This window comes from Superficieibacter sp., assembly GCF_032071645.1.
In the GTDB taxonomy this organism is placed as follows: Bacteria; Pseudomonadota; Gammaproteobacteria; order Enterobacterales; family Enterobacteriaceae; genus Superficieibacter.
In genome coordinates this window covers 1-57,069 of record NZ_DAMAPU010000016.1, presented here as the reverse complement: position 1 = coordinate 57,069, position 57,069 = coordinate 1, and the positions used below count along the sequence as shown (strand labels likewise).

The following is a 57,069-nucleotide window of genomic DNA, read 5'->3' as shown; positions in this document are numbered from 1 at the left end:
AATTTGTCGCCCAGTCCCATGACGATCCGCCGCAGCTGCAAAAAGTGGTGGGCACCTCATCGGCAATGGTGCTGGGGTTTTCCACGCTGCTGGCGCTGGTGTTTTTACTCGCCGCTGCGCCAATCAGCCAGGGATTATTCGGTCACACCCATTATCAGGGGCTGGTACGACTGGTCGCTCTGGTACAGATGGGGATTGCGTGGGCCAACCTGCTGCTGGCATTGATTAAAGGCTTTCGCGACGCGGCGGGCAATGCGCTGGCGCTGATTTCCGGCAGTATCATCGGAGTGGTGGCCTATTACGGCTGCTACCGGGTTGGCGGCTATGAAGGCGCGCTGCTGGGCCTGGCGCTGGTGCCTGCGCTGGTGGTGCTTCCGGCGGCGCTGGTATTAGGTAAGCGGCGGTCGATCCCGTTTCGCTACCTGAAACCGCAGTGGGATCGCTGGCTGGCGGGGCAGTTGGGCAAATTTACCCTGATGGCGCTGATCACCTCGGTAACGCTCCCGGTCGCCTACGTGATGATGCGAAACCTGCTGGCAGCGCACTATAGCTGGGATGACGTGGGGATCTGGCAGGGCGTGAGCAGTATTTCCGATGCTTACCTGCAATTTATCACCGCCTCGTTTAGCGTCTACCTGCTGCCTACGCTTTCACGACTGACGGCAAAGCAGGAGATTAGCCGCGAAATTGTCCGCTCGCTGAAGTTTGTCCTGCCTGCGGTTGCGGTCGCCAGCCTTACCGTCTGGCTGCTGCGCGATTTCGCGATATGGCTGCTGTTCTCGACCAAATTTACCGCCATGCGCGATCTCTTCGCCTGGCAACTGGTGGGTGATGTACTGAAAGTGGGCGCTTACGTTTATGGTTATCTGGTGATAGCCAAAGCCTCGCTGCGATTTTATATCCTGGCTGAAATCAGCCAGTTCGCGTTGCTGATGGCCTTTTCGCACTGGCTGATCCCGGCTCATGGCGCGCTGGGCGCGGCGCAGGCTTACATGGCGACTTATATCGTTTATTTCACGCTCTGTAGCGGCGTATTTTTACTTTGGCGTAAACGGGCATGACTGCACTGATACACGTACTGGGATCGGATATCCCGCATCATAATCAGACCGTTCTGCGGTTCTTTAACGATGAGCTTGCCGCCACCGGTGAGCACGCACGCCAGTTTATGGTCGTGGGTGATGAGAGCACCGGGATCGCGTTTCCGGCGCTGGCGTTAACCTTTTATCCGGGTAAAAAAGCGCTGGCGGAGGCGGTCATCGCCAGAGCAAAGGCCAACCGCGCGCAGCGCTTCTTCTTTCACGGTCAGTTTAATACCGGATTGTGGCTGGCGCTGCTAAGCGGCGGTATTAAACCGCAGCAGGTGAGCTGGCATATCTGGGGGGCCGATCTTTATGAAGTCTCCGGCGGGCTGAAATTTCGCCTGTTTTACCCTCTGCGCCGGATAGCGCAGGGGCGCGTGGGCTGCGTATTTGCCACCAGGGGCGACTTAAGCCACTTCGCCAGTCGTCATCCCCACGTGCGCGGTGAATTGCTCTACTTCCCAACGCGCATGGAGCCGTCGCTAAACGATATGGCGAGTGACATCCAGCGTGACGGCAAGCTGACGATTCTGGTCGGCAACTCCGGCGACCGCAGCAACGATCATATTGCCGCGTTAAAGGCGGTGCATCAGCAGTTTGGCGATACGGTCACGGTGATTGTGCCGATGGGGTATCCGCCGCACAACGACGCTTACATTAACGAAGTGCGTGAGGCGGGGCTGTCGCTGTTCAGCGCGGAAAATCTGCAAATCCTCAGCGATAAGCTCGAATTTAACGATTATCTTGCGCTGCTGAAACGCTGCGATCTGGGCTACTTTATTTTTGCCCGCCAGCAGGGTATTGGCACCCTGTGCCTGCTGATCCAGGCGGGCGTTCCCTGCGTGCTCAACCGGGAAAACCCGTTCTGGCAGGATATGACAGAGCAGCATATTCCGGTGTTGTTCACCACCGATACGCTGAATGAATCCGTGGTGCGCGAAGCACAGCGCCAGCTGGCGCTGGTGGATAAAAATAATATTGCCTTCTTCCGGCCCAACTATCTGGCACCCTGGCATCAGGCGCTGCGTATCGCAGCAGGAGAGCAAGCATGAGTCAGATGCAGTTCTGCGGCCTGTTGGTTGTCTGGCTACTCTCCACGTTGTTTATCGCGACGCTGACGTACCTGGAGTTTCGCCGCGTGCGCTTTAACTTTAACGTCTTCTTTTCACTGCTGTTTTTGCTGACGTTTTTCTTCGGCTTCCCGCTCACCTGTACCCTGGCGTTTCGTTTTGACGTGGCCGTGGCACCGCCTGATATCCTGCTTCAGGCGCTACTGGCGGCGGTCTGCTTTTATGCGGTTTACTACGTGACCTATAAAACACGGCTGCGGTCGGTGAATCGCGATACGCCCCGACCAGCCCTGTTCACCATGAACCGGGTAGAAACGCACCTGACGTGGCTGCTACTGGCAGGTATTGCGCTGCTGAGTGTCGGCGTTTTCTTCATGCACAACGGCTTTCTGCTGTTCCGCCTGCACTCCTACAGCCAGATTTTCTCCAGCGAAGTGTCGGGCGTGGCGCTGAAGCGCTTTTTCTACTTCTTTATCCCGGCCATGCTGGTGGTTTATTTCCTGCGTCAGGATAGCAAGGCGTGGCTGTTTTTCCTCGTCAGCACCGTCGCCTTCGGGATGCTGACCTATATGATCGTCGGCGGCACGCGCGCCAATATTATTATTGCCTTTGCCATCTTCCTGTTCATCGGCATTATTCGCGGCTGGATCTCACTGTGGATGCTGGCGGCGGCGGGCGTGTTTGGCATTGTCGGCATGTTCTGGCTGGCGCTGAAGCGCTATGGGCTGGACGTCAGCGGTGACGAAGCGTTTTATACCTTCCTGTATCTGACGCGCGATACCTTCTCCCCGTGGGAGAATCTGGCGCTGCTGCTGCAAAACTACGACAAAATCGAGTTTCAGGGGCTGGCACCGATCGTGCGCGATTTCTACGTGTTCATTCCCACCTGGCTGTGGCCGGATCGTCCGGGGATTGTGCTGAACACCGCCAACTACTTTACCTGGGAGGTGCTCAACAACCATTCCGGGCTGGCGATTTCTCCCACGCTGATTGGCTCGCTGGTGGTCATGGGCGGAGCCTGGTTTATTCCGCTGGGCGCAGTGACCGTCGGGCTTATCATCAAGTGGTTTGACTGGCTTTACATGCTGGGCAACCGGGAAACCAATCGCTATAAAGCGGCGATCCTGCACAGCTTCTGCTTTGGCGCTATCTTCAATATGATTGTGCTGGCGCGGGAAGGGCTGGATTCATTCGTTTCGCGCGTGGTCTTTTTCCTGGTCATCTTCGGCCTGTGCTTGCTGGCGGCTAAACTGTTGTACTGGCTGTTTGAAAGCGCGGGCCTGATCCAGCGACGTTTAAGACCGCTGACGCACCCTCAGGTCTGATAAGGATACTCATGACAACTATCACCTCCGCTCCGACTTACACCCTGCGTGGTCTGGAACTCATCGGCTGGCGCGATATGCAGCACGCGCTGGATTATCTCTATGCCGATGGCGAACTCAGGAAGGGAACGCTGGTCGCGATTAATGCGGAAAAAATGCTGGCAGTGGAAGACAATGCCGAAGTACGCGGGCTGATTGAGGCGGCGGAATTTAAATATGCCGACGGGATCAGTGTGGTGCGTTCGGTACGTAAAAAATACCCGCGGGCGCAGGTTTCCCGTGTCGCCGGGGCCGACTTGTGGGAAGCGCTGATGGCGCGCGCAGGGGCGGAAGGTACGCCGGTATTTTTACTGGGCGGCAAGCCGGAAGTGCTGGCGCAAACCGAGGCAAAACTGCGTGCGCAGTGGAACGTCAATATCGTCGGCAGTCAGGATGGCTACTTCACCGCAGAGCAGCGGCCCGCGCTGTTTGAACGCATCCGCGACAGCGGGGCGAAAATCGTCACCGTGGCAATGGGATCGCCAAAACAGGAAATCCTGATGCGCGACTGCCGGTTGATCCACCCTGATGCGTTGTATATGGGCGTCGGCGGCACCTATGATGTTTTTACCGGTCACGTTAAGCGTGCGCCGAAAGTGTGGCAAAACCTGGGGCTGGAATGGCTGTATCGCCTGCTTTCCCAGCCGAGTCGTCTTTCCCGCCAGATCCGCCTGCTGCGATACCTTTCCTGGCATTATACCAACAAGATGTAACTATTCTCTGGTGAATGTGTTGCTGGTTTATTGTGCAATACATTCACTTCTTTTCATCCTTTGTTTGCCATTTTGCGAAAATTGTTAAACCATTCGTGCGCGTTTATTCGCATAAGAATAAGTTCTTACTCATAACTAGAACCGGCAACGCCCGGAAAATTGCAAGCACAGAGGATTTATGTCAGAAAAACAACCGGAGCTTCAGCGAGGACTTGAAGCCCGACATATCGAACTGATCGCCCTTGGGGGCACCATCGGAGTGGGCCTGTTTATGGGAGCGGCAAGCACCCTGAAGTGGGCCGGGCCATCCGTTCTGCTGGCCTATATTATTGCGGGCCTGTTCGTCTTCTTCATTATGCGATCGATGGGCGAAATGCTGTTCCTTGAACCGGTCACCGGGTCATTCGCCGTCTATGCACACCGCTACATGAGTCCATTTTTTGGCTACCTTACCGCATGGTCATACTGGTTTATGTGGATGGCGGTGGGCATCTCGGAGATCACCGCGATAGGGGTTTACGTCCAGTTCTGGTTCCCGGATATGGTGCAATGGATACCCGCGCTGATTGCCGTGGGGCTGGTGGCGCTGGCTAACCTGGCGGCGGTGCGTCTGTATGGCGAAATCGAATTCTGGTTCGCGATGATCAAAGTCACCACCATTATTGTCATGATCGTCGTCGGTCTGGGCGTTATCTTCTTTGGCTTCGGCAACGGCGGACAGAGCATTGGATTTAGCAATCTGACCGAGCACGGCGGCTTCTTCGCAGGCGGCTGGAAAGGCTTTCTGACGGCGCTGTGTATCGTGGTGGCGTCCTACCAGGGCGTTGAGCTGATCGGCATTACCGCTGGCGAAGCGAAAAACCCGCAGGTCACGCTGCGCAGCGCGGTTGGCAAGGTGCTGTGGCGGATCCTGATTTTCTACGTGGGTGCCATCTTCGTTATCGTTACCATTTTCCCGTGGAATGAAATCGGCTCTAACGGCAGCCCGTTCGTGCTTACCTTTGCAAAGATTGGTATTACCGCCGCAGCGGGCATTATCAACTTTGTGGTGCTGACGGCAGCGCTTTCCGGCTGTAACAGCGGGATGTACAGCTGCGGTCGTATGCTCTACGCGCTGGCGAAAAACCGCCAGTTGCCTGCGGCGATGGGAAAAGTTTCGCGCAGCGGCGTGCCGGTGGCGGGCGTGGCGGTCTCCATTGTGATTCTGCTTATCGGCTCGTGCCTGAACTACATTATTCCCAATCCGCAGCGCGTATTCGTTTATGTTTATAGCGCCAGCGTGCTGCCGGGGATGGTTCCGTGGTTTGTGATCCTGATTAGCCAGCTGCGTTTCCGCCGTGCGCATCAGGCGGCGATTGCCAGCCATCCGTTCCGTTCAGTGCTGTTTCCGTGGGCCAACTACTTAACAATGGCTTTTCTGATTTGCGTGCTGATTGGCATGGGCTTTAACGAAGACACGCGTATGTCGCTGTTTGTCGGGATTATTTTCATGGCTGCCGTGACGGTGATTTACAAGGTTTTCGGCCTTAATCGCTTTAGCGTGACGGAAAAAGTGAAGTAATAAGCAGCAAAGTGCGCAAAGCCTGACCAAACGCGCATTTTATTTAAAAAGGCACTGGACAGAGGGGTGGGAAGTCCGTATTATCCACCCCCGCAACGGCGCTAAGCGCCCGTAGCTCAGCTGGATAGAGCGCTGCCCTCCGGAGGCAGAGGTCTCAGGTTCGAATCCTGTCGGGCGCACCATTAACCCGGTGCTGGAGCTGCGGTGGTTTTAATACCGCGTAAAAAAAGATTTCAGTGGTGGCTATAGCTCAGTTGGTAGAGTCCCGGATTGTGATTCCGGTTGTCGTGGGTTCGAATCCCATTAGCCACCCCATTAATTTAAGCGTTTTGTGGAATGCGAAGGTGGCGGAATTGGTAGACGCGCTAGCTTCAGGTGTTAGTGTCCTTACGGACGTGGGGGTTCAAGTCCCCCCCCTCGCACCACTACTTAAATTGAACTAAAAAGTCAAAAAGCAGTACATCGGCGAGTAGCGCAGCTTGGTAGCGCAACTGGTTTGGGACCAGTGGGTCGGAGGTTCGAATCCTCTCTCGCCGACCAATTTTGAACCCCGCTTCGGCGGGGTTTTTTGTTTTCTGCGGCTGTCTGCCCGCGTCTGTGTAATCCTTCCCCGCGCAATAAATGCCGCAAAAATCTACCCCGCACTGCCCCACAATGAACAGCGTCAGTTTTTTATGAATAGCCGGTGTTATCGTCGGTAAAAGTGCGCACTCTGCTGGCGTTCCGCAGACTGGCCTGTGGCGTACAGAATAGTCCGTAAGTGGGCAACCCGGATGACACATCCCGCTGCGTTGTGTAATAATCTGACATGTAGATGCTCATTCCACCTCTTATGTTCGCCTTCTGGCCTCATAAACTCAGGAATGATGCAGAGCCGCTTATGGTGCTTATCGTCCACCTGCCAGATGTCGCTTCGGCCTCATCAAACATCATGGACATAACGTTGAGTGAAGCACCCATTTATGTTGTCAAACAGACCTGTTTTAACGCCTGCTCTGGTTTCAGAGCAGGCGTTTTTTTATGGCTGGGGATTATTTTGCAGGGTCAGCAGCAGACCGTCGCGGCGCATGGCGGCCGCTTCTTCCGGTTTGTGCTGGCGATCGAGGGAATCAGCAAGCCAGGCGTAATCAAACGCATCCGGTCGCTGTTTTAACGCGGCGCGGAAAGCGATACTCGCTTCCTGCCACTCACCGTGCTTCATCAGCGACTGGCCGAGCGTACTCCACAGCAGCGGACGGTCGCCCGCCGTTTTGATCTGCTGACGGAGGATTTTTTCCAGCTGCTCAGGATTGTTCGTTTTCAGACGCGGGATGAGCAGCGTCAGGCGATCGTCGTACTGACGTTTCAGGCCGTCGATGACGATCTGCTGGGCGGTGTCATGATCGTTGCACTCAATCAGGTGATCCGCCATCGCCACCTGTAATGGGATCTGACGGCGCGTCTTACGGCTCTGATTTTTCCACCAGGCTTTCAGTCCGTCGCTGCCCTGATCGGCGCGCGCCTGATCCATCAGGCCAATCCACGCCTGCTCTTCCAGCGCGGCGCGATGCTCTTCATCACCCACGTCGGCTTTCGCCATCGACGGGATAATCTCCAGCAGCGAGCTCCAGGCTCCGGTACGGATATACGCCTGTTCAGCCAGGCGCAGCACTTCCGGGTGACGCGGCGCGACCTCCAGTAAACGGTCAACGTCGCGGCGTGCCGCGTGATCCTCATTTCGCGCCAGATGCAGACGGGTACGGGTGATATCTACCGGGATCACATCGTTGCCTGCCAGTTCTTCCGCCCGCGCCAGATGCTGATTGGCCCGAGCTTCATCGCCGCGCTGTTGCGCCGCTTCCGCTGCCAGCAAATAGTTCACCACCGGCTGCTCGGCGTGATCGGCGTTTTTCGACATCAGTTTCTCAACCTGCTGATAATCGCCTTCCGCCAGTTTCAGCAGCGCCTGTTCGGTCTGCTTACGGGCGCGACGACGTTTGCGTCCGGTAAACCAGCCACGGGTATGCGCCCCGGTGCGCATAATGCGGCGCAGCAGCCATTCCACGGCAAACAGCACCACCATCGCGACGACGAGAATAATCGCCAGGCCGGTGACGCTGGTTTCAATATTGTAGTTATCGGTCTGGATCAGCACGTAACCCTGATGCCCGGCCACCATCGGGCCAAGCACGATGCCCGCCAGCAGCAATGCGAAGAGCAACAATACTTTTAACATGATTACTCTCCTTGTGGCGCAGCGGCAGGCGCGGGTTCAGCATTGGCCGCAGGCTGGGCCAACAGATTACGCACGCGTGTCTGCATGAGCTTTTCCAGAATCGGCTGGCTTTGCAGCGTTTCCGGCACGTCCATCGTGATGCTTTGCTGGCTCAGCGCCTCCAGTTCATCAAGAAAACCTTTGGTGGTGGCATCGTTAGTATCAAAGTAGGCGCGCACCCAGGTAGAGACGTTATCCAGCGCCTGCTTGTAGGTTTCATCCTGATGACGGGGCACCGCCTGAGCGGCAACCAGCAGACGGGAGCGAATGTTTTCGCGCAGGTAAATATCCTGATTCGGTGCCAACAGCGGCACGGCGGTTTCATCACGGCGGCGCACGGTGATGAAGTTGTCCATAAAGTTCTGCCAGCTTTTCTTCAGGTTAACGCGCCATTCGCTCAGGGAGCTGGAAAGCTCATCGCTGTCAGAGTCCATCGGCGAATCATCGTCGTTATTGTCTGCCAGGCTCAGATTATCAATTTGGTTGGAGAGCTGATTCAGCTTGAGAATGATGCCGTCATAATCCACCTGTGAAACGGCGGACAGGCTGGCGACATCATCGGTGATGGCCCGGCGGGCGGTAATCAGACTCGGATCGTTCATGTCCGCCAGGCTGGCGTCGGCGCTTTTCAGCAGTGCAGCCGCCGTAGTGACGTCCTGATCGCTCCACAGCTTACGTCCGGCGAGCTTGACCAGGAAATCCGACTGCGCCAGCAGCCAGGTTTTGGCATCGCTACCGGAGATGGTCGCCACTTTCTGCTGAACTTCATCAAGTTCTTTCGTGAGCGCATCCTGCTGACGCTTCGATTCATCAAGCTGGGACGCCTGCTGTTTGATGATGCCTTCCAGCTCGGTTTTCTGCGACTCCTGGGCTTTTTGCAGCGCGGTTAACTGGCTGACCAGCGCATCGTTGCTTGCATTTTGCCTGGACGCCTGCTGTTTTCCCCAGCTATACAGGCCCACACCGGAAGCCAGCGCAATGGCAATCGCCACGACGCTCAGCACCAGCGGCGTATTGTTTTTGCCTTTCTTCTCAGCTTTTTCTGGCTGTGGCGTGATTTCCACGGCCTCCCTGGTTTCATCAACCACGGCAGAGGAGTTCTGTTGTTCCGTCATTATGGCTTCCCATTATGAGATTTATTGTAATGCGCGTAGCAGCGCATCGTTGTCAGCGTTATCAGCGACCTGAATATGTTGCCAGCCCAGCTCCCGGGCGAGGTGCGCCAGACGCTCGCTGACGACTATCAGCCGACAGCGGAGTAACCAGTGCTCGCGATACCATGGCGGAATGAGCGACCAAAGCTGTTGCAGCATTTCGCCGCTGGTGACGACCAGCGTCGTCACTCCGCGCGTCTGCCAGCGCATCGCTTCTTCCGCACCATCGTAATGTTTTGCACTACGTTGATAGCATTCACAAAACTCGACATCAACGCCGCGTGCGGTCAGAGTTTCCCCTAACAGTTCGCGCCCGCCGTTGCCGCGCAGGATCAGCGCCCGCTTACCTGCAACTTTCTGTAATTCAGGTAATTGTAGCAACACTTCGCTGATTTCCCGATCCTGCGGATAATGAATATCAAATCCGTTCACCGTATGCAGCGCCAGCGCGGTGGTGCGACCAATAGCAAAATAGTCCGGTAACGAAGGCCAGCCAGCGCCTTCCCGCTGAAGCTGCGCATGAGCAAATTCCACCGCGTGCCGGGAGAGGACAAAAAGCAAATCGCCCGCACCGAGCGCCGCCAGCCGGGAATGCAACTGCGCCAGCTCACGGCCTGGCGTAAATTCAATCAGCGGAAAACTCCACGCCACCTGCCCGAGCGCGCACAGTCGGCTCACTAACTCTTCGCCTTGCGGCGTGGGGCGGGTGACCAGGATGCTCATGCAGGTGATTCTCCCTGATAGACCGCGCGCAGAATGTCGCGCGCGCCGTTATCGAGTAGTTCATCTGCCAGCGAAACGCCCATCTGTTCCGCTTCTTCCGGCTTGCCACGGCGTTCGCCGCGCACCACCTGCGAACCGTCCGGCGAGCCTACCAGCCCGCGCAGCCAGATTTCACCTTCGACGATTTCAGCATAGCTACCAATCGGCACCTGACAGCCGCCTTCAAGACGGGTGTTCATCGCGCGTTCTGCTTTCACCCGGATCGCGGTTTCGACGTGATTCAGCGGCGCGAGCAGTTCCCGCGTGCGATCGTCATCCATCCGGCATTCAATGCCTACCGCGCCCTGACCAACTGCGGGCAGAGAAAGTTCAGGCGGCAGCGCTACCCGCACGCGCGACGCCAGCCCCAGCCGCTTCAGACCCGCGACGGCCAGAATAATGGCATCATACTCGCCGTTGTCGAGCTTACTCAGGCGCGTACCCACATTACCGCGCAGGGAGCGAATCACCAGATCCGGGCGCTGTGCGGCAAGCTGGCACTGGCGACGTAAACTTGACGTGCCTACCACGCTGCCGACCGGCAGGGCATCTACGGACTCGTAACGGTTAGAGACGAAGGCATCGCGCGGATCTTCGCGCTCGCAAATCGTTACCAGCCCCAGCCCCAGCGGGAATTCAACGGGAACGTCTTTCATTGAGTGAACGGCGATATCGGCGCGGTTATCCAGCAGTGCCTGCTCAAGTTCTTTAACGAACAGCCCTTTACCGCCGACTTTAGCCAGCGGCGTATCAAGGATTACGTCGCCTTTAGTGACCATCGGCACCAGCTCAACCGTCAGCCCTGGATGGCAGGCCATCAGGCGATCTTTGACATAATGTGCCTGCCATAGCGCCAGCGGGCTTTGGCGCGTGGCAATTCTTATAACATTGTCTAACATGCTTGTTACCGTCATTATCATCTGCTAACCATCCTAACACTGTTGTCTTCGGGATGTCAGTTTTCGCGGTCTGGCCGACGGTAAAGGTAGCGCGCAGAGCTGCGTTTATTGCCGTTAAACGGTGCTACACTTTGTATGTAGTGCATCTTTCTTTACGGTCAATGCGCAAGGTGTTAGATTGATCACGTTTTAAGCCATTTGTTCGTCCAGCTTCTATATTAAAGAAGGACGACAAGCTGGACGTTTACTGGAATTTCTGAAATCTCCTGTTGACGTTTCTGACAGCAGATTTCAAACATCAGGCGATATGTCTTGTACCTCTATATTGAGACTTTGAAACAGAGACTGGATGCCATAAACCAACTGCGTGTCGATCGCGCGCTGGCTGCTATGGGGCCCGCTTTCCAGCAGGTTTACAGTCTACTGCCGACATTGTTGCATTATCACCACCCGCTGATGCCGGGTTACCTCGACGGTAACGTTCCCCAGGGCATCTGCTTTTACACGCCTGATGAAACTCAACGCCACTACCTTGATGAACTCGAACTGCACCGTGGAATGCCGCCGCAGGAGTCGCCGAAAGGCGAACTGCCGATTACCGGTATCTACTCCATGGGCAGCACTTCGTCGGTAGGGCAGAGCTGTTCCTCCGATCTCGACATCTGGGTCTGCCATCAGGCCTGGCTTGATAACGAAGAGCGTCAGCTTCTGCAACGCAAATGCAGCCTGCTTGAAAGCTGGGCCGCATCGCTGGGCGTAGAAGTCAGCTTCTTCCTGATCGACGAAAACCGCTTCCGCCACAATGAAAGCGGCAGCCTCGGCGGCGAAGACTGCGGCTCTACCCAGCATATACTGCTGCTTGATGAATTTTACCGCACCGCCGTGCGCCTCGCGGGCAAGCGTATTCTGTGGAATATGGTGCCGGGCGATGAAGAAGAGCATTACGACGACTACGTGATGACGCTCTACGCGCAGGGCGTATTAACGCCGAACGAATGGCTCGATCTCGGCGGCCTCAGCTCGCTTTCTGCCGAAGAGTATTTCGGCGCCAGTCTGTGGCAGCTCTATAAGAGCATCGACTCCCCGTATAAAGCAGTGTTGAAAACCCTGCTGCTGGAGGCGTATTCGTGGGAGTATCCCAGTACGCGCCTGCTGGCAAAAGATATCAAACAGCGCCTGCACGATGGCGAAATCGTCTCTTTCGGCCTCGATCCTTACTGCATGATGCTGGAGCGCGTGACGCACTATCTCACGGCCATTGAAGACACCACGCGCCTTGATCTGGTCCGTCGATGTTTCTACTTAAAAGTCTGTGAAAAACTCAGCCGCGAACGGGCGTGCGTCGGCTGGCGTCGTGAAGTGATCAGTCATTTAGTCAACGAGTGGGGATGGGACGAAGCGCGTCTCGCCATGCTCGATAACCGGGCAAACTGGAAAATCGATCAGGTGCGCGAAGCGCATAACGAACTGCTCGATGCCATGATGCAAAGCTACCGTAATCTTATCCGTTTCGCCCGCCGCAATAACCTTAGTGTTTCCGCCAGCCCGCAGGATATCGGTGTGCTGACGCGTAAACTTTACGCCGCTTTTGAAGCGCTGCCGGGTAAAGTCACTCTGGTGAACCCGCAGATTTCCCCGGATCTCTCTGAGCCGAACCTGACGTTCATCCATGTGCCGCCAGGCCGCGCCAACCGTACCGGCTGGTATCTGTATAATCGCGCGCCAAATATGGAATCGATCGTCAGCCATCAGCCGCTGGAATATAACCGCTATCTGAATAAGCTGATCGCCTGGGCATGGTTTAACGGTCTGCTGACCTCGCGCACCCGGCTATTCGTGAAAGGGAACGATGCGGTCGATCTGGCAAAACTTCAGGAAATGGTCGCAGACGTTTCGCACCATTTCCCGCTGCGCCTGCCTGCGCCGACGCCGAAAGCGCTCTACAGCCCGTGTGAAATCCGCCATCTGGCGATTATCGTCAACCTTGAATACGATCCGACGGCGGCGTTCCGCAATCAGGTCGTGCATTTTGACTTCCGCAAGCTGGACGTGTTCAGCTTCGGCGAACAGCAAAATTGCCTGGTGGGCAGCGTCGATCTGCTGTATCGCAACTCATGGAATGAAGTGCGTACCCTGCACTTTAACGGTGAGCAAGCGATGATCGAAGCATTAAAAACGATTCTCGGCAAAATGCACCAGGACGCTGCACCGCCGGACAGCGTTGATGTCTTCTGCTACAGCCAGCATCTGCGTGGATTAATCCGTACCCGCGTACAGCAACTGGTTTCCGAATGCGTCGAACTCCGTCTTTCCAGCACCCGTCAGGAAACCGGGCGTTTCAAAGCGCTGCGCGTCGCGGGTCAGACCTGGGGATTGTTCTTTGAACGCCTGAACGTTTCTGTGCAGAAGCTGGAAAACGCCATCGAATTTTACGGCGCGATCTCGCATAACAAGCTGCACGGCCTGTCGGTCCAGGTTGAAACCAATCAGGTTGAACTGCCTGCGGTGGTCGATGGTTTTGCCAGCGAAGGGATCATCCAGTTCTTCTTTGAGGGCACCAGTGACGACAACGGCTTCAATATTTACATCCTCGACGAGAGCAACCGCGCCGAGGTCTATCACCACTGTGAAGGCAGTAAAGAGGAGCTGGTGCGTGACGTCAGCCGTTTCTACTCCTCTTCGCACGACCGCTTTACCTACGGCTCCAGCTTTATCAACTTCAACCTGCCGCAGTTCTACCAGATCGTAAAAGTTGACGGGCGCGCGCAGGTGATCCCGTTCCGCAACCAGCCGCTGACCATTCCTCCGGCAAACCAGGATAACGGCACGCCGCTGTTGCAGCAGTATTTCTCCTGATGGACGCGCCGGATGAGATAGTTACTCCACCATCCGGCAAAAATATTAACGAAAGCTCACCGCTTCCCCTGCCTGCTGGGTCGCCGCCTGTTCCAGCAGATCCCAGAAGGTTTCCCCGCTGCGGTCGCATACCCACTCGTCGCCTTTCAGGTCAAAATGGTAGCCGCCCTGCTTGGTCGCCAGCCATACCTGATGCAGCGGCTCCTGACGGTTAATAATGATTTTGCTGCCGTTTTCAAAGGTAATGGTCAGCACGCCGCCGTTGATTTCACAGTCGATATCGCTGTCGCCATCCCAGTCGTCCAGGCGTTCTTCGATGATCATCCATAACTGGTCGGCGAGGCGATGAAATTCACTGTCGTTCATTAGAGTTTTCCGCTTGCAAGTGAGGCTGACAGTATAAAGGCAACCGCCAGTCTCTGAAACTCCGGTTAACGTCGGCCTGACATCGCAAAACGCTCAGTACAACGCATCCACCTACGTAATCTTGCCTTTGCAGCAGAACAGAGCCGCATTTCAGATTTTATAAAGATCCCCGCTAAACGCTTGCTTTTACCTCTTCTCCTGCGATGATAGACAGCAGAAAGCATGAACTTACAGGCAACTCTTAATGAAAAACGTTTACCGTTCGCTGGCCGTTCTTATCACGCTCTTCAGTCTGACGGGCTGTGGTCTGAAAGGGCCGCTCTATTTCCCACCGGCTGATGAAAAAGCGCCACCGCCGACGAAGAAGGTTGAGCCGCAAACGCAAAGCTCCACGCCAGATCGTAACGATCGCGCAACGGGTGACGGTCCTTCACAGGTTGACTACTGATCGTTTTGTTCTGTCCCCGCGCACATGGAGCAGATAATGCAGTTCTCAAAAATGCATGGCCTCGGCAATGATTTTATGGTCGTCGACGCGGTAACGCAGAATCTCTTTTTTTCACCAGAGCTGATCCGCCGTCTGGCGGACAGGCATCTGGGGGTGGGTTTCGATCAGCTGTTAGTGGTCGAGCCGCCTTACGATCCCGATCTCGATTTTCACTACCGCATCTTTAATGCCGATGGCAGTGAAGTGGCGCAGTGCGGCAACGGCGCGCGCTGCTTCGCTCGCTTTGTGCGCCTGAAAGGGCTGACCAATAAACGCGATATCCGCGTCAGCACCGCGAAAGGGCGGATGGTGCTCAGCGTGACGGAAGACGAACTGGTGCGGGTCAATATGGGCGAGCCAAATTTTGAACCGTCGCAGGTGCCGTTTCGCGCTAACAAAGCGGAAAAAACCTATATTATGCGGGCGGCAGAGCAAACCATACTCTGCGGCGTGGTTTCGATGGGTAATCCACACTGTGTGATTCAGGTTGATGATGTCACCGTCGCCGCTGTGGAAACCCTGGGTCCCATTATGGAAAGCCACGAGCGCTTCCCGGAACGCGCCAATATTGGCTTTATGCAGGTCGTGAGTCGTGAACACATCCGCCTGCGCGTCTATGAGCGCGGTGCGGGCGAAACGCAGGCCTGCGGCAGCGGTGCCTGTGGCGCGGTTGCGGTGGGCATTCAACAAGGGTTACTGGCAGAAGAGGTCCGCGTGGAATTACCCGGCGGACGTCTTGATATCGCCTGGAAAGGTTCGGGCCATCCGCTATTTATGACCGGCCCGGCAACACACGTCTACGACGGATTTATTCACTTATGAAACAGGTTGGGGAAGAGCAACAGGATACGCTGGCCGTGCTGGACGACAGCATCGTGGCGGACTATCTGCTGCAAAATCCTGAATTTTTCATTCGCAATGCCCGCATCGTGGAGCAGATGCAGGTTCCGCATCCGGTGCGCGGTGCCGTCTCGCTGGTCGAATGGCATATGGTCCGGGCGCGGAATTACATCAACCAGATGGAAGATGACATGACGCTGCTGATGGAGCAGGCCAGCGCCAACGAAGGTCTGTTCCATCGTCTGCTGACGTTACAAAATCGTCTTGCGGCCGCCGACAGCCTGGAGGAGATGCTGAATCGCCTTCACCGCTGGGCGCGCGAGCTGGGTCTGGCAGGCGCAACGGTGCGGCTGTTCCCGGATCGCTGGCGCATTGGCGCGCCGTCGCGGTTTACGCATCTGGCGCTCAGTCGCCAGGCGTTTGAGTCGCTGCGCATTCAGCGGCTGGGGCAGGAGCATCATTATCTCGGCTCGCTGAACGGCCCGGAACTGCTTGTCATGCTGCCGGATGCCAAAGCGATCGGCTCGGTGGCGCTCTCATTGCTGGGGCGCGATGGCGATCTGGGCGTGCTGATCTTCAGCAGCCGCGATCCGCACCACTACGAGCCGGGTCAGGGGACACAGCTGCTTCAGGAGCTGGCGCTAATGCTGCCCGCGCTGCTGGAACGCTGGGTTGAGCGCGTATGAGCGATTCCCCGCTGTTCAGCGCGGTAGCGCGTTTTCTGCGCTATCTCGGCGTTGAGCGCCAGCTTAGTCCGGTTACGCTCCTTAATTATCAGCGGCAGCTTGCCGCAATTATCGCCCTCGGTGAAGCTGCCGGGCTACAAAGCTGGCCGCAGTGCGACGCGGCAATGGTGCGTAATATTGCCGTGCGTAGCCGTCGTAGCGGGCTTGGGCCGACCAGCCTGGCGCTGCGTCTTTCCGCGCTGCGCAGCTTTTTCGACTGGCTGATTAGCCAGGGCGAACTGAAAGCAAATCCGGCGAAAGGTATTGCAACCCCGAAGGTGCCGCGCCATCTGCCGAAAAATATTGACGTCGACGATGTGAATCGCCTGCTGGATATCGATCTTAACGATCCGCTGGCGGTGCGCGATCGGGCAATGCTGGAAGTCATGTACGGCGCGGGTCTGCGTCTTTCTGAGCTGGTCGGGCTGGATTGTAAACATCTGGATCTTGATACCGGCGAAGTCTGGGTGATGGGTAAGGGCAGCAAAGAACGTCGCCTGCCCATCGGTCGCAATGCGGTGCAGTGGATTGAGCACTGGCTTGATTTGCGCGGTCTGTTTGGCGGCGATGACGACGCGCTGTTTTTATCGAAGCTCGGCAAGCGTATCTCGGCGCGCAACGTGCAAAAACGATTTGCCGAGTGGGGCATTAAACAGGGGCTGAACAGCCATGTGCATCCGCATAAACTGCGCCACTCTTTTGCCACCCACATGCTGGAGTCGAGCGGCGATCTGCGCGGGGTGCAGGAACTGCTGGGCCATGCCAATTTGTCGACCACCCAAATCTATACCCATCTTGATTTTCAACACCTTGCGTCCGTCTACGATGCGGCGCATCCACGCGCGAAACGGGGGAAATGATGCGATTTTACCGACCGCTGGGGACCCTCTCAGCCCTCACTTTTGACCTCGACGACACCCTCTACGATAACCGTCCGGTGATCCTGCGTACTGAGCAGGAAGCGCTCGCGTTCGTGCGCAGCTACCATCCGTCGCTGGTGGCGTTAGAAAACAGCGATTTTCAGCGTCTTCGCCAGGCGTTGCGTCAGGCAGAACCAGAGATTTATCATGATGTTACCGAATGGCGTCGGCGGGCCATCGAGCAGGCGATGCTGGATGCCGGACTGAGCGCTGAAGAAGCGGCGGAAGGTGCGCAGGCCGCAATGGTCAACTTTGCGACCTGGCGCAGCCGGATTGACGTGCCGCAGGAAACCCACGACACGCTGGCGCGCCTTGCCGAAAAATGGCCGCTGGTGGCGATCACTAACGGTAATGCCCAGCCGGAACTGTTCGGCCTGAACAACTATTTCCAGTTTGTTCTGCGCGCCGGGCCGGACGGTCGCTCGAAGCCGTTCAGCGATATGTACGATCTGGCGGCACAGCGTCTCAACGTGCCGCTGGATGAAATCCTTCACGTCGGGGACGATTTAACCACTGACGTCGCCGGAGCGATCCGCTGTGGTATGCAGGCTTGCTGGATCAAGCCGGAAAACGCCGATCTGATGCGCACCACCGATAGCCGCCTGTTACCGCATATTGAAATTTCGCGGTTGGCATCCCTCTCCACGCTGATATAATCACCAGTAGTTCTGTATAAAATTCCAGGGTTTTGGCGGATTTTCCGCCTTTCTCACTTATCCGGCGGTGCCAATGGACGTTTCTTACCTTCTCGACAGCCTTAATGACAAACAGCGCGACGCCGTAGCCGCGACGCGCAGCAATATGCTGGTGCTGGCGGGAGCGGGAAGCGGCAAGACGCGCGTACTGGTGCATCGCATCGCCTGGCTGCTGAGCGTGGAAAACTGCTCGCCGTACTCGATTATGGCGGTGACGTTCACCAACAAAGCGGCGGCGGAGATGCGTCACCGTATCGGCCAGTTGATGGGCACTTCGCAGGGCGGGATGTGGGTCGGCACCTTCCATGGGCTGGCGCACCGTCTGCTGCGCGCGCATCATCTGGATGCCGGGCTACCGCAGGATTTTCAAATCCTCGACAGTGAAGATCAGCTCCGCTTGCTGAAGCGGCTGATTAAAGCGATGAACCTCGATGAAAAGCAGTGGCCGCCGCGTCAGGGCATGTGGTACATCAACGGTCAAAAAGACGAAGGGCTGCGCCCGCATCATATTCAAAGTTACGGCAATCCGGTGGAGCAGACCTGGCAGAAAATCTATCAGGCCTATCAGGAAGCCTGCGATCGCGCCGGGCTGGTGGATTTCGCCGAGCTGCTGCTGCGCGCCCACGAACTGTGGCTGAACAAGCCGCATATCCTGCAACATTATCGTGAGCGTTTTTCGAATATCCTGGTCGATGAATTTCAGGATACCAACAATATTCAGTATGCGTGGATCCGCCTGCTGGCGGGCGATACCGGCAAAGTGATGATCGTCGGTGACGATGACCAGTCGATCTACGGCTGGCGCGGGGCGCAGGTTGAAAATATCCAGCGCTTCCTGAACGATTTTCCCGGCGCGCAGACCATTCGCCTCGAGCAAAACTACCGTTCCACCAGCAATATCCTCAGTGCGGCGAACGCCCTGATTGAAAACAATAACGGGCGCCTGGGGAAAAAACTGTGGACCGACGGCAGCGAAGGCGAGCCGATTTCCCTTTACTGCGCGTTTAATGAACTCGACGAAGCGCGCTTTGTGGTCAACCGCATCAAAACCTGGCAGGAAAGCGGCGGCGCGCTGGAGCACTGCGCTATTCTCTACCGCAGTAACGCCCAGTCGCGCGTGCTGGAAGAGGCGCTCTTGCAGGTCGGAATGCCGTATCGCATTTACGGCGGTATGCGATTCTTCGAACGCCAGGAAATCAAAGATGCGCTCTCCTATCTGCGCCTGATCGCTAACCGCAACGACGACGCGGCGTTTGAGCGCGTGGTTAATACCCCGACGCGCGGCATTGGCGATCGCACGCTGGACGTTATTCGTCAGGCTTCACGCGAACGTCAGCTTACGCTGTGGCAGGCCTGTCGTGAGCTGCTTGCGGAACGGGCGCTGGCCGGACGCGCCGCCAGCGCGCTACAGCGTTTTCTGGAGCTTATTGACGCGCTGGCGCAGGAAACGTCAGATATGCCGCTGCACGTCCAGACTGACCGGGTCATCAAAGACTCCGGCCTGCGGACGATGTATGAGCAGGAGAAGGGCGAGAAAGGCCAGACGCGTATCGAAAACTTAGAGGAACTGGTGACGGCAACGCGCCAGTTCAGCTACAACGACGAAGACGAAGATCTCATGCCGCTCCAGGCGTTTCTCTCCCACGCCGCGCTTGAAGCGGGCGAGGGGCAGGCCGATACCTGGCAGGACGCGGTACAGTTAATGACCCTGCACTCCGCCAAAGGGCTGGAGTTCCCGCAGGTGTTTATCGTCGGCGTGGAAGAGGGCATGTTCCCCAGCCAGATGTCGCTGGACGAAGGCGGGCGACTGGAAGAAGAACGCCGTCTGGCCTACGTCGGCGTTACCCGCGCGATGCAAAAACTGACCATGACCTACGCGGAAACCCGACGTTTGTACGGCAAAGAAGTGTATCACCGCCCGTCGCGCTTTATCGGCGAGCTGCCGGAAGAGTGCGTTGAGGAAGTCCGCCTGCGCGCTACCATCAGCCGCCCGGTTAGCCATAAACAGCTTGGCACGCCCATCACGGAAAATGACACTGGTTACAGGCTGGGTCAGCGCGTGCGTCACGCTAAGTTTGGTGAAGGCACCATTGTCAATCTCGAAGGCAGCGGCGAGCACAGCCGCTTGCAGGTGGCATTCCAGGGGCAGGGGATCAAATGGCTGGTCGCGGCTTACGCGAAGCTGGAGACGGTGTAACTCAACGCCACCGGCTGTGGCGTTGATGGCAAATGCTTATTTCGCTGCGCAATCGAATGAAGTGTAGGTTGGTTTTTCAAGCGGATTCAGGCTCGGCATCATTAGTGTCGAGCAACTGAATTTCCTGCCTTTCGCCGTCGTGGCGTCCAGTGTCACCGTGCTTCCGCCCAGGATATCGGGTTTCGATTGCTGAATATTACTGAGAGTGACTTCGTCCGTAGAGCCCAGCCCCAGCTTAGTGGCTGTTGCCTGCTGGAGCTTCATTGTGTCCGGCGCGCCTGCGGCGCACCCGGCCAGCAGCGCGACGCTAAGGGTTAATAGTGCGGCTTTGTACATGTGTCTTCCTTGTTTGCTGTTATTCAGGGAGATAAATACGCCGATGATCTGACCAGCGATATCTTTAGTTTTGCGATTGTCCTGACCTTTAGCAATAAAATAAATCGAAAAAATACAATTAAATCAATAATATATACAGAATTTTGATTTGTTGATTTTGAAATATTTACTAAATGAATAAACGTTATAATGTGATGGACAAGAATACTCACATTGAGCAGTGATGGCTGGGGATGAAAAGCCAGAAACCCTGCGGGAAAATCAGCCAGTAAATTGCAGCCGCTTAGGGAGTTTTTGCTGGCATGTATGCGTCGGGAGAAGAGCTGCGGTACAGGTTGACGCCGTCGTGATAGCTGGCGTAACATGCGCGCACGATCACGCTAAGAGGACATTCGCCTTGGACACACCCAGTACATACTGGCTCATTATCCTGTCATCCAGGATCAACTCCTAAGGCTATCCCCTTTTGCTGATAGCCTTAGCGGTTGTCAGCGACTTTCTCTTTTTCCCGTCGCGCTGAGTCAGGCTGTTTAATGGTCTGAAACCCAATTGTTTCTGTGTGCCCACCGAACTGTCCGATAATTTTTGCATTGGGAGTCCCGGTCATGCTGAGCGCATTTCAACTGGAAAATAATCGTTTGATCCGCCTTGAGGCTGATGAAATCAATCACCTTGCCAGCTCGGTATGGGTTGATTTAGTCGAGCCGGACGATGAAGAACGACACCGTGTGCAAATGGATTTGGGTCAGAACCTGGCCACCCGCCCCGAACTGGAAGACATCGAGGCATCGGCTCGTTTTTTTGAAGATGAAGACGGCCTGCATATTCACTCTTTCTTCTTTTTCGAAGATGCGGAAGATCACGCCGGTAACTCTACCGTCGCGTTTACGATCCGCGAAGGCCGCCTGTTTACCCTGCGTGAACGCGAACTGCCCGCGTTTCGTTTATACCGTATGCGTGCGCGCAGTCAGTTGATGGTTGACGGCAACGCCTTTGAACTGTTGCTCGACCTGTTCGAAACCAAAATCGAACAGCTGGCGGATGAAATTGAAAACATCTACAGCGACCTGGAAAAACTAAGCCGGGTGATTATGGAAGGGCACCAGGGCGATGAGTACGACGAAGCGCTCTCGACGCTGGCGGAACTGGAAGATATCGGCTGGAAAGTTCGCCTGTGTCTGATGGATACCCAGCGCGCGTTGAACTTCCTGGTGCGTAAAGCGCGTTTACCGGGCGGACAACTGGAGCAGGCGCGTGAGATCCTGCGCGATATCGAGTCCCTGCTGCCGCACAACGAATCCCTGTTCCAGAAGGTTAACTTCCTGATGCAGGCGGCGATGGGCTTTATCAATATTGAACAGAACCGCATCATCAAGATCTTCTCGGTGGTTTCAGTGGTGTTCCTGCCGCCGACGCTGGTGGCGTCCAGCTACGGGATGAACTTCGAGTTTATGCCGGAGCTAAAGTGGAGCTTTGGTTACCCCGGCGCAATTATCTTTATGATCCTCGCGGGGCTTGCGCCGTACCTGTACTTCAAGCGTAAGAACTGGCTGTAATAACCCTGACGGGTAACCTGAATCATCAGGCTACCCGTTATCTCTTTTTTATTTTCTCCGCCGCTGCGTATACAGCGCATCCATTACAAATACCGCCAGTGCCACCCAGATAAACGCAAACGTCACCATTTTATCCGCACCCGGGTGCTCGTCGTAGAACACTACCGCCAGCAGAAACATCAGCGTCGGGCCGATATACTGGAAAAAGCCGAGCGTGGAGAGGCGCAGGCGAGTCGCCGCGCCGGTAAAACACAGCAGTGGAATGGTCGTTACCACGCCTGCAGCGATCAGCAGCAGATTCAACGACCATGGGTTTTGCCCCATATGGCTGGTCGCGCTATCAGCGATCCCAAACAGCCAGATAGCCGCTACCGGCAGCAACCATAAGGTTTCGACCAGCATTCCGGTCTGAGCATCGACGGCGATTTTTTTACGCACCAGGCCGTAGAAGGCAAAACTGAACGCCAGCCCCAGCGCGATCACCGGCAGCGAGCCGAAAGTCCAGAGCTGTACCAGCACGCCGCAGGCGGCAAGCGCCACCGCCAGCCACTGCATCCGGCGGAAACGCTCGCCGAGAAAAATCATCCCCAGCACGATATTCACCAGCGGATTAATAAAGTAGCCGAGGCTGGCTTCCAGCATGTGATGGTTATTTACTGCCCAGATAAACAGCAGCCAGTTACCGCCAATCAGTACCGCAGAGAGGGCGAGCAGGAGGATCTTTTTCGGCGTCGCCAGCAGTCTTTTGACCTGCGTCCACTGGCGGCTGACGCTGATAAGCGCCAGCATAAAAAAGAATGACCAGATAACGCGATGGGTCAGGATTTCATTGGCCGGAACGTAGTAAATCAGTTTGAAGTAGGCCGGGGCGATCCCCCAGATAAAATAGGCGGCGAGCGCGAGCAGCACACCCTGCCGCGTTTGTTTGGCATCGGTCATGAAGAAAACTCGTTACAAAAAAGTAACTGCAGTTTACCTGAATTTACCTGCTCAACCCACCATATACGTCGCCGTGGCGCTGGCGATGTAAACCTGTTCTTCGTTATGCAATTCGACGCGCGCGACGGCGACTTTATTACCCGCGCGCAGCAGGCTGCTGGTGGCGGTAAAGCGATTGCCGCGCCCTGGCCGCAGGTAATCGACGCGTAAATCAATCGTGCCCATGCGCGCCAGCCGCTGGCGTAGCTCGTCTTCGGTGATAGTATCGTGACGAGTCAGCGTGCTGCCGACGCAGACCAGCCCCGCCGCCACGTCCAGCGCCGAGGCAATCACGCCACCGTGTAAAATACTTTGCGCCCAGTTGCCCACCATCATCGGCTGATTATTGAAACTGAGTTGGGCAAACTCTTTCTCGTAGCGATCCAGCTCCAGCCCCAGCGCACGGTTGAAGGGCATGTGGTAGACAAAAATCTCCCCCACCAGGCGGAGGGTCTCTTCGGCGGTAAGCGTGGTGGACATATGACCTTAATCTTTTTAATAGTTAATAAAATGTTGATTTTATGCTTTCATTTTGTTTGTTGCCAGATCCGCACAGGTTTCATAGGCAGCTAAAAAATAAATCTGTAGAATGCATCCAAGATAATTACTTACATGATTTATGTTTTGTTCAGGAGAACACAGTTGATGCGTAAGTTGCTGGGTGGGTTGTTCGCGATAGCGGCACTGTTGCCCTTTTTTGCCTGCGCGCAGGAAGCCACGGTCAAAGAGGTACACGATGCGCCTGCGGTGCGGGGAAGTATCATTGCTAACCTTCTTCAGGAGCATGACAATCCTTTCACGCTTTATCCGTATGATTCTAATTACCTGCTCTATACCTGGACCAGCGATCTCAACAAAGAGGCGATCAACACCTATAACTGGTCGGATAATGCGCGTAAAGATGAGGTGAAATTCCAGCTAAGCCTGGCGTTTCCGTTCTGGCGCGGCATCCTGGGACCGAATTCGGTGCTGGGCGCGTCCTATACCCAGAAATCATGGTGGCAGCTTTCGAATAGCGGAGAATCTTCCCCGTTCCGCGAAACCAACTACGAGCCACAGCTGTTCCTCGGCTTTGCGACCGATTACCGTTTAGGCGACTGGTCGCTGCGCGACATCGAGTTTGGCTATAACCATGATTCTAACGGGCGTTCCGATCCCACATCGCGTAGCTGGAACCGCGCCTATACCCGTCTGATGGCGCAGAACGGTAACTGGCTGGTAGAAGTGAAACCCTGGTACGTGCTGGGCAGCACCGACGATAACCCGGATATCACCAAATATATGGGTTACTACCAGCTTCGACTCGGCTACCAGGTGGGCGAAGCGATCCTGAGTGCCAAAGGACAGTACAACTGGAATACCGGCTACGGCGGCGCAGAACTGGGCGTCAGCTATCCGGTATCGAAGCACGTGCGTTTTTATACCCAGGTATATAGCGGCTATGGCGAATCGCTGATTGATTACAACTTCAATCAGACCCGCGTTGGCGTGGGCGTCATGCTGAACGATCTGTTTTAACTTTCTGACGCGGTCGTATTGACCCGGCTGGCACAGCGTTGATTTAAACGGTGGATTAGCATAAAACTGGAAGCAGGGCCTAAGGATTTACTCTCAGGCATTGCAGTTTCCTTCTCAGGCGCTGAAAATAGCGCCTGTTTTTATTTTGGGCGGTTGGAGTGAATGTGGCGCAGGCGGAAGTATTGAATCAGGAATCTCTGGCTAAACGGGTTTTGCGAGAAACCTTCGGTTATCAGCAGTTTCGCCCCGGCCAGGAAGAGATCATCAATACGGCGCTGGCAGGACGTGACAGTCTGGTCGTGATGCCTACCGGCGGCGGCAAATCCCTGTGCTATCAAATTCCGGCGCTGTTGCTGGATGGCCTGACGGTTGTCGTTTCACCGTTGATTTCGCTGATGAAAGATCAGGTTGACCAGCTACTGGCCAACGGCGTATCGGCGGCGTGCCTGAATTCCACGCAAACCCGCGAACAGCAGCAGCAGGTCATGGCAGGCTGTCGTAACGGTGAAATTCGCCTGCTCTATATCGCGCCTGAACGCCTGATGCTGGATAACTTCCTCGACCATCTCGCCCACTGGCATCCGGTGCTGCTGGCGGTCGATGAAGCGCACTGCATCTCACAATGGGGCCACGATTTCCGCCCGGAATACGCCACCCTCGGTCATTTACGCCAGCGCTTCCCGGCGCTGCCGTTTATGGCGCTGACCGCCACTGCCGATGACACCACCCGGCTGGATATCGTTCGCCTGCTGGGCCTGAACGATGCCCTTATCCAGATCAGCAGCTTTGACCGCCCGAACATCCGCTACATGCTGATGGAGAAGTTCAAACCTCTCGACCAGCTACTGCGTTATGCGCAGGAGCAGCGCGGCAAAAGCGGCATCATCTACTGTAACAGCCGGGCAAAAGTGGAAGACACTGCGGCCAGGCTCCAGGCGCGGGGTTTTAGCGCCGCGGCTTACCATGCCGGACTGGAAAACAACGTGCGCGCCGAGGTGCAGGAAAAATTCCAGCGCGACGATCTGCAAATCGTGGTGGCGACGGTGGCATTCGGGATGGGGATTAACAAGCCCAACGTGCGTTTTGTCGTCCATTTTGATATTCCGCGCAACATCGAGTCCTACTATCAGGAAACGGGTCGCGCGGGGCGTGATGGTCTGCCTGCGGAAGCGATGCTGTTTTACGATCCGGCGGATATGGGCTGGCTGCGTAAATGTCTGGAAGAAAAACCGGCCGGGCCGTTGCAGGATATCGAACGCCACAAGTTGAATGCGATGGGCGCGTTTGCCGAAGCGCAAACCTGTCGCCGTCTGGTCCTGCTCAACTATTTTGGCGAAGGGCGTCAGGCGTCGTGCGGTAACTGCGATATCTGCCTCGATCCGCCGAAACAGTACGACGGCTCTAACGACGCGCAGATCGCGCTGTCCACCATTGGCCGCGTTAACCAGCGCTTTGGTATGGGCTACGTGGTGGAAGTGATCCGTGGCGCGAATAACCAGCGCATCCGCGAGTTCGCCCATGACAAACTTAAGGTTTACGGCATGGGACGCGAAAAGAGCCAGGAGCACTGGGTAAGCGTGATCCGCCAGTTAATTCATCTTGGGCTGGTGACGCAAAACATCGCCCAGCACTCTGCTCTGCAACTGACCGACGCCGCACGTCCGGTGCTGCGCGGCGAAGCGCCGCTGCTCCTTGCGGTGCCGCGTATCGTGGCGCTGAAGCCGCGCGTCATGCAAAAATCCTTCGCCGGTAACTACGATCGCAAGCTGTTTGCCAAACTGCGCAAGCTGCGTAAGGCCATTGCTGATGAAGAGAATATCCCGCCGTATGTCGTATTTAACGACGCCACGCTGATTGAAATGGCGGAGCAAATGCCGCTCTCGCCGGGCGAAATGCTGAGCGTTAACGGTGTCGGGGTGCGCAAACTGGAACGCTTCGGCAAAGAGTTTATGGCGCTGATCCGCTCGCACGTTGACGGTGACGATGAGGAGTAGTCAGCCGGGCGAAAAAGTGCCAGGATGATCTCTCACCGAATTCTTTCCCCGCGAGTTAATTATGTTGATGCTATTTTTGACCGTGGCGCTGGTGCACTTCGTTGCCCTGATCAGCCCCGGACCGGACTTTTTCTTCGTTTCTCAGACCGCTGTCAGCCGTTCACGTAAAGAAGCCATGATGGGCGTACTCGGCATTACCTGCGGCGTTATGATCTGGGCGGGCGTCGCGCTGCTGGGCCTGAATCTGATCCTCGAAAAAATGGCCTGGCTGCACAACATTATTATGGTCGGCGGCGGGCTGTATCTGTGCTGGATGGGCTATCAGATGCTGCGTGGCGCGCTGAAAAAGCAGGATACCAACGCTCCCGCGCCGCAGGTTGAACTGGCGCAAAGCGGGCGCAGCTTCTTGAAAGGCTTACTGACTAATCTGGCGAATCCGAAAGCGATCATTTATTTCGGCTCCGTGTTCTCGCTGTTCGTTGGCGACAGCGTCGGCGCTGGCGCGCGCTGGGGTATTTTCGCGCTGATTATCATTGAAACGCTGGCGTGGTTTACCGTCGTTGCCAGCCTGTTTGCCCTGCCACAAATGCGTCGCGGCTATCAGCGCGTGGCGAAATGGATCGACGGTTTTGCCGGTGCGCTCTTTACCGGCTTTGGCATCCATCTGATTATTTCACGTTAAGCCAGCGTGCCGCCCGAGCGATCGGGCGGACCTTCAAGCGTGTCTTGCCGACGCCAGTAGCGCCCCCACCAGCATAAACAGCGAACCAAATACCTTATTCAATGCCTTCATCTGGCGCGGCCCCTTGATCCAGCGAGCGATCCGCTGCGCCAGAGTGGCGTAGCCAATCATCACAATCACATCCACCACGATAGTCGTCGTGCCGAGTATCACGTACTGCGCCACCTGTGGTTGATGCGGGCTGATAAACTGCGGGAACAGCGCGGCAAGAAAAACAATGCTCTTCGGATTGGTGAGATTGACGAAGACCGCGCGTTTAAACAGCCGTCCGCGCGACTGCGTTTGCGCCAGGGTATTGAGATCGAGCGCACCCGCCGCGCGCCATTGCTGAATGCCGAGCCAGATTAAGTAGGCTGCGCCCGCCCATTTCAGAATTTCAAATGCCAGCAGCGAACGCGAGAACAGCGTCCCCAGCCCGATACCGACCAGCACGATGTGGATCCCAAGCCCGGTTTGTAAACCGGCAATCGATGCCGCCGCGCCACGATAGCCGTGGCTGATGGAGGTGGTCATCGTATTAATGGCCCCGGAGCCGGGCGAAAGGCTGAGGATAATGGACGTCAGCAGATAGGCGAACCACCATTCGAAGGTCATGAGAAATTCCCTGATTGTCTGTTTTTATGCCACAATACCCAGGTATTGTGGCGTTGTGCGATGCGTCACAAAAAAACGATATTACACGTCAGGCGGGGGTGGATGCCCGATGTTTCGGCAAAAAAAGGGCTGGGAAACAAGAGAAAATGCGTTTGCCGCTTTTTCTATGGGACCGCTGACGGATTTCTGGCGTCAGCGTGAAGAGGCGGAGTTCACGGGCGTGGATAACATCCCGGTGCGCTTTGTCCGTTTTCACTCCCCGGACAACGACCGGGTAATTGTCGTTTGCCCTGGTCGCATCGAAAGCTACGTAAAATATGCCGAACTGGCGTATGACCTGTTTCATACGGGATTTGATGTATTAATCATCGATCACCGGGGGCAGGGACGTTCCGGGCGCATATTGCCTGACGAACACCGTGGACACGTGGTGAACTTTAGCGACTACGTTGACGATCTGGCCGCGTTCTGGGATCAGCAAGTGCAGCCGGGGCCGTGGCGTAAACGCTATATTCTGGCGCACTCAATGGGCGGCACCATCTCCACGCTCTTTTTGCAGCGCAGGCCGGGAGTGTGCGATGCCATCGCACTGTGCGCGCCGATGTTCGGTATTATCATCCACCTGCCGGACTGGATGGTGCGGCAAATCCTCGACTGGGCTGAGGGCCATCAGCGTTTTCGGGAGAGCTACGCGCTGGGCACCGGGCGCTGGCACGCGTTGCCGTTCAGCGTCAACGTGCTGACCCACAGCCGTGAGCGTTACCGTCGCAACCTGCGCTTTTACGCCGATGAGCCGAAACTGCGCGTCGGTGGACCGACGCACCACTGGGTGCGGGAGGGAATTCTGGCCGGTGAGCAGGTGCTGGCAGGCGCGGGCGATGACGCCACGCCGATGTTATTGCTTCAGGCGGAAGAGGAGCGCGTCGTTGATAACCGCGTTCACGACCGTTTCTGTGAAATTCGCGCTGCGGCGGGGCATTCCTGTGAAGGGGGTAAACCGCTGGTTATTGAAGGCGCATACCACGAGATCCTTTTTGAAAAGGACGCCATGCGCTCAGTCGCGCTTAACGCCATCATCGACTTTTTCGATCGGCATAATTGATTATTGCTTTACTGACCAGAGGTTGAATTTTCTTATGTATCAGGTTGTTGCATCTGATTTAGATGGTACGCTACTCTCACCCGATCACTGTTTATCCCCCTACGCAAAAGAGACGCTAAAGCTGCTGACCGCGCGCGGCATTAATTTTGTCTTTGCGACCGGGCGTCACCATGTGGACGTCGGACAAATTCGCGACGGCCTCGAAATCAAGGCCTATATGATCACCTCCAACGGTGCGCGGGTACATGACACCGACGGTAATCTGGTGTTTACGCATAATCTGGATAGCGATATCGCCAGCGATCTTTTCGGCGTCGTTCACGGCAATCCAAACATCATCACCAACGTTTATCGCGACGACGAATGGTTTATGAACCGTCACCGTCCTGAAGAAATGCGTTTCTTTAAAGAAGCGGTCTTCCAGTATTCATTGTATGAGCCTGGCCTGCTTGACCCGCAGGGCATCAGCAAAGTGTTTTTCACCAGCATGAGCCACGAAGAGCTACTGCCGCTGGAGCAGGCAATTAACGCCCGCTGGGGCGACCGGGTGAACGTCAGTTTCTCTACGCTGACCTGCCTGGAAGTCATGGCGGGCGGCGTTTCGAAAGGCCACGCGCTGGAAGCGGTATCGAATGCGATGGGCTATGGTTTACCGGATTGTATCGCCTTCGGCGACGGCATGAACGATGCGGAAATGCTCTCAATGGCGGGGAAAGGCTGCATTATGGCCAACGCCCACCAGCGGCTGAAGGATTTGTATCCTGAGCTGGAAGTGATTGGCACCAACGCCGACAACGCCGTGCCGAAGTATCTGCGTAAGCTCTTTCTTGAGTGATGTTTTATTAATCAGTTGTCAACCTGACTCTCCGCTACAATGAGTGTTCTTTAACTTCAGAGACATTCATTGTGGCGCTCCTTATCATTACCACGATCCTGTGGGCCTTCTCTTTCAGCCTGTTTGGTGAATATCTTGCCGGACATGTAGACAGCTATTTTGCCGTGCTGGTGCGCGTCGGGCTGGCGGCGCTGGTATTTCTGCCTTTCCTGCGCGTCCGTGGACACAGCGTAAAAACGATCGGTCTATATATGCTGGTGGGCGCGATGCAACTGGGCATCATGTATATGCTGAGCTTCCGCGCCTATCTGTACCTGACGGTTTCCGAGCTGCTGCTGTTTACCGTACTGACGCCGCTGTACATCACGCTGATTTATGACCTGATGAGCAAGCGGCGTTTACGCTGGGGCTACGCTTTCAGCGCGCTACTGGCGGTCATTGGCGCGGGGATCATTCGTTATGACCAGGTGACGACCCATTTCTGGACCGGTTTACTGCTGGTACAGCTCTCCAATATTAGCTTTGCGCTCGGCATGGTGGGCTACAAACGCCTGATGGAAACCCGTCCAATGCCGCAGCACAATGCCTTTGCCTGGTTCTACATGGGCGCATTTATTGTGGCGGTGATCGCGTGGTTCATGCTGGGAAATGCGCAGAAAATGCCGGAAACCACGCTGCAATGGGGCATTCTGGTGTTCCTCGGCGTGGCGGCATCAGGGATTGGCTATTTCATGTGGAACTATGGTGCGACTCAGGTGGACGCGGGCACCCTGGGTATCATGAACAATATGCATGTGCCTGCGGGGCTGCTGGTTAACCTGGCGATCTGGCATCAGCAACCCCACTGGCCGAGCTTTATTACGGGTGCGGCTGTGATCCTGGCCTCGCTGTGGGTGCATCGCCGTTGGGTCGCTCCGCGCTCCGTACAAACGGCAGATGATCGCAGGCATGATTGCGCGTCGAACGAATAAACGCTTCCACCACCGGCTGACGCTGTTCGCCGTCGCGCACGGCGGCGTACAGGCGGCTCCACAGCCCTTCGCCCAGGGTCTTCGTGACCACCAGCCCCTGGCGCTCAAAACTCTCCACCACCCAGTGCGGCAGGGCAGCGATGCCCATTTTTGCCGCGACCATCTGGATCAGCAGCAGAGTGTTATCCACGCTTTTCAGCGCTGGGTTAATGCCCGCTGGTTGCAGGAAGTGACGCCAGACATCAAGGCGGCTGCGCTGCACCGGATAAATCAATAACGTTTCGCTCGCCAGATCGTCCGGCGTAATGCGCGTTTTCGTCGCTAACGGATGGTCCGGGGCCAGTACCAGCCTGACCTCATAATCAAACATTGGCGAATAGTGCAGACCGCTGCGCGGCAGAATATCCGAGGTCATCACCAGATCCAGCTCGCTTTGCTGAAGCGCTGGTTGCGGATCGAACGTCACGCCGGATTTGAAATCCATCTCCACCTGCGGCCATTTCGCACGGAAATTCTCAAGCGCCGGGGTCAGCCACTGAATGCAGCTATGACATTCAATGGCGATCCGTAGCGTGGTTTGCTGAGGTTCATTGCACGCCTGAAGCGCGCGGCTGATTTGCGGCAGGATTTGGTTTGCCAGTTGCAGCAGCACTTCTCCCTGCGGCGTAAAGCGCAACGGCTGGCTCTTACGCACAAATAAACGAAAGCCGAGGCGCTGTTCCAGATCGCTGAACTGGTGAGAAAGGGCGGATTGGGTCTGGTGCAACGTCGCTGCCGCAGCAGCGAGCGATCCGCAGTTCCGCAACGCTTGTAGCGTTTTCAGGTGTTTAATCTCGATCATGAAAGTCCTTCACTTCGGCATGAATAAATTGCGCTTGAGGATTATACAGTACATTCACATTATGGATGTGTAAACATCTGGATGGCTAAATCCTTTGTCTTTCGAATTCAGGGCGCATTGGCTGCACTTCTCGCCCGCCTTCCCTGAATCCGAAATCCTGCGGATAACACATATGAGGCTTCAAAAATGACAATTATTAATCACACCCTCGGTTTCCCCCGCGTCGGTCTGCGTCGTGAACTGAAAAAAGCGCAGGAAAGTTACTGGGCTGGCAAGTCCAGCCGCGAAGAACTGCTGGCGGTGGGCCGTGAATTGCGGGCGCGTCACTGGGATCAGCAAAAGCAGGCGGGCATTGATTTGCTGCCGGTTGGCGATTTCGCCTGGTACGACCATGTTCTGACCACCAGCCTGCTGCTCGGCAACGTCCCGGCTCGTCATCAGAACAACGATGGATCGGTGGATATCGACACCCTGTTTCGCCTGGGTCGCGGACGTGCGCCGACCGGCGAACCGGCGGCGGCAGCGGAAATGACCAAATGGTTTAACACCAACTATCACTACATGGTGCCGGAATTCGTTAAAGGTCAGCAGTTCAAACTGACGTGGACTCAGCTTCTGGATGAAGTGGACGAAGCGCTGGCGCTGGGTCACAACGTGAAGCCTGTGCTGCTGGGGCCGGTGACTTATCTGTGGCTTGGCAAAGTGAAGGGCGAGCAGTTTGACCGCCTCAGCCTGCTGAATGACATTCTGCCGGTGTATCAGCAAGTGCTGGCTGAACTGGCAAAACGCGGCATTGAGTGGGTGCAGATTGACGAACCCGCACTGGTCCTGGAACTGCCGCAGGCGTGGCTGGACGCGTTCAAACCGGCCTGTGACGCGCTCACCGGCAACGTGAAGCTGCTGCTGACCACCTATTTTGAAGGCATCAGCGCGAATCTTGACACCATCACCGCGCTGCCGGTGCAGGGTCTGCACGTTGACCTGGTACACGGTAAAGATGATGTGGCGGAACTGCACCAGCGCCTGCCGTCCGACTGGCTACTCTCTGCGGGGCTGGTCAATGGTCGTAACGTCTGGCGTGCCGATCTGACGGAGAAATACGCGCAGATTAAAGACCTCGTGGGTCAACGCGATCTGTGGGTTGCCTCGTCCTGCTCCCTGCTGCACAGCCCCATCGACCTGAGCGTTGAAACGCGCCTTGATGCTGAAGTGAAAAGCTGGTTTGCCTTCGCCCTGCAAAAATGTGAGGAGCTGGCGCTGCTGCGCGACGCGCTGAACAGCGGTGATACCGCGAAACTGGCGGAATGGAGCGCGCCGATTCAGGCTCGTCGTCACTCAACCCGCGTACACAATGCGGCAGTAGAAAAACGCCTGGCGAACATCACCGCGCAGGACAGCCAGCGTGCCAGCGCCTATGACGTTCGCGCGAAAGCCCAGCGTGCGCGCTTTAATCTTCCGGCATGGCCGACCACCACTATCGGTTCATTCCCGCAGACCACTGAAATTCGCGGTCTGCGCCTGGACTTCAAAAAAGGCAATCTGGACGCCAACAACTACCGCACCGGTATCGCTGAACATATCAAACAGGCGATTGTTGAGCAGGAGCATCTGGGGCTGGACGTGCTGGTCCACGGTGAAGCCGAGCGTAACGACATGGTCGAATACTTTGGCGAGCATCTCGATGGATTCATCTTTACCCAGAACGGCTGGGTCCAGAGTTACGGCTCCCGCTGCGTGAAGCCGCCGGTGGTGATTGGCGACGTTAGCCGCCCGGAACCGATTACCGTGGAGTGGGCGAAATACGCGCAATCGCTGACCGACAAACCGGTCAAAGGGATGCTGACCGGTCCGGTAACGATCCTCTGCTGGTCCTTCCCGCGCGAAGATGTCAGCCGTGAAACCATCGCCAAACAGATCGCGCTGGCGCTGCGTGATGAAGTGGCGGATCTGGAAGCCGCTGGCATCGGTATTATTCAGATTGACGAACCGGCACTGCGTGAAGGACTGCCGCTCAAGCGCAGCGACTGGGATGCGTACCTGCAATGGGGCGTCGACGCCTTCCGCATTAATGCGGCGGTGGCGAAGGACGACACCCAAATCCACACCCACATGTGCTACTGCGAGTTTAACGACATCATGGATTCCATCGCGGCGCTGGATGCGGATGTGATCACCATCGAAACCTCGCGTTCTGATATGGAACTGCTGGAGTCGTTCGAAGAGTTCGAATACCCGAATGAAATCGGGCCGGGCGTTTACGATATTCACTCTCCGAACGTGCCGAGCGTGGAATGGATTGAAGCGCTGTTGCAGAAAGCGGCCCAGCGTATTCCGGCGGAGCGCCTGTGGGTAAACCCGGACTGCGGCCTGAAAACCCGTGGCTGGCCGGAAACCCGCGCGGCGCTGGCAAACATGGTGAAAGCGGCGCAAAACCTGCGCCAGGCGTAACAGATCCACCCTCCCCAGAAAAAGAAGAGACAACGGTCTCTTCTTTTTTTTGCCATTCCGATAACGCATTATCCGTATAATGAAAGCCCTTAACGATCGCGGTAAACGGGTGGAGTATGTTTATGGCTGTAACAGGTTGCCACGTTATGGCGAAGCCAACTGGCTCGGTATGTAATATTGATTGCGAGTACTGCTTCTACCTTGAAAAAGAGGCGCTTTACCCGGAGCGCAATAAAAACTGGCGCATGTCGGACGAGACGCTGGAACAGTATATTCGCCAGCATATTGACGCCCAACGTGGTAACGAGGTGACATTTGCCTGGCAGGGTGGCGAGCCGACGATGATCGGGCTGCCATTTTTTCGCCGCGTCGTGGAACTGTGCGAGAAGCACGCCAGCGGGAAAAAAATCAGCCATGCGCTGCAAACCAACGGCATTTTACTCAATGCGGAGTGGGCGCAGTTTTTCGCCGCGCATCATTTTTTGATCGGACTATCCGTGGATGGTCCGGCGCATCTGCATAATAAGCATCGGGTTTCCCGCTCGGGCAAAGGTACCCACGCGCAGGTGATGGCGGGAATGGCGCTGCTGAAAGAACACAACGTCGAATTTAATACCCTGACCGTGGTAGGCGCGCATAACGTCGGGCACGCGCGCGAAGTGTACGAATTCCTGCTGGCCGCAGGCTCCCGCTATATACAGTTTATCCCGCTGGTTGAGCGCATGAGCACCGAAGCCTCATCCGTGCTGAATCTGGTATTGCCCGGCGAGAGCGCGGCAAAACTGGCTCCGTGGACGGTGCCGTCCTGGCAATACGGCGAATTTCTGAATCAGATTTTTGACATCTGGGTACGGCGCGACGTGGGGCACGTCTACGTGCAAATGTTTGACGTTGCGCTGTCGGCCTGGTGCGGTCAACCGCCGGTGCTGTGCGTTTTTGCAGAAAACTGTGGACATGCCTTTGCGCTCGAATCAAACGGCGATCTCTACAACTGCGATCACTATGTGTACCCGGAGCATATGCTGGGAAATATTCATCAGCAGACCATTGGCGAGATGAATACCAGCCAGCAGGCGATAGCGTTCGGGCAGGCTAAAAGTGAGACGCTGACCGCTGACTGCCGCCGCTGCGACTACCGTTTCGTTTGTCACGGCGGCTGTCCTAAGCATCGTTTTGCCGTCTCGCCTTCAGGCCATCCCGGTCATAATTATCTGTGCGCGGGTTATGAGCACTTCTTCCGTCATATCACGCGTGAAATGAATATTATGAAGGACTTAGTCGACCACGGCTATCCGCCGCAGGCGATCACGCGCGTGCTGGCGCAGGAAAAAAGCGCCAGCGTGAGCAACGTAAACCGCAACGATCCCTGTCCGTGCGGCAGCGGGAAAAAATTTAAAAAATGCTGCGCCCTGAAAGGGTGACGCGCGGATTTCAGCTTCCTTTTTGCCCGGCGTGACGGGCGAACCAGTCCAGCATTCTTTGCCAGCCATCTTTCGCTGATTCTGCATGATAGCTGGGACGGTAATCGGCATTAAACGCGTGCCCGGCGTCGGGGTAGACAATAATCTCCGCCGTGGCATTAGCGGCACGCAATGCCTGACGCATGTTTTCGACGCTTTCCTGAGGAATACTGTTATCCTGCGCGCCATACAGCCCCAGCACCGGTGCGCTAAGATCGGTTGCCACATCCACCGGATGTTTTGGCGAATTCAGGGTCTGGTCGCCAGTCAGTTTGCCGTACCAGGCCACTGCGGCTTTGAGCTGCGGATTATGCGCGGCATACAGCCAGGCGATCCTGCCGCCCCAGCAAAAACCGGTAATGGCGAGGCGATGCGCATCACCGCCGTTACGCCCCGCCCAGTTGGCGACGTGATCCAAATCCGCCAGCACCTGCGCGTCCGGCACCTTTGCCACCAGCTCTTTTAACAGCGCCTGAACATCGTTCCAGTCATTCGGATCGCCCTGGCGAAAATACAGTTCCGGCGCTACCGCCAGATAACCTTCCAGCGCCAGCCGATGGCACAGATCGCGAATGTGCTCATGTACGCCAAAAATTTCCTGCACTACGATTACCACAGGCAGATCGCCCGTCGCCTGTTTGGGGCGGGCATGATAAGCAGGCATGTTTTCGCCCTGAGTGGCAATAGTGGTTTCACCGGCGGTAATGGCATCGTCAGGCGTATGAACGATAGTGGAAGCATGGGGTGCAGCCGCTGGGGCGAAACCCGGCTGATTGTCAGTAGTCATGGCATTCTCCGTACCCAATATTAGCGCAGTGTTAACTATAGACCCCGCGCTAACAATTCACCGCGTGGCAGGCGACCTTGTCGGAATGAATTTCAGCGTAATGCGCAATTTTTTGTGATGTGTGTCACCATTTCATGGAATTGAGATGCAATAACTTTTCTCGGGAGTGATGGGTGTCACGAAAAACACCCGGTCTCTTCTGTAAAGTACCTTTTTGCTTCTTCTGATAAACCGACCCACAGAGGAGTCTTTTATGTCTAAGTCCGATGTTTTTCATCTTGGCCTCACCAAAAACGATCTACAAGGGGCTACGCTGGCTATCGTCCCTGGCGATCCCGAGCGTGTGGAAAAGATCGCCGCGCTGATGGAAAAGCCGGTTAAGCTGGCATCTCACCGTGAATTCACCTCATGGCGCGCCGAACTTGACGGCAAAGCGGTCATTGTGTGCTCAACCGGCATCGGCGGCCCCTCAACCTCTATCGCCGTTGAAGAACTGGCGCAGCTCGGCATTCGTACTTTCCTGCGCGTAGGCACCACTGGCGCAATCCAGCCTGACATCAACGTCGGCGACGTACTGGTGACCACCGCCTCGGTGCGCCTCGACGGTGCCAGCCTGCACTTCGCACCGATGGAATACCCGGCGGTTGCTGACTTCGCCTGTACCACCGCGCTGGTGGAAGCCGCAAAAGCGGTAGGTGCAACCACCCACATTGGTGTGACCGCGTCGTCTGACACCTTCTATCCGGGTCAGGAACGTTACGATACCCACTCTGGCCGCGTCGTCAGCCGCTTCAAAGGCTCAATGGAAGAGTGGCAGTCGATGGGCGTAATGAACTACGAAATGGAATCCGCGACGCTGCTGACCATGTGCTCCAGCCAGGGCCTGCGTGCCGGGATGGTGGCGGGCGTGATCGTCAACCGCACCCAGCAGGAAATTCCGAATGCGGAAACCATGAAGCAGACCGAAAGCCACGCGGTGAAAATCGTGGTCGAAGCTGCGCGTCGCCTGCTGTAATCCCTTCTTATTTTCCCCAGGGCCGACTCATTCGGCCCTTTCTTTTTTGCGTAATGCCTCGCAGAAATTCCTTTTAAACTGGACGTTTATACAGCAAAGCCGTATTTTGCAGAGTGAATGAATCAGGTGGGGGAGTGAATGGACAACGCAATTATCTTCAGCATATTACTGATGCTGGCAGGGATCGGCGTCGGCTGGCTGGCGGCGAGTTACCGTGCCGCGCAGCAGCAGGCGGACATCCTGGCCCAACAGCGTGACGTATTTGGCGAGCTGAGCGCGGCAAAGCAACAGCTTGCGCAAAACGGCCACTGGCGCGACGAGTGCGAATTGCTGAACAACGAACTGCGCAGCCTGCGGGAGATTAACACCTCGCTGGAGGCGGATCTGCGTGAAGTTACCACCCGCCTTGAAGCCTCGCAGGACAAAACCCGGCAGATGATCAACAGCGAGCAGCGGCTAAGCGAACAGTTTGAAAACCTCGCCAACCGCATCTTTGAGCACAGCAACCGCCGCGTGGATGAACAAAACCGCCAGAGCCTGCACGGGCTTCTTACGCCGCTGCGCGAGCAGCTCGACGGTTTTCGCCGTCAGGTACAAGACAGCTTTGGTCAGGAGGCGCGCGAAAGACACACGCTGGCGCATGAAATCCGCAATCTTCAGCAGCTTAACGCGCAGATGGCGCAGGAAGCGCTCAACCTGACGCGCGCGCTGAAAGGCGATAATAAAGCGCAGGGAAACTGGGGCGAGGTGGTGCTGACCCGCGTGCTGGAAGCTTCCGGGCTGCGTGAAGGCTACGAATACGAAACCCAGGTCAGCATTGAGACCGAAGCGCGCTCGCGGATGCAGCCGGATGTGATTGTCCGCCTGCCGCAGGGCAAGGACGTGGTTGTCGATGCAAAAATGACGCTGGTCGCCTACGAGCGTTATTTTAATGCCGAAGATGACTATACCCGTGAAGCGGCGCTTCAGGAGCATATTGCCTCGGTGCGCAACCACATCCGCCTGTTGGGACGCAAAGATTATCAGCAATTGCCGGGGCTGCGCAGTCTCGACTACGTGCTGATGTTTATTCCCGTCGAGCCTGCTTTCCTGCTGGCGCTGGATCGACAGCCTGAGCTCATTACCGAGGCGTTAAAAAATAATATCATGCTGGTCAGCCCGACCACGCTGCTGGTGGCCCTGCGCACCATTGCGAATCTGTGGCGCTATGAGCATCAAAGCCGCAACGCGCAGCAGATCGCCGAACGTGCCAGCCGTCTTTATGACAAATTACGCCTGTTTGTCGATGATATGTCGTCGGTGGGGCAAAGTCTGGATAAAGCCCAGGATAACTACCGCCAGGCCATGAAAAAACTCACCTCCGGGCGCGGTAACGTGCTGGCGCAGGCAGAGGCGTTTCGCGGGCTGGGCGTGGAGATCAAGCGCGACATTAACCCGGATTTAGCCGAAAAAGCGACCACGCAGGATGAAGAATTTCGCCTTCGCTCTGGCGCAGAGCCTGATGATGAGCAAGCGTCATACGCAGAAAACATCGCCATTGATGCGCTAAACTCATTTTCTCGCGGTGGTTAGGCCGTAGGGTAAATGCCCTCAATCTGTTACACTTTACGAACAATTTCTTGATAAGCAGGCCCTAAGATGGATGAGAATTCGCAGGATACGACGCATTTTGGTTTTCAGACGGTCGCCAGAGAACAGAAAGCTGACATGGTGGCTCATGTATTCCATTCAGTCGCCGCAAAATATGACGTTATGAATGACCTGATGTCGTTTGGCATTCATCGTTTGTGGAAGCGTTATACCATTGACTGTAGCGGCGTGCGTCGCGGTCAAACGGTGCTGGATCTGGCCGGGGGAACGGGCGATCTGACCGCTAAATTCTCGCGCCTGGTCGGTGAAACCGGTCGCGTGGTGCTGGCGGACATCAACGACTCCATGCTGAAGATTGGCCGTGAAAAGTTGCGCAATCTGGGCGTGGTTGGCAACGTCGAATACGTACAGGCTAACGCCGAGGCGCTGCCTTTCCCGGATAACACGTTTGATTGCATCACCATCTCTTTTGGCCTGCGTAACGTCACCGATAAAGAAAAAGCGCTACGTTCGATGCACCGCGTGCTGAAGCCCGGCGGACGCCTGCTGGTGCTGGAATTTTCGAAGCCGATTATCGAACCGCTCAGCAAAGCCTACGATGCTTACTCGTTCCATGTCCTGCCGCGTATCGGTCAGATGGTGGCCAATGACGCGGAAAGCTACCGCTACCTGGCGGAATCTATCCGTATGCATCCCGATCAGGAAACCCTGAAAGCCATGATGGAAGATGCCGGGCTGGAGAACGTGAACTACTACAATTTGACGGCAGGGATCGTCGCGCTGCATCGTGGCTACAAGTTTTAACAGGAGAGCGTAATGCCTTTTAAACCCCTTATCACGGCGGGCGTAGAAAATGTCCTCAACGCGTTCCTGTGGCGTGAACGCGGCCTGAAGCCTGCCCGCCAGCGTTTACAGGGAAAAGTATTACGCGTTGTTCTGAAAGAGTTCTCCGCGCCGCTGGTGCTAAGCTTTAGCGAGCGTCAGGTTGATGTGCTGGGCGACTGGGAAGGCGAGGCTGACTGCACGGTTATCACTCGTCTGAGCGTGCTGCCAAAGCTGCGCGACCGCCAGCAGTTGACGGCGCTGATCCGCAGCGGTGAGCTTGAGGTAAACGGCGATCTCCAGGTCGTGCAGAATTTTGTCGCGCTAACCGATCTGGCAGAGTTCGATCCGGCTGAGCTACTGGCTCCGTGGACCGGTGATATCGCTGCCGAAGGGGTGAGCCGTTTCGTGCGCCGTGGCGCAACGTGGCTTAACCGGGGCGTGACGCGTCAGCAGCGCTACGTGGCTGACGCATTAACGGAAGAGTGGCGTCTGGCACCGGGTGCGCTGGAAGTGGCCTGGTTTGCCGAAGAAGTTGCCGCCGTAGAGCGGACCACAGAAAACCTGACTAAACGGCTGGAAAAACTGGAGGCCAAATGACGCCAGGTGAAGTTCGCCGCCTGTATTTTATCATTCAGACTTTTTTGAGCTACGGGCTTGATGAGCTGATCCCAAGAATGCGCCTCACGCTGCCGCTGCGATTATGGCGACGCACGCTGTTCTGGATGCCAAACCGCCATAAAGATCGCCAACTGGGCGAGCGCCTGCGTCTGGCGTTGCAGGAGCTGGGGCCGGTCTGGATCAAGTTCGGTCAGATGCTCTCCACCCGTCGCGATCTTTTCCCGCCGCAAATTGCCGATCAACTGGCGCTGCTTCAGGATCGGGTCGCCCCGTTCGAAGGCAGACTGGCTAAACAGCAAATCGAAAAAGCGATGGGTGATAAACCGGTCGAGACCTGGTTCGATGATTTTGACATTAACCCGCTGGCCTCCGCTTCTATTGCCCAGGTGCATACCGCAAAGCTGAAAGAGAACGGCAAAGAGGTGGTGATTAAAGTGATCCGCCCGGATATTTTGCCGGTCATTAAAGCGGACATGAAACTAATCCGCCGTCTGGCGCGCTGGGTGCCGCGACTGCTGCCCGACGGGCGTCGTCTGCGCCCGATGGAAGTAGTGCGAGAGTATGAAAAAACGCTGATTGACGAGCTGGATTTATTGCGCGAAGCGGCGAATGCCATCCAGCTAAGACGTAATTTCGAAAACAGCCCGATGCTGTACATACCGGAAGTGTATTCCGATTACTGTAGCCAGAATATGTTGGTGATGGAGCGCATTTACGGTATTCCCATCTCCGATATTGCCCAGCTTGAGCAGCATGGCACTAACCTGAAGCTACTGGCTGAGCGCGGCGTGCAGGTGTTTTTCACCCAGGTTTTCCGCGACAGCTTCTTTCATGCCGATATGCATCCTGGCAATATTTTTGTCAGCTATGAGCACCCGGAAGATCCGCAGTATATCGGCATCGACTGCGGTATTGTCGGTTCGCTGAACAAGGAAGATAAGCGCTATCTGGCGGAAAACTTCATTGCCTTCTTCAACCGCGACTACCGCAAAGTGGCGGAGCTGCACGTTGATTCCGGCTGGGTGCCGCCTGACACCAACGTTGAAGAGTTTGAGTTCGCCATCCGTACCGTTTGCGAGCCTATCTTTGAGAAGCCGCTGGCAGAAATTTCCTTTGGTCACGTGCTGCTAAATCTGTTTAACACCGCGCGTCGTTTTAATATGGAAGTGCAGCCGCAGCTGGTATTGCTCCAGAAAACATTGCTTTACGTTGAAGGCGTGGGCCGCCAGCTCTATCCGCAGCTTGATTTATGGAAAACGGCGAAACCTTTCCTCGAAACATGGATCAAAGATCAGGTGGGCATTCCGTCTCTCATCAAAGCCTGCAAAGAGAAAGCGCCGTTCTGGATTGAGAAAATGCCGGAATTACCTGAACTGATCTACAACAGCCTGCGTCAACACAAACAACTGCAACATAGTGTTGATAGAATCGCCGTTGAGCTACAGGTCAACCACGTGCGCCAGGGGCAATCGCGGTATCTGTTCGGCATTGGCGCAACGCTGTTTTTAAGCGGTACGCTGCTGTTGATTAACCGTCCCGACTGGGAAATGATGCCCGCCTGGCTCATTGCGGGTGGTCTGGTAGTCTGGCTTATTGGCTGGCGCAAAACGCGCTGAATTTCGCATCGCGGTCTTCCTGACAGATACGTATAATGCGGACTTATTGTTTATTGACACTCGTCGTCTTTCGAGTTGATTACTGAGGATTATGTATGGGTGGTATCAGTATCTGGAACTTATTGATCATCGTCGTGATTGTGGTGTTGATCTTCGGGACTAAAAAATTTAGATCGCTGGGATCGGATTTAGGCACTTCAATCAAAGGCTTCAAAAAAGCCATGAGTGACGATGACGAAAAGCAGGATAAACCCTCAGCGGATGCAGATTTTACCGCGAAGAGCATCGCGGATAAGCAGGAAGAAGCGAAGAAAGAAGACGCTAAACGCCACGACAATGAGCAGGTGTAATTCGTGTTTGAAATTGGTTTTAGTGAATTACTGCTGGTTTTCGTTATTGGCCTGATTGTTCTTGGGCCAAAACGGTTACCGGTGGCCGTCAGAACGGTCGCGGGCTGGGTGCGCGCGCTGCGCTCTCTGGCCTCGACGGTGCAAAATGAGCTGGCCCAGGAATTGAAAGTGCAGGAATTCCAGGACAGCCTGAAGAAGGTTGAAAAGGCCAGCCTGGAGAATCTTTCGCCGGAACTGAAAGCCTCTATGGACGAACTGCGTGAAGCCGCAGAATCCATGAAACGCTCCTACAGCGCTCACGATCCTGAAAAGGAGAGTGACGAAGCCCATACCATTCACAATCCGCTGGTGAAGGGCAACGAGGCGCAGCATGAGGGCGTGACGCCTGCGACGGCTGAAAATCAGGCCAGCGCGCAGGAGCAGGCTCCGCAACCCGCTGAAGCAGAAGAACCGCAGCCGGCCGCGACCATTAAGGCCGCTGAAAAAACGGTGGCCGCACCGGTTCCCTCCTCTTCCTCAAGTTCAAGTGATAAATCGTAAACATGGCCGTAGAAGATACTCAACCGCTGATCGCCCATTTGATTGAGCTGCGCAAGCGTCTGCTCAACAGCATTATTGCGGTGGTCGTTATTTTTCTGGCGCTGGTTTCCTTCGCCAATGACATCTATCAGGTGGTGTCGGCACCGTTGATCAGCCAGATGCCGAAAGGGGCGACGATGATCGCCACCGACGTGGCCTCGCCGTTCTTCACGCCGATCAAGCTGACCTTTATGGTGTCGGTCATTCTGTCCGCGCCGGTGATCCTCTATCAGGTGTGGGCGTTTGTTGCGCCTGCGCTGTATAAACACGAGCGGCGGCTGGTAATGCCGCTGCTGGTATCGAGTACGCTACTGTTTTACATCGGGATGGCGTTCGCCTACTTCGTAGTGTTCCCGCTGGCGTTTGGCTTCCTGACGCATACCGCGCCGGAAGGGGTGCTGGTTTCAACGGACATTAGCAGCTACCTGAGCTTTGTGATGGCGCTGTTTATGGCCTTTGGCGTCGCGTTTGAAGTGCCGGTGGCGATTATTCTGATCTGCTGGATGGGCGTCACCACGCCGGAAGATTTACGCGGTAAACGTCCCTACATTCTGGTGGGCGCATTTGTGGTCGGGATGCTGCTGACGCCGCCGGATGTTTTCTCACAAACCCTGTTGGCGATCCCGATGTACTGCCTGTTTGAAGTCGGGCTGTTCTTCTCGCGTTTTTACGTGGGTAAACGGCGTTTCCGCGATGAAGACACGGAAACGGAAAACGAAGAGTAAACAACCGCCCGCCAGGGCGGTTTGCTTTTGGAGAAAAGCATGTTTGATATTGGTGTGAATTTGACCAGTTCGCAGTTCGCGAAGGATTGTGATGAGGTGGTTGCACGAGCGCGGGCAGCAGGAGTGAGCGGAATGCTGCTCACCGGGACGAATCAGCATGAAAGCGAACAGGCACGGCTCATGGCGCAGCGGCTGACCCACTGCTGGTCTACCGCAGGCGTGCATCCTCATGATGCCAGTCACTGGGATCAGGACGCAGCGGCGGCGATTTACGCGCTGGCGGCACAGCCGGAAGTGGTCGCCATTGGCGAATGCGGGCTGGATTTTAATCGCAATTATTCCACTGCGCAGGATCAGGAAGTGGCGTTTACCGCGCAGCTGGCGATAGCAGCGGAGCTTTCTCTGCCGGTCTTTCTGCACTGCCGGGATGCGCATTCGCGCTTTATGGCGCTGCTGGAACCCTGGCTGGACAAACTGCCCGGCGCGGTGGTGCACTGTTTTACCGGCACCCAGGAACAAATGCAGCACTGCGTGGATCGCGGGTTGTATATCGGTATTACCGGCTGGGTATGCGACGAGCGGCGCGGGCTGGAACTGCGCGAACTGCTGCCGCATATTCCGGCGCAGCGTCTGATGATTGAGACCGATGCGCCCTGGTTGTTGCCGCGCGATCTCACGCCAAAACCGGCATCACGGCGCAACGAACCCGCATTTTTGCCGCATATCCTGGCGCGCGTGGCGCACTGGCGTGGCGAAGAGACGGCATGGCTTGAGCGCATCACCGACGATAACGTCAGGTCGCTGTTTGGCGTGCAGTTTTAGGTCTTCAGACCTTACGGAATTCGGTATTTTTGACGCTGTGCATGACCTGCTTATTCAGCAGATTGAGCAGCAGCATGGAACGCGCTTCGCCGTCAGGCTCGGTAAAAATGGCTTCGAAGCCTTCAAATGCACCTTCGGTGATCAGCACGCTGTCACCGGCGTAAGGGGTGCCTGGGTCGGTGATCCCTTCGGGCTTAGCGACAGAAAGCTGGTGGATCACCGCAGGTGGTACGGTTGCCGCTTTCGCACCGAAGCGCACGAAGTGGCTGACGCCGCGCGTGGCGTTGATGGTGGTGGTGTGAATGATTTCCGGGTCAAACTCAACAAACATATAGTTGGGGAACAAAGGCTCACTGACCGGCGTGCGTTTGCCGCGCACTATTTTTTCCAGGGTGATCATGGGTGTCAGGCAATTGACCGCCTGCCGTTCGAGATGCTCCTGAGCACGCTGAAGTTGCCCGCGCTTGCAGTACAGTAAATACCAGGCTCGCATAATGCCTCTATTCCGCTTATCCGGGCGCAAGCATATCAAAACGATGCCGCTAAGTTAATTATAATCCCCACTGATTGATGATGGCGTCGGGTATTACGCTAATTTAACAAAAATACAGCATCGCCCCGTCTCAGGCCGTATAATAAACCGCTGACAAAGAGGCCATAGCCAACGCCATGAAATACCACGATCTTCGCGACTTTCTGACGCTGCTGGAACAGCAGGGTGAACTCAAACGTATAACGCTTCCGGTTGATCCGCATCTCGAAATCACCGAAATTGCTGACCGCACGCTGCGCGCGGGCGGCCCGGCGCTGCTTTTTGAAAACCCGAAAGGCTATTCAATGCCGGTGTTGTGTAATCTTTTTGGCACCCCTAAGCGTGTGGCGATGGGGATGGGCCAGCAAGACGTCACGGCGCTGCGTGAAGTCGGCAAGCTGCTGGCTTTCCTGAAAGAGCCGGAGCCGCCAAAAGGCTTTCGCGACCTCTTCGACAAGCTGCCGCAGTTTAAGCAGGTTCTGAATATGCCGACGAAGCGCCTGCGCGGTGCGCCCTGCCAGCAAAAAGTGACGCAGGGCGACGCGGTGGATTTGTCGCGTATTCCGATCATGACCTGCTGGCCTGAAGATGCCGCACCGCTGATTACCTGGGGTCTGACGGTCACGCGCGGGCCGCATAAAGAGCGGCAGAATTTAGGCATTTATCGCCAGCAGCTGATTGGCAAAAACAAGCTGATTATGCGCTGGCTGTCGCATCGCGGCGGGGCGCTGGATTACCAGGAATGGTGCGCGGCGCACCCGGGCGAGCGTTTTCCGGTTTCCGTGGCGCTCGGTGCCGATCCCGCGACGATCCTCGGCGCGGTAACGCCGGTACCGGATACCCTTTCCGAATATGCCTTTGCAGGATTGCTGCGCGGCACCAAAACGGAAGTGGTGAAGTGTATTTCGAACGATCTGGAAGTGCCTGCCAGCGCGGAAATCGTGCTGGAAGGGTATATTGAGCAAGGCGAACTGGCTCCCGAAGGGCCATACGGCGATCACACCGGCTACTATAACGAGGTCGATCACTTCCCGGTCTTTACCGTCACGCATATTACCCAGCGTGAGGATGCCATTTATCACTCGACCTATACCGGTCGACCGCCCGATGAGCCTGCGGTACTGGGCGTGGCGCTGAACGAAGTGTTTGTGCCGATCCTGCAAAAGCAGTTCCCGGAAATTGTCGATTTTTACCTGCCGCCGGAAGGCTGTTCGTATCGCCTGGCCGTGGTGACCATCAAAAAACAGTACGCCGGTCATGCGAAGCGCGTGATGATGGGCGTCTGGTCATTCCTGCGCCAGTTCATGTATACCAAGTTTGTGATCGTCTGTGACGATGATGTGAATGCTCGCGACTGGAACGATGTGATTTGGGCGATCACTACCCGCATGGACCCTGCGCGTGATACGGTATTGGTAGAAAATACGCCAATCGATTATCTGGATTTTGCCTCGCCGGTATCTGGTCTCGGCTCCAAAATGGGGCTGGATGCGACCAATAAATGGCCGGGTGAAACCCAGCGTGAATGGGGACGCCCCATCAAAAAAGATCCGGCCGTTACGGCACGTATCGATGCTATCTGGGATGAACTGGCTATCTTTAGTAAGACCCCGGATGGTGAATAAGAGTGGCATATCGCCATCCACCTGCAACCTGAAGTGTGACGAGTATAGACCCGACAGAGGGAAACCATGACAACCTTAAGCTGTAAAGTGACCTCGGTGGAAGCTATCACCGACACTGTGTATCGCGTCCGTCTGGTGCCGGAAACTGCGTTTTCTTTTCGCGCAGGCCAGTACCTGATGGTCGTTATGGATGAGCGTGACAAACGTCCCTTTTCCATGGCTTCTACCCCGTCTGAAAAAGAGTTTATCGAGTTGCATATCGGTGCCTCTGAACTGAATCTTTACGCGATGGCGGTGATGGATCGCATTCTTAAAGAGCGCAAAATCGTTATCGATATTCCCCACGGCGAAGCCTGGCTGCGTGAAGAGAGCGATCGTCCGCTGGTGCTGATTGCCGGAGGAACGGGCTTCTCCTATGCGCGTTCTATTCTCCTGACCGCGCTGGCGCAAAATCCGAATCGCGATATCACTATTTACTGGGGCGGTCGTGAAGAGAAACATCTTTACGATTTGTCGGAACTGGAAGCGCTGTCTGTCACCCATCCGCATCTGCGTGTTGAAGCGGTGGTCGAGCAGCCGGAAGAGGGCTGGCAGGGCCGGACGGGTACGGTGTTGACCGCCGTATTACAGGATCACGGTTCGCTGGCGGAGCACGATATCTATATTGCCGGACGTTTTGAAATGGCGAAGATCGCGCGCGATCTGTTCTGTAATGAACGGGGCGCACGGGAAGATCGTCTGTTTGGCGACGCGTTCGCATTTATCTGATGTGCTGAACCGGGAGAGGTTATCGCTCCCGGTTTTCTGCTTTTTTAGTAAACTTCCTTTCTGATTAACCCGGCTCGATTAAACGTGCCTGCGTCACCTTTTCGAAATAATCCCCGTCGTTACGTTGTGTATAGTAAACAAACTCGCTAGCCTGCTCGCAGACATTTTGACCATGAGCGAGGGATTCATCATGAGACTGGGACTGGATATTGGCGGGACGAAAATCGAAGCAGTAGTGTTAGATGAGCAGGGAAAGGTGCGCTACCGCGAGCGCTACAGTACGCAGAAGCAGAGTTACCCGGCATTTTTTCAGGCGGTAGTGGAGATTATCCACCAGGCGCAGGCCGCATTTAGCGAACCGCTGACCGTTGGCGTCGGCATCCCTGGCGCGGTCGATCCCACCAGCGGGCTTATTAAAAATTCCAATATTCTGGTACTCAATCAGCAGCCTTTTGCCAGCGATCTGGAACGACGTCTGGCGCTACCGGTGACCATCACCAATGACGCTAACTGTTTTACCCTGTCAGAAGCGATGGACGGCAGCGGAAAAGGTTATGGCGTGGTGTTCGGGGTGATCCTCGGCACCGGCTGCGGGGGCGGTTTGTGCGTCGACAGGCGTCTGATTACCGGGCCGAATGCCTGCACCGGCGAGTGGGGGCATAACGCGCTTCCCCGCTACAGCCTGGCGCGCGATGGCGCGGACGACGCCTGCTATTGCGGCGATCATAACTGTATCGAAAGCTTCATTTCTGGTAGCGGGCTTGAGCGTCAGTACCGTAACGAAGCGAATCAACCTGCCAGCGTCCCCGAAATTATTCAGCGTGTTGAAGCTGGCGATGCGGCGGCCGTGCGCGTGTGGGAGCGTTATTGCGATCAGCTGGCCCGCTCGTTAGCCAGCATTGTGAATATGATCGATCCCGATGCCATTGTGCTGGGCGGCGGGGTGTCGAACATCGATTTGCTGTATCACGGCCTGGCAGAGCGGGTCGCGAAATATGTGTTTGGACGCCACTGCCACACGCCGATTTTACGCGCCAGCCACGGTGACAGCAGCGGCGTGCGCGGCGCGGCGTGGCTCGGTCACGCTTCCCGCCCTGTAACGATGAGTGATGAATGACTAAGCCGGTACGGATAAGAGATATCGCCCAGGCTTGCGGGGTGTCGGTGGGCGCGGTTTCCCGCGCCCTTAAAGGCCAGCCAGGGCTGGGTGATGACACGCGGCAGCGTATTATTTCGATCGCGCAGGAGAAGGGGTATGATTTTTCCCGCCTGCGTAGCGACAAAATTAAACGCATTCTGTTTTTACTGCACCGACAGCACAACATCAGCCGTGCGCTGCCGTTCTACTCGCAGCTCCTGTTGGGGATAGAAGACAGTTGTCGGGATAAAGGCATTGCACTGAGTTTTCTGGCGGTGGGGCCGGGCGATACGGTCAGCGAACAGGTGCGGCTGCATCAGCCCGATGCGCTGATCTGCGCCGGTTTTTTCGAGCCAGAACTGCTGGCGCTGTTGCAGCAGATGAATCTGCCGCTGGTGCTGGCCGATTTATGGGCACCGGGTTTACCGTGCGTTAATCCGGATAATACGCTGGGCGGTTATCTGGCGACGCGCCATCTTATTGCGCTGGGGCGACGCCGTATTGCTTTTCTCGCCAGCACGCTTTCCCACTACAGTATTCGCCAGCGCGAGAAAGGCTACCGGCAGGCACTGTACGAGGCGCAAATGCTGATGCCGCCGGAATATGAGGCCATCGCGCCGCCGTTGGTCGATACCGAACGTTCGCTGCTGCGGGCAGTGAATGAACTGCTCGATCTGGCGGAGCCGCCGGATGCTATTTTCGCGTATAACGACGCCGCTGCGCTGGTGGTATTGCAGGTCTGTGCGGAGCGTGGGATCGACATTCCTGGGCAAATTGCGCTGGTCGGTTTTGATGATATAGATGCTGCGACCTGGGCCACGCCTGCGCTGACGACCATTGCCGTTGACAAACAGCAGCTGGGTCGCGAAGCCGTCAGGCTGTTGCTGGACGAGGCGCAGGAAGAGAATCAACTCCTGGCTGTAAGCCTTATAAAGCGCGCCAGTACGGGAAGTTAAATACTATTCAGGGAGAAGAAGATGCGTGGTGGGGCATTATCGCTATTTTCAGTAATAAAAAACCCGCCCCTGACAGGCGGGAAAAACGGCAACTAAACCAGCTCCCCGTCATCATTCACGCTGCCTTCGCTTAATTGCCGCCGCGATGCAACGTGAAGTATTCAGGGGACGTTATCTTTGATTAAACGCGCTCAAATACGGTTGCGATCCCCTGACCCAATCCGATACACATCGTTGCCAGACCAAACTGCACGTCCTGGCGTTCCATCAGATTCAGCAGGGTGGTGCTGATACGCGCACCGGAACAGCCCAGCGGATGGCCTAACGCGATCGCCCCACCGTTGAGGTTGATCTTGTCGTCGATCTGTTCCATCAGCCCCAGATCTTTAATGCACGGCAGGATCTGCGCGGCGAACGCTTCGTTCATTTCAAACAACCCGATATCGCTGGTGCTTAACCCGGCTTTTTTCAGCGCCAGTTTTGAGGCTGGCACCGGGCCGTAACCCATAATGGAGGGGTCACAGCCGACAACGGCCATTGAACGGATGCGGGCGCGCGGCGTCAGGCCCAGTTCGCGGGCGCGACTCTCGCTCATCACCAGCATAGCAGCAGCGCCATCGGAGAGGGCGGAAGAGGTGCCTGCGGTGACGGTGCCGCTGACCGGATCGAATGCCGGGCGCAGGGCGGACAGCGCCTCGACCGTGGTTTCCGGGCGGATAACTTCGTCGTAGTTAAACTGCTTCAGCACGCCGTCGGCATCGTGACCGCCGGTGGGAATGATTTCGTTTTTGAACGCGCCCGACTGGGTAGCGGCCCAGGCGCGGGCATGAGAGCGAGCGGCAAAGGCATCCTGCATTTCACGGCTGATACCGTGCATCCGGGAGAGCATTTCCGCCGTCAGCCCCATCATTCCTGCGGCTTTAGCCACGTTGCGGCTTAAGCCCGGATGGAAATCGACCCCGTGGCTCATCGGCACATGGCCCATATGCTCCACGCCACCCACCAGACAAGCCTGCGCATCGCCGGTCATGATCATCCGCGCCGCGTCGTGCAACGCCTGCATGGACGAACCGCACAGACGGTTGACGGTGACTGCCGGGACCGAGTGCGGGATTTCCGCCAGCAGCGCGGCGTTACGGGCGATGTTGAAACCCTGCTCCAGCGTTTGCTGCACGCAGCCCCAGTAGATATCGTCAAGGGCCGCCGCGTCCAGCGCCGGATTGCGTGCCAGCAGGCTACGCATTAAGTGTGCGGAGAGATCTTCCGCCCGCACATTGCGAAACGCGCCGCCTTTTGAACGGCCCATCGGGGTGCGAATTGCATCAACAATGACAACCTGTTCCATTGTGACTCCTTAAGCCGTTTTCAGCGTGCCAACCGGACGGGCAGGCTCGACGGGGGGATAATAGGGTTCGTTATGACGCGCTTTGTTGCGCAGACCTTCCGGCACGTCATACAGCGGGCCGAGGTGCTGATACTGCTGCGCCATATCGAGATATTTCGCGCTGCCTTGCGTATCCAGCCAGCGGAACGCGCCGCCGTGGAACGGCGGGAAGCCGAGGCCGTAGACCAGCGCCATATCCGCTTCTGCCGGGCTGGCGATGATGCCTTCTTCCAGGCAGCGCACCACTTCGTTGACCATCGGGATCATCATGCGGGCAATAATTTCGTCTTCGCTGAAATCGCGCTTCGGCTGGCTGACCTCTGCCAGCAGGCCGTTAACCGCATCGTCTTCTTCTTTCTTCGGCTTGCCTTTGCTGTCTTCTTTATAGCGCCAGAAACCGAGGCCGTTCTTCTGACCGAAACGATTAGCGTCAAACAGCGCGTCAATCGCATCGCGGTAATCTTTCTGCATCCGCTGCGGGAAGCCTGCCGCCATCACCGCCTGGGCGTGGTGGGCGGTATCGATACCCACTACATCCAGCAGATACGCCGGGCCCATCGGCCAACCGAACTGTTTCTCCATCACTTTATCGACTTTGCGGAAGTCCGCGCCGTCGCGCAGCAGCTGGCTGAATCCGGCAAAGTAAGGGAACAGCACGCGGTTAACGAAGAAGCCGGGGCAGTCGTTGACCACAATCGGCGTCTTGCCCATTTTGCTCGCCCAGGCGACCACTTTGGCGAGGGTTTCATCGGAAGTTTTTTCGCCTCGAATGATCTCAACCAGCGGCATCCGGTGGACCGGGTTAAAGAAGTGCATCCCGCAGAAGTTTTCCGGGCGTTTCAGGACGCTTGCCAGCTCGCTAATCGGAATGGTGGAGGTGTTCGAGGCCAGCACGGTATCCGGGCGGACTTTCTCTTCCGTCTCTGCCAGCACCGCTTTCTTCACTTTCGGGTTCTCAACCACCGCTTCGACCACCACGTCCACACGCTCAAAACCGGCGTAGTCGAGGGTAGGGTGAATGGTCGAAATCACGCCCGCCATCTTCAGTCCGTCGATCTTGCCGCGCTCAAGCTGTTTATTCAGCAGTTTGGCCGCTTCGGTCATGCCGAGGGTCAGCGATTTGTCGTTGATATCTTTCATGACTACCGGCACGCCTTTCCAGGCCGACTGGTAGGCAATACCGCCGCCCATAATGCCCGCGCCAAGCACCGCAGCCTGCTTCGGTGTTTCAACGTCTTTGGTCAGCTTTTTCGCTTTTGCTTTTACGTACTGATCGTTAAGGAAAATGCCGACCAGCGCACGCGCTTCATTGGTGTGAGCCAGCGGGACAAAGCTTTTATTTTCCAGATCCAGCGCGTCTTCACGACCAAAGCGCGCGGCGGCTTCAATGGTTTTCACGGCGGTGAGCGGCGCGGGGTAGTGCTTACCGGCTGTCTGCATCACCATGCCTTTGGCGATGGTGAAACTCATCGTCGCTTCGATTTTGCTAAGATGCAGCGGCTCCAGTTTAGGCTGGCGCTTCGCTTTCCAGTCGAGATCGCCGTTAATGGCCTGACGCAGAACGGCGACAGCGCCTTCGCGCAGTTTCTCTGACTTCACAACGCCGTCAACCAGACCGATTTTCAGCGCCTGCTCTGCGCTGACATCTTTACCGGCGGCGATAATTTCCAGCGCGCTATCGGCACCCAGCAGGCGCGGCAGACGCACGGAGCCGCCAAAGCCAGGCATAATGCCCAGCTTCGTTTCCGGCAGGCCAATCCGCAAATCCGGCGTCGCCAGACGGTAATCGGTTGCCAGCACGCACTCGCAGCCGCCGCCCAGCGCATAGCCGTTAACAGCGGAGATCGTCGGAACCGGCAGATCTTCGAGACGGTTAAAGACGCTATTGGCAAAATGCAGCCACTGGCTTAACTGCTCCTGCGGGACGAGGAACAGCGAGAGGAATTCGGTAATATCCGCGCCCACAATAAACGCGGCTTTATTTGAGCTAAGCAGCAGCCCTTTTAAATCGTGCTGTTTTTCCAGCACGTCCAGCGCCTGGCCGAGGCTGGCAACGGTTGCCGTGTCGAGTTTGTTCACCGAGCCGGGCGCATCGAACACCAGTTCGGCGATGCCATCTTCCAGCCAGTCAAGATATAGAGTGTCGCCTTTGTAAAGCATGTCAGTCTCCTGAATCCGCGAAGGATCTGGTCATACCAGATGATGCGGAGTGTGGATTTTATGTTAATAAAATGCAAATGAGACTTTAAATAATTGCAGGCGCGATCACGCTCATGCGAAATCGCCCTGCTTTTGTGAGGTATGCTAATATGCGGGGATCAGGGGCAATAATTTTAAGGATTATGAGATGGATTCACTGGCTGCACTTTATAAAAATCATATTGTTACGTTGCAGGAACGCACCCGCGACGTACTGGCACGTTTCAAGCTGGATGCGCTGCTGATCCACTCCGGCGAGCTGGTAAACGTCTTCCTCGACGATCACCCGTATCCGTTTAAGGTCAACCCGCAGTTTAAAGCCTGGGTTCCGGTGACGCAGGTGCCGAACTGCTGGCTGCTGGTGGATGGCGTGAATAAGCCGAAACTGTGGTTTTATCTGCCGGTTGATTACTGGCACAACGTCGAGCCGCTACCGACCTCTTTCTGGACGGAAGACGTTGAGGTGATTGCGCTGCCGAAAGCGGATGGCATTGGCAGCCAGTTGCCCGCCGCGCGCGGCAATATCGGCTACATTGGACCGGTGCCGGAGCGAGCAGTACAGCTGGAGATCGCCGCCAGCAATATCAACCCGCAAGGGGTGATTGATTATCTGCATTATTATCGCGCCTTTAAAACTGATTATGAGCTGGCCTGTATGCGTGAAGCGCAGAAGACGGCGGTGAATGGTCATCGTGCGGCGGAAGAGGCTTTCCTCTCCGGGATGAGCGAGTTTGACATTAACGTCGCCTATCTGACCGCAACCGGTCATCGTGATATTGACGTGCCGTACAGCAATATCGTGGCGCTGAATGAACACGCCTCGGTTCTTCATTACACGAAGCTCGATCACCACGCGCCTTCTGAAATGCGCAGCTTCCTGCTGGATGCGGGGGCGGAATACAACGGCTACGCGGCAGACCTTACCCGTACCTGGTCGGCGAAGAGTGATAACGACTACGCGCAGCTGTTGAAAGATGTTAACGACGAGCAGCTGGCGCTGATTGCCACGATGAAAGCGGGCACCAGCTACGTCGATTATCATGTTCAGTTCCATCAGCGTATTGCGAAGCTGCTGCGCAAGCATCAAATCCTCACCGACATGAGCGAAGAGGCGATGGTGGAAAACGATCTGACCGGGCCGTTTATGCCGCATGGGATCGGCCATCCGCTGGGTCTTCAGGTACATGACGTTGCTGGTTTTATGCAGGATGATACCGGCACGCATCTTGCCGCGCCGTCGAAATATCCGTATCTGCGCTGCACCCGCGTGCTCCAGCCGGGCATGGTGCTCACCATTGAGCCGGGTATTTACTTTATCGAATCGCTGCTGGCTCCGTGGCGCGAAGGGCAGTTCAGCAAGCACTTCAACTGGCAGAAAATCGAAGCCCTGAAACCATTTGGCGGCATCCGCATTGAAGATAACGTGGTGATCCACGAAAACAGCGTTGAAAACATGACGCGGGATCTAAAGCTGGCGTGATGGAAAGCTGGTTAATCCCGGCGGCTTCGGTCTCTTTCGTTGAGGAGATCAAAAAAAGCCGCTTTATTACGCTGCTGGCGCATACCGACGGCGTGGAAGCGGCGAAAGCCTTTGTGCAGTCGGTCAGGGCGGAGCATCCCGATGCCCGTCACCATTGCGTTGCATGGGTGGCGGGCGCGCCGAATGACTCGCAGCAACTGGGTTTCTCGGATGACGGGGAACCGGCGGGAACGGCGGGCAAACCGATGCTTGCGCAGCTGATGGGTAGCGGCGTGGGAGAAATCACGGCGGTCGTCGTGCGTTACTACGGCGGCGTACTGCTGGGCACGGGTGGGCTGGTGAAGGCCTATGGCGGCGGCGTGAATCAGGCGCTGCGCCAGTTAACGACGCAGCGCAAGACGCCATTAACCGAATATACTTTGCAGTGTGAGTACGGTCAGTTAACCGGTATTGAAGCATTACTGACGCAGTTTGCCGGTAAGATCGTTGCCAGTGATTATCAGGCGTTCGTGCTATTACGGGTAGCGCTTCCTTATGCCAGAGTGGATGAATTTTCAGCAAGGCTCGCTGATTTTAGCCGTGGTTCATTGCAATTATTAGCAGTTGAAGAATAATCCCCACCTCATTTTAAAGATCAAAGGAAGCGGCAGAGATGCATTTTCGCGCCATTACCCGAATCGTTGGACTACTGGTTATCTTATTTTCGGGGACGATGATCCTGCCTGGACTGGTAGCGCTGATTTATCGCGATGGTGCGGGGCGGGCATTCACCCAGACATTTTTTGTCGCGCTGACTATCGGCTCGCTGCTGTGGTGGCCCAACCGTCGGGAGAAGGGCGAGCTTAAATCGCGGGAAGGCTTCCTGATCGTCGTGCTCTTCTGGACGGTGCTGGGGAGCGTCGGTGCGCTGCCTTTTATCTTTTCCGAACGGCCGAATCTGACCGTCACCGATGCTTTTTTTGAGTCCTTTTCCGGCCTGACGACCACTGGCGCGACGACGCTGGTCGGGCTGGATTCGTTGCCGCACGGCATTCTTTTTTATCGCCAGATGCTCCAGTGGTTTGGCGGAATGGGGATCATCGTGCTGGCGGTGGCTATTCTGCCTATCCTCGGCGTCGGGGGGATGCAGCTCTACCGGGCAGAAATGCCGGGGCCGCTTAAAGATAACAAAATGCGCCCGCGTATTGCCGAAACGGCAAAGACGTTGTGGCTGATTTACGTTTTACTGACGATCGCCTGTGCGCTGGCGCTGTGGTTTGCGGGTATGCCTGCCTTCGACGCCATCGGGCATAGTTTTGCGACCATCGCTATCGGGGGCTTTTCTACCCACGATGCCAGCGTGGGCTTTTTCGACAGTCCTACCATCAATACTATCATCGCCATCTTTCTGCTGATCTCCGGCTGTAACTACGGCTTGCACTTCTCTTTGCTTAGCGGGCGTAACCTGAAGGTTTACTGGCGCGATCCCGAATTCCGCATGTTTATTGGCGTCCAGCTGACGCTGGTCGTGATCTGCACGCTGGTATTGTGGTTCCACGATGTTTACACCTCGGCGGTGACGACGCTTAATCAGGCGTTTTTCCAGGTGGTTTCGATGGCGACCACCGCAGGCTTTACGACCGATAGCATTGCACGCTGGCCGCTCTTCCTCCCGGTGCTGCTGCTGTGTTCGGCGTTTATTGGCGGCTGCGCCGGGTCAACCGGCGGTGGCCTGAAAGTCATTCGTATCCTGCTACTGTTTAAACAGGGGAACCGGGAACTCAAACGACTGGTGCATCCTAACGCGGTCTACAGCATTAAATTAGGTAGCCGCGCGCTGCCGGAACGTATTCTGGAAGCGGTATGGGGATTTTTCTCCGCCTATGCGCTGGTCTTTATCGTCAGTATGCTGGCGATTATTGCGACCGGCGTGGATGATTTCTCGGCATTTGCTTCCGTGGTGGCTACGCTTAATAACCTCGGACCGGGCCTCGGCGTGGTGGCGGATAACTTTGCCAGCATGAATCCGGTGGCAAAATGGATATTGATTGCCAATATGCTTTTTGGTCGACTTGAAGTCTTTACGCTGCTGGTGCTTTTTACCCCGACGTTCTGGCGCGACTAACTGGAGTATTCTTTGAAAACACTGATTCTGTTCTCGACGCGGGATGGGCAAACGCGTGAAATCGCGGCTTTCATCGCGTCAGAGCTTAAAGAGAAGGGCATCTATACGGATTTAGTGAATCTTAATCGTACAGATGTCGTTGACTGGTCGCTTTACGATCGCGTGGTCATCGGCGCGTCTATCCGTTATGGACATTATCATCCGGCGCTGGAGCGCTTTGTGAAAAAGCATCTGCAGGCGCTGGCGTCGCTGCCGGGCGCATTCTTTTCGGTGAACCTGGTGGCGCGTAAAGCAGAGAAGCGTACGCCGCAGACGAACAGCTACACCCGCAAGTTTCTTCTTAGCTCGCCATGGCAACCGACGCTGTCCGCTGTTTTCGCAGGCGCGCTGCGTTATCCGCACTATCGCTGGTATGACCGTATTATGATCCAGCTGATTATGAAGATGACCGGTGGGGAAACGGATACCCGAAAAGAAGTGGTGTATACCGACTGGCAGCAAGTGGCGGGATTTGCACGAGAAATCGCGCAATTAACCGGCAATTCGTCGCTGAAGTAAACGATAAGTTTGAAAAACAGACGGTTGATAAGTTTTTTTAAATTTATGCTTGTCACGCCGGAATAACTCCCTATAATG

The 57,069-nt window shown here is 56.0% G+C and carries 53 protein-coding genes and 4 tRNA genes (1 of these 57 only partly in view); 43 read left to right on the top strand and 14 right to left on the bottom strand.

Annotated features, from left to right (window positions below):
* From wzxE to RT197_RS19165, 9 genes are all read left to right on the top strand, one after another.
* Positions 1–1,061, top strand: partial view of a lipid III flippase WzxE gene (gene wzxE / locus RT197_RS19205; protein ID WP_312952763.1) — the 3' portion only. The gene continues 190 nt to the left of window position 1, outside the view; 1,061 of the gene's 1,251 nt are visible here — the last part of the coding sequence; the start codon falls outside the window, past its left edge; the stop codon is at positions 1,059–1,061.
* Positions 1,058–2,134, top strand: coding sequence for a TDP-N-acetylfucosamine:lipid II N-acetylfucosaminyltransferase (locus RT197_RS19200; protein WP_312952762.1), 1,077 nt, complete (start codon positions 1,058–1,060; stop codon positions 2,132–2,134). Before wzxE ends, RT197_RS19200 begins: the two co-directional genes overlap by 4 nt.
* Positions 2,131–3,477, top strand: a complete 1,347-nt coding sequence (gene wzyE / locus RT197_RS19195) for an ECA oligosaccharide polymerase (RefSeq protein WP_312952761.1) — start codon at positions 2,131–2,133, stop codon at positions 3,475–3,477. The genes RT197_RS19200 and wzyE overlap by 4 nt, the downstream gene beginning before the upstream one ends.
* An 11-nt stretch (positions 3,478–3,488) precedes the next feature.
* Positions 3,489–4,229, top strand: coding sequence for a lipopolysaccharide N-acetylmannosaminouronosyltransferase (wecG, locus tag RT197_RS19190; RefSeq protein WP_312952760.1), 741 nt, complete (start codon positions 3,489–3,491; stop codon positions 4,227–4,229).
* Positions 4,230–4,407: 178 nt separating this feature from the next.
* A complete protein-coding gene (gene thrP / locus RT197_RS19185; RefSeq protein WP_312952759.1) occupies positions 4,408–5,790 on the top strand; it encodes a bifunctional threonine/serine APC transporter ThrP in 1,383 nt (460 codons plus the stop codon).
* Positions 5,791–5,895: 105 nt separating this feature from the next.
* Positions 5,896–5,972: transfer RNA gene (locus RT197_RS19180), tRNA-Arg, on the top strand.
* Positions 5,973–6,029: 57 nt separating this feature from the next.
* Positions 6,030–6,105: transfer RNA gene (locus tag RT197_RS19175), tRNA-His, on the top strand.
* Between the two features lie 23 nt (positions 6,106–6,128).
* Positions 6,129–6,215: transfer RNA gene (locus tag RT197_RS19170), tRNA-Leu, on the top strand.
* A 38-nt stretch (positions 6,216–6,253) separates the two neighbouring features.
* Positions 6,254–6,330: transfer RNA gene (locus RT197_RS19165), tRNA-Pro, on the top strand.
* 478 nt (positions 6,331–6,808) lie between these two features.
* Here RT197_RS19165 and hemY read toward each other — a convergent pair.
* Genes hemY through hemC form a run of 4 tightly spaced genes read right to left on the bottom strand, consistent with a single transcriptional unit; the run spans position 6,809 to position 10,859 of the window.
* Entirely contained in the window at positions 6,809–8,005 is a 1,197-nt protein-coding gene (gene hemY, locus RT197_RS19160; RefSeq protein ID WP_312952758.1) for a protoheme IX biogenesis protein HemY, read from the bottom strand.
* A gap of 2 nt (positions 8,006–8,007) precedes the next feature.
* Positions 8,008–9,159 carry a uroporphyrinogen-III C-methyltransferase gene (gene hemX / locus RT197_RS19155; protein WP_312952757.1) on the bottom strand — a complete coding sequence of 384 codons (1,152 nt, stop codon included), beginning with the start codon at positions 9,157–9,159 and terminating at the stop codon, positions 8,008–8,010.
* A gap of 21 nt (positions 9,160–9,180) precedes the next feature.
* Entirely contained in the window at positions 9,181–9,921 is a 741-nt protein-coding gene (gene hemD, locus RT197_RS19150; RefSeq protein ID WP_312952756.1) for a uroporphyrinogen-III synthase, read from the bottom strand.
* Positions 9,918–10,859, bottom strand: a complete 942-nt coding sequence (gene hemC, locus RT197_RS19145; protein ID WP_312952754.1) for a hydroxymethylbilane synthase — start codon at positions 10,857–10,859, stop codon at positions 9,918–9,920. Before hemC ends, hemD begins: the two co-directional genes overlap by 4 nt.
* A gap of 312 nt (positions 10,860–11,171) precedes the next feature.
* Here hemC and cyaA point away from each other — a divergent pair, with 312 nt between their 5' ends.
* The gene (gene cyaA, locus RT197_RS19140; protein ID WP_312952752.1) at positions 11,172–13,715 is read left to right on the top strand and encodes a class I adenylate cyclase; all 2,544 of its coding nucleotides are present in this window, start codon (positions 11,172–11,174) and stop codon (positions 13,713–13,715) included.
* Between the two features lie 45 nt (positions 13,716–13,760).
* Here the strand turns inward: cyaA and cyaY are convergent, their stop codons facing one another.
* Positions 13,761–14,081: an iron donor protein CyaY gene (gene cyaY, locus RT197_RS19135; protein WP_312952751.1), complete on the bottom strand. Its 321-nt coding sequence runs from the start codon at positions 14,079–14,081 to the stop codon at positions 13,761–13,763.
* 244 nt (positions 14,082–14,325) lie between these two features.
* Here cyaY and lptM point away from each other — a divergent pair, with 244 nt between their 5' ends.
* From lptM to uvrD, 6 genes are all read left to right on the top strand, one after another.
* Complete coding sequence (gene lptM / locus RT197_RS19130) at positions 14,326–14,529, top strand: LPS translocon maturation chaperone LptM (protein ID WP_312952750.1); 204 nt, start codon at positions 14,326–14,328, stop codon at positions 14,527–14,529.
* A 36-nt stretch (positions 14,530–14,565) separates the two neighbouring features.
* Positions 14,566–15,390 (top strand): diaminopimelate epimerase, encoded by an 825-nt coding sequence (gene dapF / locus RT197_RS19125; RefSeq protein WP_312952749.1) that lies wholly within the window; start codon positions 14,566–14,568, stop codon positions 15,388–15,390.
* Positions 15,387–16,094 carry a DUF484 domain-containing protein gene (locus tag RT197_RS19120; protein ID WP_312952748.1) on the top strand — a complete coding sequence of 236 codons (708 nt, stop codon included), beginning with the start codon at positions 15,387–15,389 and terminating at the stop codon, positions 16,092–16,094. The genes dapF and RT197_RS19120 overlap by 4 nt, the downstream gene beginning before the upstream one ends.
* Entirely contained in the window at positions 16,091–16,993 is a 903-nt protein-coding gene (gene xerC / locus RT197_RS19115; RefSeq protein ID WP_312952747.1) for a tyrosine recombinase XerC, read from the top strand. The genes RT197_RS19120 and xerC overlap by 4 nt, the downstream gene beginning before the upstream one ends.
* Positions 16,993–17,709, top strand: a complete 717-nt coding sequence (yigB, locus tag RT197_RS19110) for a 5-amino-6-(5-phospho-D-ribitylamino)uracil phosphatase YigB (RefSeq protein ID WP_312952746.1) — start codon at positions 16,993–16,995, stop codon at positions 17,707–17,709. Before xerC ends, yigB begins: the two co-directional genes overlap by 1 nt.
* 73 nt (positions 17,710–17,782) lie before the next feature.
* Positions 17,783–19,945 carry a DNA helicase II gene (uvrD, locus tag RT197_RS19105; RefSeq protein WP_312952745.1) on the top strand — a complete coding sequence of 721 codons (2,163 nt, stop codon included), beginning with the start codon at positions 17,783–17,785 and terminating at the stop codon, positions 19,943–19,945.
* A 36-nt stretch (positions 19,946–19,981) separates the two neighbouring features.
* Here the strand turns inward: uvrD and RT197_RS19100 are convergent, their stop codons facing one another.
* Complete coding sequence (locus RT197_RS19100; protein ID WP_312952744.1) at positions 19,982–20,281, bottom strand: hypothetical protein; 300 nt, start codon at positions 20,279–20,281, stop codon at positions 19,982–19,984.
* Positions 20,282–20,678: 397 nt separating this feature from the next.
* Here RT197_RS19100 and ysgD point away from each other — a divergent pair, with 397 nt between their 5' ends.
* Positions 20,679–20,735, top strand: a complete 57-nt coding sequence (gene ysgD / locus RT197_RS19095) for a YsgD/CorL family protein (protein ID WP_228136886.1) — start codon at positions 20,679–20,681, stop codon at positions 20,733–20,735.
* A gap of 151 nt (positions 20,736–20,886) precedes the next feature.
* Complete coding sequence (corA, locus tag RT197_RS19090; protein ID WP_312952743.1) at positions 20,887–21,837, top strand: magnesium/cobalt transporter CorA; 951 nt, start codon at positions 20,887–20,889, stop codon at positions 21,835–21,837.
* Positions 21,838–21,885: 48 nt separating this feature from the next.
* On the opposite strand, the gene rarD is transcribed toward corA, so the two are convergent.
* Together rarD and yigI are read right to left on the bottom strand one after the other, a co-directional pair.
* Positions 21,886–22,776, bottom strand: coding sequence for an EamA family transporter RarD (gene rarD, locus RT197_RS19085; RefSeq protein ID WP_312952742.1), 891 nt, complete (start codon positions 22,774–22,776; stop codon positions 21,886–21,888).
* 51 nt (positions 22,777–22,827) lie between these two features.
* Positions 22,828–23,295, bottom strand: coding sequence for an acyl-CoA thioesterase YigI (gene yigI / locus RT197_RS19080; protein ID WP_312952741.1), 468 nt, complete (start codon positions 23,293–23,295; stop codon positions 22,828–22,830).
* Positions 23,296–23,460: 165 nt separating this feature from the next.
* On the opposite strand from yigI, the gene pldA reads away from it, so the two are divergent.
* The 3 genes from pldA (at position 23,461) to rhtC (ending at position 27,009) form a co-directional block, all read left to right on the top strand.
* The gene (gene pldA, locus RT197_RS19075; protein ID WP_312952740.1) at positions 23,461–24,333 is read left to right on the top strand and encodes a phospholipase A; all 873 of its coding nucleotides are present in this window, start codon (positions 23,461–23,463) and stop codon (positions 24,331–24,333) included.
* 164 nt (positions 24,334–24,497) lie between these two features.
* Entirely contained in the window at positions 24,498–26,327 is a 1,830-nt protein-coding gene (gene recQ, locus RT197_RS19070; protein ID WP_312952739.1) for an ATP-dependent DNA helicase RecQ, read from the top strand.
* Positions 26,328–26,388: 61 nt separating this feature from the next.
* Positions 26,389–27,009: a threonine export protein RhtC gene (rhtC, locus tag RT197_RS19065; RefSeq protein ID WP_312952738.1), complete on the top strand. Its 621-nt coding sequence runs from the start codon at positions 26,389–26,391 to the stop codon at positions 27,007–27,009.
* 33 nt (positions 27,010–27,042) lie between these two features.
* Here the strand turns inward: rhtC and rhtB are convergent, their stop codons facing one another.
* Positions 27,043–27,663: a homoserine/homoserine lactone efflux protein gene (gene rhtB, locus RT197_RS19060; RefSeq protein ID WP_312952736.1), complete on the bottom strand. Its 621-nt coding sequence runs from the start codon at positions 27,661–27,663 to the stop codon at positions 27,043–27,045.
* 109 nt (positions 27,664–27,772) lie between these two features.
* On the opposite strand from rhtB, the gene pldB reads away from it, so the two are divergent.
* The 3 genes from pldB (at position 27,773) to RT197_RS19045 (ending at position 30,571) form a co-directional block, all read left to right on the top strand.
* Positions 27,773–28,765, top strand: coding sequence for a lysophospholipase L2 (gene pldB / locus RT197_RS19055; protein ID WP_312952735.1), 993 nt, complete (start codon positions 27,773–27,775; stop codon positions 28,763–28,765).
* Between the two features lie 34 nt (positions 28,766–28,799).
* Complete coding sequence (gene yigL / locus RT197_RS19050) at positions 28,800–29,600, top strand: sugar/pyridoxal phosphate phosphatase YigL (RefSeq protein WP_312952733.1); 801 nt, start codon at positions 28,800–28,802, stop codon at positions 29,598–29,600.
* 71 nt (positions 29,601–29,671) lie between these two features.
* Positions 29,672–30,571, top strand: a complete 900-nt coding sequence (locus RT197_RS19045; RefSeq protein ID WP_312952732.1) for a carboxylate/amino acid/amine transporter — start codon at positions 29,672–29,674, stop codon at positions 30,569–30,571.
* Here RT197_RS19045 and metR read toward each other — a convergent pair.
* Positions 30,459–31,412 carry an HTH-type transcriptional regulator MetR gene (gene metR / locus RT197_RS19040; RefSeq protein WP_312952731.1) on the bottom strand — a complete coding sequence of 318 codons (954 nt, stop codon included), beginning with the start codon at positions 31,410–31,412 and terminating at the stop codon, positions 30,459–30,461. The two genes, RT197_RS19045 and metR, sit on opposite strands and share 113 nt — an antisense overlap.
* Positions 31,413–31,598: 186 nt before the next feature.
* On the opposite strand from metR, the gene metE reads away from it, so the two are divergent.
* Both metE and RT197_RS19030 read left to right on the top strand, forming a co-directional pair.
* Positions 31,599–33,860 carry a 5-methyltetrahydropteroyltriglutamate--homocysteine S-methyltransferase gene (gene metE / locus RT197_RS19035; RefSeq protein WP_312952730.1) on the top strand — a complete coding sequence of 754 codons (2,262 nt, stop codon included), beginning with the start codon at positions 31,599–31,601 and terminating at the stop codon, positions 33,858–33,860.
* Positions 33,861–33,982: 122 nt separating this feature from the next.
* Positions 33,983–35,281, top strand: a complete 1,299-nt coding sequence (locus RT197_RS19030) for an anaerobic sulfatase maturase (protein WP_312952729.1) — start codon at positions 33,983–33,985, stop codon at positions 35,279–35,281.
* 10 nt (positions 35,282–35,291) lie between these two features.
* Here RT197_RS19030 and RT197_RS19025 read toward each other — a convergent pair whose 3' ends face one another.
* The gene (locus RT197_RS19025; protein WP_312952728.1) at positions 35,292–36,107 is read right to left on the bottom strand and encodes a dienelactone hydrolase family protein; all 816 of its coding nucleotides are present in this window, start codon (positions 36,105–36,107) and stop codon (positions 35,292–35,294) included.
* Between the two features lie 253 nt (positions 36,108–36,360).
* On the opposite strand from RT197_RS19025, the gene udp reads away from it, so the two are divergent.
* The 9 genes from udp (at position 36,361) to tatD (ending at position 44,247) form a co-directional block, all read left to right on the top strand.
* Entirely contained in the window at positions 36,361–37,122 is a 762-nt protein-coding gene (gene udp, locus RT197_RS19020; RefSeq protein WP_312952727.1) for a uridine phosphorylase, read from the top strand.
* 138 nt (positions 37,123–37,260) lie between these two features.
* Complete coding sequence (gene rmuC / locus RT197_RS19015) at positions 37,261–38,694, top strand: DNA recombination protein RmuC (RefSeq protein WP_312952726.1); 1,434 nt, start codon at positions 37,261–37,263, stop codon at positions 38,692–38,694.
* Positions 38,695–38,760: 66 nt separating this feature from the next.
* On the top strand, positions 38,761–39,516 hold the full coding sequence (gene ubiE / locus RT197_RS19010) for a bifunctional demethylmenaquinone methyltransferase/2-methoxy-6-polyprenyl-1,4-benzoquinol methylase UbiE (RefSeq protein WP_312952725.1): 756 nt from the start codon (positions 38,761–38,763) through the stop codon (positions 39,514–39,516).
* A gap of 12 nt (positions 39,517–39,528) precedes the next feature.
* The gene (locus RT197_RS19005; RefSeq protein WP_312952724.1) at positions 39,529–40,134 is read left to right on the top strand and encodes an SCP2 domain-containing protein; all 606 of its coding nucleotides are present in this window, start codon (positions 39,529–39,531) and stop codon (positions 40,132–40,134) included.
* A complete protein-coding gene (ubiB, locus tag RT197_RS19000; protein WP_312952723.1) occupies positions 40,131–41,771 on the top strand; it encodes a ubiquinone biosynthesis regulatory protein kinase UbiB in 1,641 nt (546 codons plus the stop codon). The genes RT197_RS19005 and ubiB overlap by 4 nt, the downstream gene beginning before the upstream one ends.
* Positions 41,772–41,866: 95 nt before the next feature.
* Positions 41,867–42,121: a Sec-independent protein translocase subunit TatA gene (gene tatA, locus RT197_RS18995; protein ID WP_312952722.1), complete on the top strand. Its 255-nt coding sequence runs from the start codon at positions 41,867–41,869 to the stop codon at positions 42,119–42,121.
* A 3-nt stretch (positions 42,122–42,124) separates the two neighbouring features.
* Positions 42,125–42,661, top strand: a complete 537-nt coding sequence (tatB, locus tag RT197_RS18990) for a Sec-independent protein translocase protein TatB (RefSeq protein WP_312952721.1) — start codon at positions 42,125–42,127, stop codon at positions 42,659–42,661.
* Between the two features lie 2 nt (positions 42,662–42,663).
* Positions 42,664–43,425 (top strand): Sec-independent protein translocase subunit TatC, encoded by a 762-nt coding sequence (tatC, locus tag RT197_RS18985; RefSeq protein WP_312952720.1) that lies wholly within the window; start codon positions 42,664–42,666, stop codon positions 43,423–43,425.
* Positions 43,426–43,464: 39 nt separating this feature from the next.
* Positions 43,465–44,247, top strand: coding sequence for a 3'-5' ssDNA/RNA exonuclease TatD (gene tatD / locus RT197_RS18980; RefSeq protein WP_312952719.1), 783 nt, complete (start codon positions 43,465–43,467; stop codon positions 44,245–44,247).
* A 4-nt stretch (positions 44,248–44,251) separates the two neighbouring features.
* Here the strand turns inward: tatD and rfaH are convergent, their stop codons facing one another.
* The gene (gene rfaH, locus RT197_RS18975; protein ID WP_312952718.1) at positions 44,252–44,740 is read right to left on the bottom strand and encodes a transcription/translation regulatory transformer protein RfaH; all 489 of its coding nucleotides are present in this window, start codon (positions 44,738–44,740) and stop codon (positions 44,252–44,254) included.
* 176 nt (positions 44,741–44,916) lie between these two features.
* Between rfaH and ubiD the strand changes: the two genes are divergently transcribed.
* From ubiD to RT197_RS18955, 4 genes are all read left to right on the top strand, one after another.
* On the top strand, positions 44,917–46,404 hold the full coding sequence (gene ubiD, locus RT197_RS18970) for a 4-hydroxy-3-polyprenylbenzoate decarboxylase (RefSeq protein ID WP_312952717.1): 1,488 nt from the start codon (positions 44,917–44,919) through the stop codon (positions 46,402–46,404).
* Between the two features lie 66 nt (positions 46,405–46,470).
* Positions 46,471–47,172 (top strand): NAD(P)H-flavin reductase, encoded by a 702-nt coding sequence (gene fre / locus RT197_RS18965; RefSeq protein WP_312952716.1) that lies wholly within the window; start codon positions 46,471–46,473, stop codon positions 47,170–47,172.
* A gap of 190 nt (positions 47,173–47,362) precedes the next feature.
* Entirely contained in the window at positions 47,363–48,289 is a 927-nt protein-coding gene (locus tag RT197_RS18960) for an ROK family protein (protein ID WP_312952715.1), read from the top strand.
* A complete protein-coding gene (locus RT197_RS18955) occupies positions 48,286–49,266 on the top strand; it encodes a LacI family DNA-binding transcriptional regulator (protein ID WP_312952713.1) in 981 nt (326 codons plus the stop codon). Before RT197_RS18960 ends, RT197_RS18955 begins: the two co-directional genes overlap by 4 nt.
* Positions 49,267–49,447: 181 nt before the next feature.
* Here the strand turns inward: RT197_RS18955 and fadA are convergent, their stop codons facing one another.
* Together fadA and fadB are read right to left on the bottom strand one after the other, a co-directional pair.
* Positions 49,448–50,611, bottom strand: coding sequence for an acetyl-CoA C-acyltransferase FadA (fadA, locus tag RT197_RS18950; protein ID WP_312952712.1), 1,164 nt, complete (start codon positions 50,609–50,611; stop codon positions 49,448–49,450).
* Between the two features lie 9 nt (positions 50,612–50,620).
* Positions 50,621–52,810 (bottom strand): fatty acid oxidation complex subunit alpha FadB, encoded by a 2,190-nt coding sequence (fadB, locus tag RT197_RS18945; protein ID WP_312952711.1) that lies wholly within the window; start codon positions 52,808–52,810, stop codon positions 50,621–50,623.
* A gap of 187 nt (positions 52,811–52,997) precedes the next feature.
* On the opposite strand from fadB, the gene pepQ reads away from it, so the two are divergent.
* The 4 genes from pepQ to hemG are packed head-to-tail and all read left to right on the top strand — an operon-like array spanning position 52,998 to position 56,991.
* Positions 52,998–54,329 (top strand): Xaa-Pro dipeptidase, encoded by a 1,332-nt coding sequence (gene pepQ / locus RT197_RS18940; protein WP_312952709.1) that lies wholly within the window; start codon positions 52,998–53,000, stop codon positions 54,327–54,329.
* Positions 54,329–54,943: an IMPACT family protein gene (locus RT197_RS18935; protein ID WP_312952708.1), complete on the top strand. Its 615-nt coding sequence runs from the start codon at positions 54,329–54,331 to the stop codon at positions 54,941–54,943. The genes pepQ and RT197_RS18935 overlap by 1 nt, the downstream gene beginning before the upstream one ends.
* A 38-nt stretch (positions 54,944–54,981) precedes the next feature.
* Positions 54,982–56,433 carry a Trk system potassium transporter TrkH gene (trkH, locus tag RT197_RS18930; RefSeq protein WP_312952707.1) on the top strand — a complete coding sequence of 484 codons (1,452 nt, stop codon included), beginning with the start codon at positions 54,982–54,984 and terminating at the stop codon, positions 56,431–56,433.
* Between the two features lie 12 nt (positions 56,434–56,445).
* Complete coding sequence (gene hemG, locus RT197_RS18925) at positions 56,446–56,991, top strand: menaquinone-dependent protoporphyrinogen IX dehydrogenase (protein ID WP_312952706.1); 546 nt, start codon at positions 56,446–56,448, stop codon at positions 56,989–56,991.
* Positions 56,992–57,069 lie beyond the last annotated feature (78 nt).

Bases quoted from the DNA above. Each gene is read 5' to 3' on its own strand.
- RT197_RS19200 (WP_312952762.1), top strand. From the start codon at position 1,058: ATGACTGCACTGATACACGTACTGGGATCGGATATCCCGCATCATAAT.
- wzyE (WP_312952761.1), top strand. From the start codon at position 2,131: ATGAGTCAGATGCAGTTCTGCGGCCTGTTGGTTGTCTGGCTACTCTCC.
- wecG (WP_312952760.1), top strand. From the start codon at position 3,489: ATGACAACTATCACCTCCGCTCCGACTTACACCCTGCGTGGTCTGGAA.
- thrP (WP_312952759.1), top strand. From the start codon at position 4,408: ATGTCAGAAAAACAACCGGAGCTTCAGCGAGGACTTGAAGCCCGACAT.
- hemY (WP_312952758.1), bottom strand. From the start codon at position 8,005: ATGTTAAAAGTATTGTTGCTCTTCGCATTGCTGCTGGCGGGCATCGTG.
- hemX (WP_312952757.1), bottom strand. From the start codon at position 9,159: ATGACGGAACAACAGAACTCCTCTGCCGTGGTTGATGAAACCAGGGAG.
- hemD (WP_312952756.1), bottom strand. From the start codon at position 9,921: ATGAGCATCCTGGTCACCCGCCCCACGCCGCAAGGCGAAGAGTTAGTG.
- hemC (WP_312952754.1), bottom strand. From the start codon at position 10,859: ATGTTAGACAATGTTATAAGAATTGCCACGCGCCAAAGCCCGCTGGCG.
- cyaY (WP_312952751.1), bottom strand. From the start codon at position 14,081: ATGAACGACAGTGAATTTCATCGCCTCGCCGACCAGTTATGGATGATC.
- lptM (WP_312952750.1), top strand. From the start codon at position 14,326: ATGAAAAACGTTTACCGTTCGCTGGCCGTTCTTATCACGCTCTTCAGT.
- dapF (WP_312952749.1), top strand. From the start codon at position 14,566: ATGCAGTTCTCAAAAATGCATGGCCTCGGCAATGATTTTATGGTCGTC.
- RT197_RS19120 (WP_312952748.1), top strand. From the start codon at position 15,387: ATGAAACAGGTTGGGGAAGAGCAACAGGATACGCTGGCCGTGCTGGAC.
- xerC (WP_312952747.1), top strand. From the start codon at position 16,091: ATGAGCGATTCCCCGCTGTTCAGCGCGGTAGCGCGTTTTCTGCGCTAT.
- yigB (WP_312952746.1), top strand. From the start codon at position 16,993: ATGCGATTTTACCGACCGCTGGGGACCCTCTCAGCCCTCACTTTTGAC.
- uvrD (WP_312952745.1), top strand. From the start codon at position 17,783: ATGGACGTTTCTTACCTTCTCGACAGCCTTAATGACAAACAGCGCGAC.
- RT197_RS19100 (WP_312952744.1), bottom strand. From the start codon at position 20,281: ATGTACAAAGCCGCACTATTAACCCTTAGCGTCGCGCTGCTGGCCGGG.
- corA (WP_312952743.1), top strand. From the start codon at position 20,887: ATGCTGAGCGCATTTCAACTGGAAAATAATCGTTTGATCCGCCTTGAG.
- rarD (WP_312952742.1), bottom strand. From the start codon at position 22,776: ATGACCGATGCCAAACAAACGCGGCAGGGTGTGCTGCTCGCGCTCGCC.
- yigI (WP_312952741.1), bottom strand. From the start codon at position 23,295: ATGTCCACCACGCTTACCGCCGAAGAGACCCTCCGCCTGGTGGGGGAG.
- pldA (WP_312952740.1), top strand. From the start codon at position 23,461: ATGCGTAAGTTGCTGGGTGGGTTGTTCGCGATAGCGGCACTGTTGCCC.
- rhtC (WP_312952738.1), top strand. From the start codon at position 26,389: ATGTTGATGCTATTTTTGACCGTGGCGCTGGTGCACTTCGTTGCCCTG.
- rhtB (WP_312952736.1), bottom strand. From the start codon at position 27,663: ATGACCTTCGAATGGTGGTTCGCCTATCTGCTGACGTCCATTATCCTC.
- pldB (WP_312952735.1), top strand. From the start codon at position 27,773: ATGTTTCGGCAAAAAAAGGGCTGGGAAACAAGAGAAAATGCGTTTGCC.
- yigL (WP_312952733.1), top strand. From the start codon at position 28,800: ATGTATCAGGTTGTTGCATCTGATTTAGATGGTACGCTACTCTCACCC.
- metR (WP_312952731.1), bottom strand. From the start codon at position 31,412: ATGATCGAGATTAAACACCTGAAAACGCTACAAGCGTTGCGGAACTGC.
- metE (WP_312952730.1), top strand. From the start codon at position 31,599: ATGACAATTATTAATCACACCCTCGGTTTCCCCCGCGTCGGTCTGCGT.
- RT197_RS19030 (WP_312952729.1), top strand. From the start codon at position 33,983: ATGGCTGTAACAGGTTGCCACGTTATGGCGAAGCCAACTGGCTCGGTA.
- RT197_RS19025 (WP_312952728.1), bottom strand. From the start codon at position 36,107: ATGACTACTGACAATCAGCCGGGTTTCGCCCCAGCGGCTGCACCCCAT.
- udp (WP_312952727.1), top strand. From the start codon at position 36,361: ATGTCTAAGTCCGATGTTTTTCATCTTGGCCTCACCAAAAACGATCTA.
- rmuC (WP_312952726.1), top strand. From the start codon at position 37,261: ATGGACAACGCAATTATCTTCAGCATATTACTGATGCTGGCAGGGATC.
- ubiE (WP_312952725.1), top strand. From the start codon at position 38,761: ATGGATGAGAATTCGCAGGATACGACGCATTTTGGTTTTCAGACGGTC.
- RT197_RS19005 (WP_312952724.1), top strand. From the start codon at position 39,529: ATGCCTTTTAAACCCCTTATCACGGCGGGCGTAGAAAATGTCCTCAAC.
- ubiB (WP_312952723.1), top strand. From the start codon at position 40,131: ATGACGCCAGGTGAAGTTCGCCGCCTGTATTTTATCATTCAGACTTTT.
- tatA (WP_312952722.1), top strand. From the start codon at position 41,867: ATGGGTGGTATCAGTATCTGGAACTTATTGATCATCGTCGTGATTGTG.
- tatC (WP_312952720.1), top strand. From the start codon at position 42,664: ATGGCCGTAGAAGATACTCAACCGCTGATCGCCCATTTGATTGAGCTG.
- tatD (WP_312952719.1), top strand. From the start codon at position 43,465: ATGTTTGATATTGGTGTGAATTTGACCAGTTCGCAGTTCGCGAAGGAT.
- rfaH (WP_312952718.1), bottom strand. From the start codon at position 44,740: ATGCGAGCCTGGTATTTACTGTACTGCAAGCGCGGGCAACTTCAGCGT.
- ubiD (WP_312952717.1), top strand. From the start codon at position 44,917: ATGAAATACCACGATCTTCGCGACTTTCTGACGCTGCTGGAACAGCAG.
- fre (WP_312952716.1), top strand. From the start codon at position 46,471: ATGACAACCTTAAGCTGTAAAGTGACCTCGGTGGAAGCTATCACCGAC.
- RT197_RS18960 (WP_312952715.1), top strand. From the start codon at position 47,363: ATGAGACTGGGACTGGATATTGGCGGGACGAAAATCGAAGCAGTAGTG.
- RT197_RS18955 (WP_312952713.1), top strand. From the start codon at position 48,286: ATGACTAAGCCGGTACGGATAAGAGATATCGCCCAGGCTTGCGGGGTG.
- fadA (WP_312952712.1), bottom strand. From the start codon at position 50,611: ATGGAACAGGTTGTCATTGTTGATGCAATTCGCACCCCGATGGGCCGT.
- fadB (WP_312952711.1), bottom strand. From the start codon at position 52,810: ATGCTTTACAAAGGCGACACTCTATATCTTGACTGGCTGGAAGATGGC.
- pepQ (WP_312952709.1), top strand. From the start codon at position 52,998: ATGGATTCACTGGCTGCACTTTATAAAAATCATATTGTTACGTTGCAG.
- RT197_RS18935 (WP_312952708.1), top strand. From the start codon at position 54,329: ATGGAAAGCTGGTTAATCCCGGCGGCTTCGGTCTCTTTCGTTGAGGAG.
- trkH (WP_312952707.1), top strand. From the start codon at position 54,982: ATGCATTTTCGCGCCATTACCCGAATCGTTGGACTACTGGTTATCTTA.